Origin of the sequence: Aeromonas sp. 602658, from assembly GCF_049173005.1 — a bacterium.
GTDB classification, from domain to species: Bacteria; Pseudomonadota; Gammaproteobacteria; order Enterobacterales; family Aeromonadaceae; genus Aeromonas; species Aeromonas veronii_A.
In genome coordinates, this window is record NZ_JAAKRF010000007.1 from 55,755 (window position 1) to 113,425 (window position 57,671).

General features: G+C 58.3%; 52 protein-coding genes (1 of these 52 only partly in view). 30 read left to right on the plus strand and 22 right to left on the minus strand.

What is annotated here, in order from left to right; translation table 11 throughout:
* Positions 1-108, minus strand: partial view of an NADPH-dependent 7-cyano-7-deazaguanine reductase QueF gene (gene queF / locus G5253_RS08170; protein ID WP_216951892.1) — the 5' portion only. It extends 741 nt beyond the left edge of the window; 108 of the gene's 849 nt are visible here — the first part of the coding sequence; the start codon lies at positions 106-108; its stop codon lies off the left edge, out of view.
* 204 nt (positions 109-312) lie between these two features.
* Here queF and syd point away from each other — a divergent pair, with 204 nt between their 5' ends.
* On the plus strand, positions 313-861 hold the full coding sequence (syd, locus tag G5253_RS08175; protein WP_158110989.1) for a SecY-interacting protein: 549 nt from the start codon (positions 313-315) through the stop codon (positions 859-861).
* Between the two features lie 92 nt (positions 862-953).
* On the opposite strand, the gene G5253_RS08180 is transcribed toward syd, so the two are convergent.
* From G5253_RS08180 to G5253_RS08200, 5 genes are all read right to left on the minus strand, one after another.
* Positions 954-1,739: a Zn-ribbon-containing protein gene (locus tag G5253_RS08180; RefSeq protein ID WP_266134128.1), complete on the minus strand. Its 786-nt coding sequence runs from the start codon at positions 1,737-1,739 to the stop codon at positions 954-956.
* 3 nt (positions 1,740-1,742) lie between these two features.
* A complete protein-coding gene (locus G5253_RS08185; protein ID WP_042081118.1) occupies positions 1,743-2,039 on the minus strand; it encodes a DNA-binding protein in 297 nt (98 codons plus the stop codon).
* A gap of 84 nt (positions 2,040-2,123) precedes the next feature.
* A complete protein-coding gene (locus G5253_RS08190; RefSeq protein WP_064337107.1) occupies positions 2,124-2,360 on the minus strand; it encodes a DUF2789 family protein in 237 nt (78 codons plus the stop codon).
* 74 nt (positions 2,361-2,434) lie between these two features.
* Positions 2,435-2,734, minus strand: a complete 300-nt coding sequence (locus G5253_RS08195; protein ID WP_019445210.1) for a DUF3301 domain-containing protein — start codon at positions 2,732-2,734, stop codon at positions 2,435-2,437.
* Positions 2,735-2,845: 111 nt separating this feature from the next.
* Positions 2,846-3,886: a DUF3549 family protein gene (locus G5253_RS08200; protein WP_266134127.1), complete on the minus strand. Its 1,041-nt coding sequence runs from the start codon at positions 3,884-3,886 to the stop codon at positions 2,846-2,848.
* A 276-nt stretch (positions 3,887-4,162) separates the two neighbouring features.
* Between G5253_RS08200 and G5253_RS08205 the strand changes: the two genes are divergently transcribed.
* The 6 genes from G5253_RS08205 (at position 4,163) to ptsG (ending at position 10,577) form a co-directional block, all read left to right on the plus strand.
* Positions 4,163-4,498 (plus strand): YqcC family protein, encoded by a 336-nt coding sequence (locus G5253_RS08205; protein ID WP_005338596.1) that lies wholly within the window; start codon positions 4,163-4,165, stop codon positions 4,496-4,498.
* Positions 4,495-5,268: a tRNA pseudouridine(65) synthase TruC gene (truC, locus tag G5253_RS08210; protein WP_019445213.1), complete on the plus strand. Its 774-nt coding sequence runs from the start codon at positions 4,495-4,497 to the stop codon at positions 5,266-5,268. The genes G5253_RS08205 and truC overlap by 4 nt, the downstream gene beginning before the upstream one ends.
* Before the next feature lie 89 nt (positions 5,269-5,357).
* Positions 5,358-5,798 carry a flavodoxin gene (locus tag G5253_RS08215; RefSeq protein ID WP_266134126.1) on the plus strand — a complete coding sequence of 147 codons (441 nt, stop codon included), beginning with the start codon at positions 5,358-5,360 and terminating at the stop codon, positions 5,796-5,798.
* Between the two features lie 542 nt (positions 5,799-6,340).
* A complete protein-coding gene (locus G5253_RS08220; RefSeq protein ID WP_302054505.1) occupies positions 6,341-7,660 on the plus strand; it encodes a maltoporin in 1,320 nt (439 codons plus the stop codon).
* Positions 7,661-7,751: 91 nt separating this feature from the next.
* Positions 7,752-8,723 (plus strand): MalM family protein, encoded by a 972-nt coding sequence (locus G5253_RS08225; RefSeq protein ID WP_266134125.1) that lies wholly within the window; start codon positions 7,752-7,754, stop codon positions 8,721-8,723.
* 423 nt (positions 8,724-9,146) lie between these two features.
* A complete protein-coding gene (ptsG, locus tag G5253_RS08230; protein ID WP_005338586.1) occupies positions 9,147-10,577 on the plus strand; it encodes a PTS glucose transporter subunit IIBC in 1,431 nt (476 codons plus the stop codon).
* Positions 10,578-10,846: 269 nt separating this feature from the next.
* Here ptsG and G5253_RS08235 read toward each other — a convergent pair whose 3' ends face one another.
* The 4 genes from G5253_RS08235 to map all read right to left on the minus strand — a co-directional run bounded on the left by G5253_RS08235 (position 10,847) and on the right by map (position 15,882).
* A complete protein-coding gene (locus G5253_RS08235) occupies positions 10,847-11,230 on the minus strand; it encodes a DUF3461 family protein (protein WP_005338583.1) in 384 nt (127 codons plus the stop codon).
* A 126-nt stretch (positions 11,231-11,356) separates the two neighbouring features.
* The gene (gene dapD, locus G5253_RS08240; protein ID WP_005338581.1) at positions 11,357-12,184 is read right to left on the minus strand and encodes a 2,3,4,5-tetrahydropyridine-2,6-dicarboxylate N-succinyltransferase; all 828 of its coding nucleotides are present in this window, start codon (positions 12,182-12,184) and stop codon (positions 11,357-11,359) included.
* 174 nt (positions 12,185-12,358) lie between these two features.
* Positions 12,359-15,007 (minus strand): bifunctional uridylyltransferase/uridylyl-removing protein GlnD, encoded by a 2,649-nt coding sequence (gene glnD, locus G5253_RS08245; RefSeq protein ID WP_266134124.1) that lies wholly within the window; start codon positions 15,005-15,007, stop codon positions 12,359-12,361.
* Positions 15,008-15,093: 86 nt separating this feature from the next.
* Positions 15,094-15,882 carry a type I methionyl aminopeptidase gene (map, locus tag G5253_RS08250; protein ID WP_216951883.1) on the minus strand — a complete coding sequence of 263 codons (789 nt, stop codon included), beginning with the start codon at positions 15,880-15,882 and terminating at the stop codon, positions 15,094-15,096.
* Between the two features lie 371 nt (positions 15,883-16,253).
* Here map and rpsB point away from each other — a divergent pair, with 371 nt between their 5' ends.
* The 17 genes from rpsB (at position 16,254) to accA (ending at position 35,550) form a co-directional block, all read left to right on the plus strand.
* Positions 16,254-16,982 carry a 30S ribosomal protein S2 gene (gene rpsB, locus G5253_RS08255; protein ID WP_204385178.1) on the plus strand — a complete coding sequence of 243 codons (729 nt, stop codon included), beginning with the start codon at positions 16,254-16,256 and terminating at the stop codon, positions 16,980-16,982.
* A gap of 104 nt (positions 16,983-17,086) precedes the next feature.
* Positions 17,087-17,968 (plus strand): translation elongation factor Ts, encoded by an 882-nt coding sequence (gene tsf / locus G5253_RS08260; protein ID WP_266134123.1) that lies wholly within the window; start codon positions 17,087-17,089, stop codon positions 17,966-17,968.
* A 71-nt stretch (positions 17,969-18,039) separates the two neighbouring features.
* Positions 18,040-18,774, plus strand: a complete 735-nt coding sequence (gene pyrH, locus G5253_RS08265; protein ID WP_005343782.1) for a UMP kinase — start codon at positions 18,040-18,042, stop codon at positions 18,772-18,774.
* A gap of 48 nt (positions 18,775-18,822) precedes the next feature.
* Positions 18,823-19,380 (plus strand): ribosome recycling factor, encoded by a 558-nt coding sequence (gene frr, locus G5253_RS08270; protein WP_266134122.1) that lies wholly within the window; start codon positions 18,823-18,825, stop codon positions 19,378-19,380.
* 72 nt (positions 19,381-19,452) lie between these two features.
* Entirely contained in the window at positions 19,453-20,229 is a 777-nt protein-coding gene (gene uppS / locus G5253_RS08275) for a polyprenyl diphosphate synthase (RefSeq protein ID WP_216951881.1), read from the plus strand.
* Between the two features lie 27 nt (positions 20,230-20,256).
* Positions 20,257-21,114 (plus strand): phosphatidate cytidylyltransferase, encoded by an 858-nt coding sequence (locus G5253_RS08280; protein ID WP_026034918.1) that lies wholly within the window; start codon positions 20,257-20,259, stop codon positions 21,112-21,114.
* Complete coding sequence (ispC, locus tag G5253_RS08285; protein ID WP_266134121.1) at positions 21,114-22,310, plus strand: 1-deoxy-D-xylulose-5-phosphate reductoisomerase; 1,197 nt, start codon at positions 21,114-21,116, stop codon at positions 22,308-22,310. The genes G5253_RS08280 and ispC overlap by 1 nt, the downstream gene beginning before the upstream one ends.
* Entirely contained in the window at positions 22,310-23,662 is a 1,353-nt protein-coding gene (gene rseP, locus G5253_RS08290; RefSeq protein WP_266134120.1) for a sigma E protease regulator RseP, read from the plus strand. Before ispC ends, rseP begins: the two co-directional genes overlap by 1 nt.
* Before the next feature lie 34 nt (positions 23,663-23,696).
* Positions 23,697-26,228 carry an outer membrane protein assembly factor BamA gene (gene bamA, locus G5253_RS08295; RefSeq protein WP_236562581.1) on the plus strand — a complete coding sequence of 844 codons (2,532 nt, stop codon included), beginning with the start codon at positions 23,697-23,699 and terminating at the stop codon, positions 26,226-26,228.
* A gap of 149 nt (positions 26,229-26,377) precedes the next feature.
* On the plus strand, positions 26,378-26,890 hold the full coding sequence (locus tag G5253_RS08300; protein ID WP_005338563.1) for an OmpH family outer membrane protein: 513 nt from the start codon (positions 26,378-26,380) through the stop codon (positions 26,888-26,890).
* A 3-nt stretch (positions 26,891-26,893) separates the two neighbouring features.
* Positions 26,894-27,913 (plus strand): UDP-3-O-(3-hydroxymyristoyl)glucosamine N-acyltransferase, encoded by a 1,020-nt coding sequence (gene lpxD / locus G5253_RS08305; RefSeq protein WP_005338561.1) that lies wholly within the window; start codon positions 26,894-26,896, stop codon positions 27,911-27,913.
* 24 nt (positions 27,914-27,937) lie between these two features.
* Complete coding sequence (gene fabZ / locus G5253_RS08310) at positions 27,938-28,399, plus strand: 3-hydroxyacyl-ACP dehydratase FabZ (protein WP_005338559.1); 462 nt, start codon at positions 27,938-27,940, stop codon at positions 28,397-28,399.
* Between the two features lie 5 nt (positions 28,400-28,404).
* Complete coding sequence (gene lpxA, locus G5253_RS08315) at positions 28,405-29,196, plus strand: acyl-ACP--UDP-N-acetylglucosamine O-acyltransferase (protein WP_005338557.1); 792 nt, start codon at positions 28,405-28,407, stop codon at positions 29,194-29,196.
* Positions 29,189-30,328: a lipid-A-disaccharide synthase gene (gene lpxB / locus G5253_RS08320; protein WP_040098041.1), complete on the plus strand. Its 1,140-nt coding sequence runs from the start codon at positions 29,189-29,191 to the stop codon at positions 30,326-30,328. Before lpxA ends, lpxB begins: the two co-directional genes overlap by 8 nt.
* 117 nt (positions 30,329-30,445) lie before the next feature.
* Complete coding sequence (rnhB, locus tag G5253_RS08325; protein WP_266134119.1) at positions 30,446-31,036, plus strand: ribonuclease HII; 591 nt, start codon at positions 30,446-30,448, stop codon at positions 31,034-31,036.
* A 68-nt stretch (positions 31,037-31,104) separates the two neighbouring features.
* Complete coding sequence (gene dnaE / locus G5253_RS08330) at positions 31,105-34,584, plus strand: DNA polymerase III subunit alpha (protein WP_266134197.1); 3,480 nt, start codon at positions 31,105-31,107, stop codon at positions 34,582-34,584.
* A gap of 15 nt (positions 34,585-34,599) precedes the next feature.
* The gene (accA, locus tag G5253_RS08335; RefSeq protein WP_204483984.1) at positions 34,600-35,550 is read left to right on the plus strand and encodes an acetyl-CoA carboxylase carboxyl transferase subunit alpha; all 951 of its coding nucleotides are present in this window, start codon (positions 34,600-34,602) and stop codon (positions 35,548-35,550) included.
* 310 nt (positions 35,551-35,860) lie between these two features.
* Here accA and G5253_RS08340 read toward each other — a convergent pair whose 3' ends face one another.
* The gene (locus G5253_RS08340; protein ID WP_005338547.1) at positions 35,861-36,043 is read right to left on the minus strand and encodes a DUF3545 family protein; all 183 of its coding nucleotides are present in this window, start codon (positions 36,041-36,043) and stop codon (positions 35,861-35,863) included.
* Positions 36,044-36,203: 160 nt separating this feature from the next.
* Entirely contained in the window at positions 36,204-37,154 is a 951-nt protein-coding gene (gene tal / locus G5253_RS08345) for a transaldolase (RefSeq protein ID WP_139443195.1), read from the minus strand.
* Positions 37,155-37,855: 701 nt separating this feature from the next.
* Between tal and G5253_RS08350 the strand changes: the two genes are divergently transcribed.
* Positions 37,856-39,286, plus strand: coding sequence for an alanine/glycine:cation symporter family protein (locus G5253_RS08350; protein ID WP_042055130.1), 1,431 nt, complete (start codon positions 37,856-37,858; stop codon positions 39,284-39,286).
* A gap of 62 nt (positions 39,287-39,348) precedes the next feature.
* Here the strand turns inward: G5253_RS08350 and G5253_RS08355 are convergent, their stop codons facing one another.
* The 3 genes from G5253_RS08355 to G5253_RS08365 are packed head-to-tail and all read right to left on the minus strand — an operon-like array spanning position 39,349 to position 43,266.
* Positions 39,349-41,364, minus strand: a complete 2,016-nt coding sequence (locus tag G5253_RS08355) for a DUF3488 and transglutaminase-like domain-containing protein (protein WP_266134118.1) — start codon at positions 41,362-41,364, stop codon at positions 39,349-39,351.
* Positions 41,351-42,346, minus strand: coding sequence for a DUF58 domain-containing protein (locus G5253_RS08360; protein ID WP_266134117.1), 996 nt, complete (start codon positions 42,344-42,346; stop codon positions 41,351-41,353). The genes G5253_RS08355 and G5253_RS08360 overlap by 14 nt, the downstream gene beginning before the upstream one ends.
* Positions 42,346-43,266 (minus strand): AAA family ATPase, encoded by a 921-nt coding sequence (locus G5253_RS08365; RefSeq protein WP_201937293.1) that lies wholly within the window; start codon positions 43,264-43,266, stop codon positions 42,346-42,348. Before G5253_RS08365 ends, G5253_RS08360 begins: the two co-directional genes overlap by 1 nt.
* 172 nt (positions 43,267-43,438) lie before the next feature.
* Here G5253_RS08365 and ampC point away from each other — a divergent pair, with 172 nt between their 5' ends.
* The 4 genes from ampC to dtpB all read left to right on the plus strand — a co-directional run bounded on the left by ampC (position 43,439) and on the right by dtpB (position 49,266).
* The gene (gene ampC, locus G5253_RS08370) at positions 43,439-44,599 is read left to right on the plus strand and encodes an FOX/MOX family class C beta-lactamase (protein WP_266134116.1); all 1,161 of its coding nucleotides are present in this window, start codon (positions 43,439-43,441) and stop codon (positions 44,597-44,599) included.
* A gap of 296 nt (positions 44,600-44,895) precedes the next feature.
* On the plus strand, positions 44,896-46,068 hold the full coding sequence (locus G5253_RS08375; RefSeq protein ID WP_266134115.1) for an MFS transporter: 1,173 nt from the start codon (positions 44,896-44,898) through the stop codon (positions 46,066-46,068).
* Between the two features lie 18 nt (positions 46,069-46,086).
* Positions 46,087-47,049 (plus strand): HTH-type transcriptional regulator YidZ, encoded by a 963-nt coding sequence (gene yidZ, locus G5253_RS08380; protein WP_139735835.1) that lies wholly within the window; start codon positions 46,087-46,089, stop codon positions 47,047-47,049.
* 711 nt (positions 47,050-47,760) lie between these two features.
* Positions 47,761-49,266 carry a dipeptide/tripeptide permease DtpB gene (gene dtpB, locus G5253_RS08385; protein ID WP_266134114.1) on the plus strand — a complete coding sequence of 502 codons (1,506 nt, stop codon included), beginning with the start codon at positions 47,761-47,763 and terminating at the stop codon, positions 49,264-49,266.
* A gap of 60 nt (positions 49,267-49,326) precedes the next feature.
* On the opposite strand, the gene ruvX is transcribed toward dtpB, so the two are convergent.
* From ruvX to metK, 7 genes are all read right to left on the minus strand, one after another.
* Positions 49,327-49,749 carry a Holliday junction resolvase RuvX gene (gene ruvX, locus G5253_RS08390; protein ID WP_005343821.1) on the minus strand — a complete coding sequence of 141 codons (423 nt, stop codon included), beginning with the start codon at positions 49,747-49,749 and terminating at the stop codon, positions 49,327-49,329.
* A gap of 43 nt (positions 49,750-49,792) precedes the next feature.
* Complete coding sequence (locus tag G5253_RS08395) at positions 49,793-50,347, minus strand: YqgE/AlgH family protein (RefSeq protein WP_266134113.1); 555 nt, start codon at positions 50,345-50,347, stop codon at positions 49,793-49,795.
* A gap of 201 nt (positions 50,348-50,548) precedes the next feature.
* Positions 50,549-51,499: a glutathione synthase gene (gene gshB / locus G5253_RS08400; RefSeq protein ID WP_266134112.1), complete on the minus strand. Its 951-nt coding sequence runs from the start codon at positions 51,497-51,499 to the stop codon at positions 50,549-50,551.
* Positions 51,500-51,613: 114 nt separating this feature from the next.
* Entirely contained in the window at positions 51,614-52,345 is a 732-nt protein-coding gene (gene rsmE, locus G5253_RS08405) for a 16S rRNA (uracil(1498)-N(3))-methyltransferase (protein WP_266134111.1), read from the minus strand.
* A gap of 126 nt (positions 52,346-52,471) precedes the next feature.
* Positions 52,472-53,176 (minus strand): endonuclease, encoded by a 705-nt coding sequence (locus G5253_RS08410; RefSeq protein WP_266134110.1) that lies wholly within the window; start codon positions 53,174-53,176, stop codon positions 52,472-52,474.
* Positions 53,177-53,249: 73 nt separating this feature from the next.
* Positions 53,250-53,777: a SprT family zinc-dependent metalloprotease gene (locus G5253_RS08415; protein WP_266134109.1), complete on the minus strand. Its 528-nt coding sequence runs from the start codon at positions 53,775-53,777 to the stop codon at positions 53,250-53,252.
* A gap of 68 nt (positions 53,778-53,845) precedes the next feature.
* Entirely contained in the window at positions 53,846-54,997 is a 1,152-nt protein-coding gene (metK, locus tag G5253_RS08420) for a methionine adenosyltransferase (RefSeq protein ID WP_005343827.1), read from the minus strand.
* A 349-nt stretch (positions 54,998-55,346) separates the two neighbouring features.
* Between metK and tkt the strand changes: the two genes are divergently transcribed.
* On the plus strand, positions 55,347-57,338 hold the full coding sequence (tkt, locus tag G5253_RS08425; protein WP_005338517.1) for a transketolase: 1,992 nt from the start codon (positions 55,347-55,349) through the stop codon (positions 57,336-57,338).
* The last annotated feature ends 333 nt before the right edge of the window (positions 57,339-57,671 follow it).

The following is a 57,671-nucleotide window of genomic DNA, read 5'->3' on the forward strand; positions in this document are numbered from 1 at the left end:
AACCGGCTGCAGCAGGGAGGGGGTGTACTGGCTGATGTAATCGGATTGCTGGCCCAGGCTCAGGCCGGTCAGGGCGCTGGCCCCGGCGTATCTATCTTGTTTGCTCACAGGGTTGCTCACGTAATGTGCTCATGATGAGTGGAATGAAACGGGCCATTGCAGGGCCGGATGGTTGCAGCCGCTTGGCTTGGGCGTCGGCCTCTCTGTATCCCGGGTTCTGTTTCCCGGGTCACTAGGTCGGCTGGCAACCTTGTCTGTTACCGGGTTTGGTGGTGCAATAGCGGACTTTGCCAGCAATTGTGGGGATTTTCGATGTCGGATCAAGTTTTGTCTGCCCTGGAGCACTTTTTTGCCCGCTGGCAACGGGATGGCGAGGCCAGACGAGGCCTGCCCCTGTGCGAGTGGGAGGCGGACTGGCGTTCCCCCTGCCAGCTTGGTGAGCCCGCCGATGGTCGGGTGGCCTGGCGTCCTCACCATCGCTCCGAGCCCGCCGATTTTACGGCCATGGCCGATGCCCTTGAGCTGACAATTCATCCCAGCGCCATTGCCCTGTTCGGGCACTGGTTCAGCCGCCCCATCCCCTGCCTCTTCAAGGGGTTGCGCCTTGAACTGATCCTGCCGTGGAACGAGGCGGATCTCGACCTGCTCAAGGAGAACCTCATCGGCCACCTGCTGATGCTGCGCAAGCTAAAACGAACCCCCTCCATCTTCATTGCCACCACCCGCAACGAGATGACGCTCATCTCCCTTGATAACGAGAGTGGTCAGGTGTGGCTGGAGTGGCTCGATTCTGGTCGCCGTCTGACGTTGGCGCCCTCCTTGCCAGCGTTTTTGGAACGGCTGGAGACGTTACCGCAATAGCACCTGTTCGAGCCAAGGTTACTCATCGGAGCGAAAAGAGCCTTGCCATGCGGCAAGGCTCTTTTTTATGGCATCGTGTACAGGGAACGCGCTTAATCCTTGAAATCCCAGGAGAGGTTGGAGACCAGACGGCAGCTGTCGCACTTGAAGTCGAAGATCTCGTGCAGTGGCTCTGCCAGCGCCCACTCACCGCCACAGCTGGGGCAGGGGCGCGCCTTCTCCTCGGCAGCGCTCAGCCCGCCCACCCGATAGAGGTAGTAGTAGGTGGGGATGCCGCTCAGCACTTCCAGCCGCTTGGCCAGATCGGTGCCGCGCCGGTAGAGGCGGCTGCCCACTTCGCCGATTTCGTGCAGCGCCGCATGTTCGGCGATGGAGCCGTTCATCTGTAACTGATCACACGCCTCCCAATCCTCCTGCCACTTGATGATCTGTTTCTGATCGCCGTTGGCGACCGCGGGCAGTTGGTAGAGCGGAATGGGGGCGAAGTGGTCGCCACAGCGCAGCGGCGAGCAGGTATGCAGGAAGCTGGTGTAGAGCAGCATCCAGCTCGGCCGCTCGCCCTGCTGGCCGCAAGGATCTGTGCTGTCGGAGAGCAGATCCGCCCCCTGCAGCTGGAGTTTGGGCGCCAGCAGCCCGGCCTGATTGAGCTGCTGTTCGGCCAGCTTGACCTGATCGCTCTGGTTGTCGGGGTGCAGGCTATCCTGCTCCGGGCAGACCACCCGACTGACGAAATAGCCGTCGTGCATGCTGGTGGGGAACTCCCGCCCGAGGATCTGGCCCTGATAACGCAGCATGTCGAGGTAGTTGACGATGGCCCGCTCGGCGTCGCCAAGGGAGGTATCGCGGTAACACTCAAAGCAGAGTTCGACGATATACATGGTTCAGCCTTGCCCCTGCTGGAGGAGCAGGTCGGTCAGGCGATCCACCTTCTGTTCGATGCGTGCGAGCTGTTCGGCGAGTTGCTGCAGGGTGAGCTCCGGCGCTGGCTGGGGCACGGCCTCTGGCAGGAGCTCGCTCTCGGCGGTCGCGACGGGTTGCTGCTTCCACTGGCTCAGCACTTTCAGCAGCTCGGCCATCGGCACCGGCTGGGTAAGGCGGGCCTTGATCATGGCGGTGGTGGGTGTCAGGCCCTTGGCGGCCAGCTCGTTGGCAATTCGGATGATCTCGTGGGCGGACATAAGCATGCTCTGGGTGAGAAGGGGGGGATCGATATCGGGGCGGGATCTTAACCAAAGCCGGCAGGGGAGGAAAGGGGCGGGCGGCTAGCGGGGCTGGCGCAACATCACATCGAGCTGGTCGATCGCTTCACACCAGTCGGAGTCGTTCCACAGGGCATCGCGCAGAAAGCTTGCCTGGGCGGCGTTCCAGAAACCGGCCTCCGGTAGAAGGGTCTCATTGTCGAGGTGATGGTCGTGCACAAAGCGGTGCAGGCTCAGCTCGTCGTTGGCCATCCCGAGCTGGGCAAACAGGGCTGGCAGATCGTGGACAAGGGGTTTCATCTCGTCTCTCCCTTTGTTTAATCCCTGAGATTATAGACAGGCACAGCCATCGGGCGCAGAGACGAGATTGGGGATCAGGCTGAGGGGATTCGATGGGGCGGCAGATCAACGCCCACGACGTGCAGCCCCTGCATCTTGAGGGTGCCCTGATAGTGGCTCTCGCCATCGCTGGAGAATTCAAACTGATAGTGGGTCAGCAGCCGTAGGGGATTGCGGGCCAGCTCCCGCCGGTTGCGGGCCAGCGACAGCAGTTGCAGGTCATGGTGCTGGCAGTAGCGGCGCATGTATTGCCAGGCCACTTCTGCCTGTTGGCGTTGCAGCCAGAACAGGCCGGCTACGGCAATCAGCAACAAAATTCCGAGCATCTCTCCCATAGGCGGGCTTCCTTATCGTGATGTCGATAACCGGGAGTCCTGCTCGGCACTCCCGATCTCTTTTTCTATTTCCCGCCGTGTTGCCTCGTGGCGTGAGGGGGAGGCGAGGGATCAGGCCGAGGCAAACAGACGGCCGATGGCCTTGCCCAGCGCATCGCTGCGCTCGGGGTCGCGCAGTCTGGCCAGCATATCATTGCGCAGGGCCGGTAAAGTGACCAACTCGGCAAAAACCTGATTGAAGAACTGGGTCGGTTGTAGCGCCAGCTGTTCCAGATAGTAGCTGAGCAGATTGGCATCTTTCAGATCGGGCCAGAGCCGACCGGCGATGGCGAGCAGTAGCGCAGGGCTTGGCTGGGTTTGCAGCAGGGTCAGCAGCTTGTTGGTGCGCAAAGTGCTGCCGGGGCAGGAGGCCATGGCGCGGCAGAGGTAGGCCAGGGTCTCCGGGTTGGGGGCGGCGCACTCCTGCTCCTTGCCGATCCGCTCGAGCAGGGCCCCTTGGACTGCCGGCGGCAGCGGGGCGTTTTCAAGGCTCTGGCAGAGGGCGTAGAGCGGCTCTTGCGGCAGTTTGGGCAGTGCCTTGCAGATCAGCGCCAGATTGCGCTCATCATGCAGCCGCTCGGCCAGATCGGCAAAGCCCTGCAGCCCCAGCGTTTGCCAACCGGTGTCGTTGGGTGCGGCCAGATAGTGACAGAGGGCATCGTAATAGGCCGAAGGGGCCTGCTCCAGCTGGCGCGCCAGTTTGGCGTGCAGACTGGCCATTTTTGCCTCTGCCGGGCGGAAGGTGTAGGGATTGTCGGCCAAGCGCTGGGCTTTCTCTTCATCCAGATCGCCGGTGAGCTTGTAGCCCAGGGTCTCCACCACCTGATCCATGAACAGCTTGGGGCCATTTGACATCAGCAGGCCGCGCTCATCGAGGGCAAACTTGAGGAACCAGAGGTAGTGGCGAGACTCGCTTGGCTGGAAGAAGTGTACACCGAGCCAGGCGTGCTGTTGCAGCGGCCAGGGATAGGGCTCCTGCTGCTGTTCGATGCGCACAAAGGTGTCGCTTGCCAGTGGCCGCACCTGGCGGCCCATGTCAAACAGCTGGAACTGGGTGCCAGCCTGAGTCAGAAATTCGGTCAAGGTATTGATGGCAGTAGGCGTCACAGACATGGTGAGATCCGGCTAATGGTGATGCGGGCCGATTATAAGGCCCTTGCCGAGGATAGCCAGTGGCAGCAGACGTGCGCTGCGGCAGATATCAACATGGCAGCCATGCGGGGGGAGGTGTATAGTATCGCCCTTTTTTAAAGGCGGTAGGCCGCGCTGGCTGCTGTGTATGTCGACGAGCCGGCTGAATCGCCGGTGCTGCGTGACGGAATTTATTTGCATCCTGGCTGACCCTGTCGGGTCGGCGGATCAATCTGTGGTTATGAGGAAGAGAGCGAGATGAATCAATATTTGCTGGTAGCTGGCCTGTTGGGGGAACTCACCGCCGAGTTGCAGCGCCTTGAGCGCTGGCAAGCTGACCATCCCGGTGACGAAGCCCTGGCAAGCACCCTGCCTTTTTGTGTCGATACCCTGAGCTTTGATCAGTGGCTGCAGTTCGTGCTGATCCCGCGCATGGAGCAGCTGGTGATGTTGCAGGCGCCGCTGCCCACCAGCGTATCCCTCTATCCCATGGCCAGCGAAGTCTACAAAGAGGATCTGGCCGAGGCAGAAGCGCTGCTGCGCCTGATCGCCCGCTTCGATCTGCTGCTTTCCGGCAAAGTGATCGAACAATGATGCCTGCGCAAACTCGAGAAGAGAGTGACCTGAAGCTGACTCTGCTCTATCAGGATGAGTGGCTGGTGGCGGTCAACAAGCCGTCCGGTCTGCTGGTGCATCGCAGTTGGCTCGACAAGGGCGAGACCCGTTTTGCCATGCAGATGACCCGTGATCTCATCGGCGGTCGCCATGTCTATCCGGTGCATCGCCTCGATCGGCCCACCTCAGGCGTGCTGCTGTTTGCGCTCGATCCGGTGATTGCCCGCGCGCTGACCGAAGCCTTCACCCAACGTCAGGTACACAAGGAGTATCTGGCATTGGTGCGCGGCTGGGCGCCCGAGCAGGGGGTGATCGACTATCCCCTCAAGGAGCAGTTGGACAAGATTGCCGATGCCATGAGCAACCCGGATCGTCCGGCACAGGATGCCGTCACCACCTTCCGGCGCCTGCATCAGGTCGAGCTGCCCCACGCGGTCTCCAAGAAGCATCCCACCAGTCGTTACAGTCTGGTCCGATTGTTCCCGAAGACCGGCCGCAAGCATCAGCTGCGCCGCCATATGGATCACCTGTTCCACCCCATCGTCGGGGATACCACCCACGGGGATGGTCGTCACAACCGTTTCTTTCGCGAGCACTTCGGTTGCGAGCGGCTGCTGCTGGTGGCCCGCACCCTGAGCTTTACCCATCCTGTGCTCAAGGTGCCGATGCGGATCCAGGCGCCACTCGGTCAGGATGTGCTGCGCCTGTTTGCCGAGCTGGGCTGGCCCGCCAGCGAGAGCGACTACTAAGCGCCTGATCCTCAACCCTGAATCGGTGGCATCTGACGCCAGCTTGCTGATAGAGTTGCTAAAAGAGTGACTCAAGCAGGGAGAGGAGAATGGCGCAGATCGATATTGTGGTAGGAACTGTCTATGGCGCAGCCATGCTGGTGGCTGAGACCTTGGCAGATGAGCTGGAACGCAAGGGGCATCACTGTGCCCTGCACGAAGAAGCACGGCTGGCGGACATAGACCCCGGCCGTTTTTTATTGCTGGTCAGTGCCACTACAGGACAGGGGGACATTCCTCCCAATCTGCAGCCCTTTGCCAGCGAGCTGGCTGACAAGGCGCCCTGGCTCAAGGGGCTGCGGTATGCCCTGATTGCCATGGGCGACAGCAGCTATGACCATTTTTGTGGCGCGGGCCGTCGGCTGGACGGATTGCTGCAAGAGCTGGGCGCCACGCGAGTGATTCCCCCGCTGGAGCTAGATGCTACCGTGCACGATGAACCCGAACAGGTGGCACTCAGCTGGCTGAAAAAATGGGATATTCAGCCCTGAATATTCTCTGAAATAGAGCCATATCAATCCCCTGATCCTTAACCGGCAGGGGATTGTTATTTGCACAAATGTCATCTCACTCAGCAAGCATATTCCCCACTCTTATTGTCGATAGTGACGGAGGGATATTTTCCCCTTTTGGCATTCCATCGGTGTAATGGTTTCAAGCGTACCGCAGACCCGTCGTCCAAATAAAAGTTCAATCTTGAAAGCGATCTCAGTCATGTTTTTGTCATTCGAACGTAAAATAATGACTTTGGTTCAGTCGCGAATTAATTGCTGGTAACGCTTTCAGGTTTGCCATAATTGCTTGTTTTGTGGTTTTATTGGTTTGCTATTGCTTTTATGGTCGGTTTTTTGCTGGTTGGTGTTGTGGCGATCGTTTGCCGAGCGATTTGTCGCCATTTTGTGAGTCGCTTCATATTTGTCGTGAAATACGCTCCCTATAATCAACCTCGGTTATCACCAACAGGATTTCATGGTGATAAGAAGTTGAATATTCAGGATCACACTCCTCACTGCGGGAAATAAGGAATATGACAATGAAAATGAAGTGGCTCCCGATTGCAGCAGCTGTTACTGCCGCCCTGGCTTCCCAAGCCGCCTTTGCCGTAGATTTCCACGGTTACTTCCGTTCCGGCGTCGGTGTTTCCGGCGACGGCGACATGGTTAAATACAACGTCAATAAAGTTGGCCGTCTGGGTAACGAAAATGATACCTACGGTGAAGTGCAACTGGGTCAGGAAGTATTCAACAAAGATGGCAAGACTTTCTATGTTGATTCCATGTTTGCCATGGCTTCCAACGGTTCAAACGACTGGGAAGGTACCGGTACTGTTTGTAACTTCGATGCCAAGCAGTGCAATGGTGATTCCGACTTCGCTCTGCGTCAGTTCAACGTACAAGCCAAAGGCTTGCTGAACTTTGCTCCTGAAGCAACCCTGTGGGCTGGTAAGCGTTACTATCAACGCCATGACATCCACATCTCCGACTTCTACTACTGGAACATCTCCGGTGCCGGTGCTGGTATCGAAGGCATCCAGGCTGGTCCGGGTAAAGTATCTTTCGCATGGGTACGCAACGATCGCAGCGCTGCCGATGTGTTTGGCCAGTACACCCAAACCGGAGTGGATGGCAACGGTAACCCGACCTATCAGAAGAATGAAGATCTGAACGTTAACACCTTGGATCTGCGTTATGCCGGCATCCCGCTGTGGACCGATGCGTCCTTGGAACTGGGCGTTGACTATGCTCTGGTCAATGAGACCAACGATCAGAAAGCACTGAAAAAGAATCCGCAAGATGGCGTGATGCTGACTGCTGAACTGACCGCTGGCATCCTCGGTGGTTTCAACAAAACCGTGCTGCAATACGGTACCGAAGGTTACTCCAAGACCATGGCTTTCTATGGCGATGGTTCCTGGTACGGCGCTGAAGCCAAAGACGGTGCTGACGGTTTCCGTATCATCAACTGGGGCGTTGTTCCGATGGGCAACTCCTGGGAGATGGGTCACCAGCTGGTTTACGGTGTAGGCAACGAAATGTGGGACGGCAACGACAAGTGGGAAACCATGTCTGTTGTTGTTCGCCCGATGTACAAGTGGGATGACTTCAACAAGACCATCTTTGAAGGCGGTTACTTCAAGGACAACAACAAGTCCACCAATGGCAGCGAAGACAAAGATGCCGGCTACAAGCTGACCCTGGCTCAAGCCTGGTCTGCTGGTTCCAGCTTCTGGGCCCGTCCGGAAATCCGTGTGTTCGCCTCCTACCTGGCTAACGACGAAGACAAGAAAGTCTTCGAAGGCAATACCTCCAAAGACACCTACCAGTTTGGTGTGCAAGCAGAAGCTTGGTGGTAAGCAAAAGTTTAAGTTAAGTTAGTGACTGCCCCCTTATGGGGGCAGTTTTGTTTCGCCGGATCACGGCCACCGGATTATGGAGATAAGAAAAATGAAACGGGTAAAGATGTCTATTGCAGCCGTAATCACTGCGCTATTAACCGGTTGTGCCGGCAACATGGTTGTTCCTCTGCAAGAACATGGCTCTATCTTGAGCGATGCAGATCAAGCCAAGCAAGCGTTGGCCAAAGCCTCCAGCTGCTGTGTGGCGTTTAAAGATTTCAGTTATGCCCCTTTGCCTGAGGGTGAGACCTTGCTGGCCATCGATGGCAAGCAACCCACTTTTCAGTTTGATGAGGGGATGAGTTACTTTGCGGCTTATCGCCTGCCGGCCAACACCGGTAATCTGGCGATCAGCCTGGCATCACAGGTGAGCAAAACCGTGATGGTGCCCAAAGTCATTATGCTGGATGCCGAGTTCAAGGTGACTCGCGTACTGGGTGAGTCTGTATTCAGTTATCAGCCTGCTCACCTGCTCGATAACGACCGTATCGAAGGGCGTCTCTTTGTTGACCGCAGCATGCCTGGCAACCCGGCCAGCGAAACATACATGATCGTCTATGCGCCTGCGGACCAACTCTCTGGCAGCACAACAATCCTTCATCCATCAAAAGCGTTTGCTCGTGCTAATGGTACCGTTGAGCCTGATATCAAGGATCCGGTGATCCCGCACTCCCCTTGGGGTTTGGTGCAGATCAAAGTCAAAGATATGGCCCGTGGAAGTGGTCTTGAAGCGGTATTCAAACCCGAATATGCCGATAAGGTGGCCATGAGCCAGGGTCAGCAGGTTGCCGCGATAGCGACGACTGCAGCCGTTACCACAACTGCAACAGCTGCGGTCGCAGCCAAACCTGCTCCTGCCATGCTGAGTGAAACAGAAGCCTTCTACCAGAGCCAGATCGAAAAAGCGGTCAAGGCGGGGGATATCGACAAGGCGATGAAGCTGGTGAACGAGGCCGAGCGGGCCGGTTCAACCAAGGCAAAAAGCGTGTTTATTGATGCGGTCAAGCGCTCGCAAAAATAGAGTAATACGACCGTTTGCTGGTCAGATATATTTGTTGAGGCCTCCCTTGTTGGAGGCCTTTTTAATCGGTAGACTGTAATAAATAAAAATCAAGCTGTTACGTTTAGTTACAATTGGTTTCCGTTCGGTATAATTGGCATTATTAAAATACAAAGTGAAACTGCTATTTATATGTCTTTGTAATAAAGTGATAATGCGGATTATTAACTTATATTAGAGGTGTTTTTTAGCCGCTAAACAAGTTGTGATCTTCCCTCCAAATTCAATATTCCCCCGCCTTCGAAAGCAGCAATTTATGACCCGCTGGGTTATATTCTGATGGTCAAAATAAACAAGCCCGACTCGAAGATATCTGAATGAATCAGTGCTTATTTCATCCAGATAGATCGTTCAGGGACGACAATCCATTCAGGAGCGCACACAATGTTCAAAAATGCTTTCTCTAATCTGCAAAAGGTTGGTAAGGCGCTGATGCTGCCAGTATCAGTCTTGCCAGTCGCAGGTATTCTGCTGGGGGTGGGTGCTGCCCACTTCAGCTGGATGCCGGAAATTGTCTCCCAATTGATGGAGCAAGCCGGTGGTTCTGTATTTGGCCAGATGGCCCTGCTGTTCGCAGTGGGTGTTGCTCTGGGCTTTACCAATAACGACGGTGTATCAGGTCTGTCAGCCATCGTTGGCTACGGCATCATGGTCGCAACCCTGAAGGTCATGGCACCTGTGATGGGTGTTGAAACCATCGAAACCGGCGTGCTGGGTGGTATCCTGGCCGGTGGTATCGCTGCCTGGGCGTTCAACCGCTTCTACAAGATCCAGCTGCCAGAGTACCTAGGCTTCTTCGCGGGCAAACGTGCCGTACCCATCATCACCGGTTTCCTCTCCATCGGTCTGGGTGTGATCCTGTCCGTGATTTGGCCGCCAGTGGGTGGCGCCATCGGTGCCTTCTCTGACTGGGCTGCCAACCAGAACCCGGTACTGGCCTTCGGTATCTACGGCGTGGTTGAGCGCTCCCTGATCCCGTTCGGTCTGCACCACATCTGGAACGTACCGTTCTTCTATCAGGCTGGTACCTGCGTCAACGGTGCCGGTGAAACTGTTCACGGTATCATGACCTGCTTCCTGACTGCTGATGACGCGTCCCGCGCTGCCGGTAACGGCTTCGGTCAGCTGGCTGGTGGCTATCTGTTCAAAATGTTCGGTCTGCCTGCTGCTGCGTTCGCCATCGCTCACGCTGCCAAGCCGGAAAACCGCGCCAAGATCGTTGGTATCATGGCCTCTGCAGCCCTGACCTCTTTCCTGACCGGTATCACCGAGCCGATTGAATTCTCCTTCCTGTTCATCGCTCCGGTTCTGTACGCAATTCACGCTGTACTGGCTGGTCTGGCTTATGTGCTGACCAACTCTCTGGGCATCGTACACGGTCACACCTTCTCCAACGGTTTCATCGACTTCGTGGTGCAATCACCGCGTGCCGACAACATGCTGCTGCTGGTTGGTCTGGGTCTGGTTTACGCGGCCATCTACTACGTCGTATTCAGCTTCGTTATCCGTGCCATGAACCTGAAAACCCCGGGTCGTGAAGACGAGACTGCTGAAGAGGCCGTTGGCCAAGGCAAAGACGAGATGTCTGCTGCTCTGGTTGCCGCCTTCGGTGGTAAAGAGAACATCGCTTCTCTGGATGCCTGCATCACCCGTCTGCGTGTTGGCGTAAAAGATGTTGCCAAAGTTGACCAGGCTGGTCTGAAGAAGCTGGGTGCAGCCGGTGTGGTTGTGGCTGGTTCCGGCGTTCAAGCCATCTTTGGTACCAAGTCTGACAACCTGAAAACCGACATGGACATCTGGATGAAGAGCAACTAATTCTGTTGCCTGAATATCAGCGTGTTTGAAGAGGGAGGCGAAAGCCTCCCTCTTGCTATTTCTGGTTATGGATCGTGCGAGTCACAGCAGGTCGAACTCGGCAGGAGTCTCGTTACCCAAGATGCGATGTGTAACGGGATGCCCTATGTCGGCACAACCGCTGGTGTGCCTCGCTCGACTTATCGCATGTCATCACCTGATAAACCTATATAAAGTCAGCCAATAAAAAGAGCGCCACATTGGGCGCTCTTTAAGCAAGAGGGGGAGGGTTAGAGTTTCTCCAGATCCCGTTCGATTTCGCTGATCTTGTTTTGTACCACTTTTTCCAGATGGCGCAGGTCGCGCAGGATCTTTTGCTTGATGTCCGGGTCGGCCTGCTGATGGACGCCCTGGGTCAGGTTGTCCAGCTCATCCACCACATATTTGAGGTTGGCGTTGATCTCGGTGACATCCTTGTACTCATGGGTACCGGAATCGACCAGCATGGTCTTGCGCTGGCGTGGATACTTGAATTTGACACTCTTGGCGAAGAACTCGCCTTTCTGCTTCTTGAAGTAGATCTTGAGGATGTCGTGGTTGGCCTCCTGGCGCAGGGTATAGCTGTCGACGGAGGCGGGATCCTGGATCCCCAGGCTCTTCAGATTCTCGTACATCAGGCTTCCTCGGTTTGAAACGATCCTGTCCCATCCATCTTAACCGATGCCTCATGGCTTGCCTGTGACAGGGGCGCCAAAATGAAAAGGGCGCCATCAGGCGCCCTTTCATCACAGCAATGCTGATTACTCGTCGATGGAGCGCAGCAGGGCGTTGATGCCGACTTTGGCACGGGTTTTTGCATCGACCTTTTTGACGATCACCGCCGCGTAGAGGCTGTATTTACCGCACTTGGAGGGCAGGGAGCCGGAGACGACCACGGAGCCAGCCGGTACGCGGCCGTAGTGGATCTCGCCGGTTTCACGGTCATAGATGCGGGTGGACTGGCCGATGAAGACGCCCATGGAGATGACGGAACCTTCCTCGACGATCACCCCTTCAACCACTTCGGAGCGGGCACCGATAAAGCAGTTGTCTTCGATGATGGTCGGGTTGGCCTGCAGCGGCTCCAGTACGCCGCCGATGCCGACGCCGCCGGAGAGGTGGACGTTCTTACCGATCTGGGCGCAAGAGCCGACAGTAGCCCAAGTATCGACCATGGTACCTTCGTCAACGAAGGCGCCGATGTTGACATAGGAGGGCATCAGCACGGTATTGGGGGCGATAAAAGAGCCTTTGCGGGCGGTCGCCGGCGGCACCACGCGCACACCCGCTTCCTTGAACTGCTCGGCAGTGTAGTTGGAGAATTTGAGGGGAACCTTGTCGTAGTACTGGGCATCGTCGCCCTTAATGATGCCGTTGTCGTTGATGCGGAAGTAGAGCAGTACCGCTTTCTTCAACCACTGATGGACAACCCACTCACCGGCGATCTTCTCGGCAACCCGCGCCTTGCCGGAGTCCAGCAGGTCGATGGCTTGCAGGATGGCGGACTTGGTGGCGCTATCCACTGAGCCCGGAGTAATGGTGTCGCGGCGCTCGAAGGCCGCTTCAATGATCTGTTGCAACTCGGTCATGACAGGTTTCCTTTAAAAAATTCTGTTTGTTGTATCACACTTTTCCGACTGTTTTTAAGGGGTTGACCGGAATTCTTCCGGCCAGCGGCCATTTCTTCATCCTGTGTGCGCCAACCAGTTGTTTGGTATGGTAAAAAACGCCCGGCAATCAGCCTCTTTCGAATCACTCTTCGCTTAATCCAGTACCGACTGCTGGGGATTGAGCTGGTGTACCAGTCGCTCTTCCAATTGCTGTTGTTGCTCGGCGGTCAATGGTTCGCCATCGAGGCTGGTCAGGCTGAAAAAGTCCTCGACCCGCTCGCCGAAGGTAGCGATCTTGGCGGCATGCAGTGACAGACCACACTGCTGGAACACGGCACCGATCCGTGCCAGCAGGCCGGGAGTATCGAGGGCGGTCAGCTCCATCAGGGTGTGACGGCTCTCCCCTTTAGTGGGCGAAGAGCGGGGCAGGAAGACCACCCGGGTTGGCACGCTGAACTGGCGGTGGCGCCGTGACAGCGGCTTGTTGCGCAGTACCAGCTTGCCCGGCTCCTGCAGTGCTTTCTCCAGCGCCTTCTTGATGGTAGCGGTGCGGTTGGGGCTGATGGGTTCGCCGCTTGGCTCCAGTACCACGAAGGTGTCGAGCACGAAGTTGCTGCGCGAGTTCATGATCTGGGCGTCGTGGATGTTGAGGTTCTTCTGATCCAGCGCCGAGGCCACGGTGGCAAACAGATTCGGCGTGTCGCGGCAGTAGATAAACACTTCGCTGCCACCGCGGGTCGGGTGTTTGCCGATCAGCACCAGCGGCGCCGGGTTGTCGCCATGCTCGATGATGTGGCGGCAGTGCCAGGCGATCTGCTCCGGGCTGTGGCGCAGGAAGTAGTCGGCTTTGAAATCGGCCCAGAGCTGATTGATTGCCTCTTCCGATACATCCCGTTGCGCCAGCAGTTGCTTGGCCTGACGCTGGTTTTCGCGAATGCGCAGCCGCATGTCGGGCGGGTTCTCCAACCCCTGGCGCAGCGCCTTCTGGGTCGCGAAGTAGAGCTCCCGCAGCAGGGTGCCCTTCCAGTCGTTCCACAGGGTGTCGTTGGTGGCGCAGATATCGGCCACGGTAAGGCAGTAGAGCAGGTCGAGGTGCTGCTCGTCACGCACCTTCTGGGCAAAGTCGGTGACCACGTCGGGATCGTAGATATCGCGGCGCTGGGCGGTAACCGACATCAGCAGGTGATGGCGCACCAGCCAGGCGACCAGTCGGCTCTCGTAGCGATCCAGACCGTGCAGCTGGCAGAACTCCAACGCATCGACGGCGCCGAGCTCCGAGTGATCGCCACGCCGCCCCTTGGCGATATCGTGGAACAGGGCGGCGATGCTGAGCAGCTCCGGTTTGCGCAGCCGAGTGAACACATCGTGGCAGAGCGGATGGGTTTGGCGACTGGCCGGATTGGGAAACTGATGAATGTTCTTGAGCAGCCGGTGGGTGTGCTCATCCACCGTGTAGGCGTGGAACATGTCGAACTGCATCTGGCCGACGATCAGGTTCCACTGGGGCAGATAGGCGGCGAGGATGCCGTACTTGTGCATCAGGGTGAGCGGCAGGCCGATGCCGTTGGGGTGGCGCAGCAGCGCCATAAACAGGCGACGGCAGTCAGGCAAGTCCTGCAGCCAGCAGTTGAGTTTGCGGCGTGCCTCGCGCAGTTGGCGCAGGGTTGCCGAGTGGATGCCGGCAATCTCGGGATGCTGGGCCATCTGATAGAAGAGGCGCAGAATAGCGGCCGGTTCACGGCTAAACAGCTCCGCATCCACCGCATCGATGAGGCGGCCACGGAGCTGGAACTCGTCGGAGAGGCGGCGCACATCCATGGCGGTGTTGCCGAGGATCGCCTCGTCAAACAGCTGCAGCAGCATCTCGTTGAGCTCGGAGACCCGCCGCACCGTCTGGTAGAAGCGCTTCATCATCTGCTCGACCGGGGTGTTGCCTTCCCCTTCGAACCCCAGCATCTGGGCCACGGTGCGCTGGCGATCGAACAGCAGGCGGTTATCTCCCTTGTTGATGGCCATGTGCAGGGCAAAGCGCACCTTCCAGAGAAAATTCTGGCAGTCGAGTAGTTCGCGATACTCGGCGCGATTGAGAAAGCCGTGGCTGGTCATCTCGAACAAGGTGGTGGCGCCAAAGTGGCGGCGGGCGACCCAGGCGAGGGTCTGAATGTCGCGCAGGCCGCCCGGATTGCTCTTGAGATCCGGCTCCAGCTTGTAGGCGGTGCCGAGAAACTGCTGGTGCCGCTCCGCCTGCTCTTGGCGCTTGGCACGAAAGAAGGCTTCACTTGGCCAGAAGTGCTGGGGGCCGGTGGCCTCTTTCAGTTGCCGAAAGCCCTCCTGGCGACCTGTGATGTAGCGGGCCTCGATGAGGTTGGTGGCGACCGTAATATCGGCGCGCCCCTGCTCGAGACACTCCGCCACGTTGCGCACCGCCTGACCCACCTCCAGCTTGAGATCCCACAACAGGGTGATGAACTCGCCAATGCGTAGTCCCAACACTTCGTCCAGTTCGTCGCCGTCATAGAGGATCAGCAGGTCGATATCGGAGTGGGGGTGCAGCTCGCCGCGGCCATAGCCCCCCACCGCGATCAGGGTCAGGTCGCTCTTGTCGAAGCCAAACTTCTGCCACAGGCGGCAGAGCAACTGATCCATGTATTCGGAGCGGGTGGCAACCAGCTCGATAATGTTGTCGCCGGCATCAAAACGGGCGTGCAGCCAGCCGAGAAAGCGGCTCAGGTACTCTTTGCAGTTGTCGCGAGTGAGCTGATCATCGGGTAACAAATGGGGGGAAAGCAGGCTGGCGTCCATGGCATCTCACACGCAAGTGGCAGGCAAACGGCTGAAACAGAAGTAAAAACCCCGGCGCTTTGGAAGTTCAGGGCCGGGGTTCGATGTTAGCTGTGTTTGATGAAGCGGTCGATAGTGTCATCGGGGCGCAGGGTGAGCACCTCGCAGCCATCCTCGGTCACCAGCAGGGTGTGCTCCCACTGGGCGGAGTCGCCGCCATCCTTGGTGGTCACGGTCCAGCCATCCTTCGGATTGACCTTGCAGTGATACTTCTTGCTGTTGACCATCGGCTCGATGGTGAAGCACATGCCTGCTTTCAGCTCCAGCTTGCCACTGTTGCGGTAGTGCAGGATCTGCGGCTCTTCGTGGAACTCGGCACCGATGCCGTGGCCGCAGTAGTCACGCACCACGGAGAAGCCGGCCTTCTCGACGATGGGCTGGATCACGGCGCCAATTTCGGTGATGCAGGCACCCGGACGCACCTTCTTGATGGCAGCGTAGAGGCTCTCTTGCGCAACCTTGCAGAGCTGGCGGCGCAGCGGGGTGGTTTCCCCCACGATGAACATAGCCGAGGTATCGCCGTGGTAGCCATCCTTGATAACGGTGATGTCGAGGTTGATGATGTCGCCATCACGCAGCTTCTTGTGGTTCGGGATGCCGTGACAGATCACATCGTTCACCGAGGTACAGATGGATTTCGGGAAACCGTGATAGTTGAGCGGGGCCGGGATGGCCTGCTGCACGTCGACAATATAGTTGTGGCAGAGGGTGTTCAGTTCGTCAGTGGTGACGCCAGCTTTGACATGGGGCGCAATCATGACCAGCACATCGGCGGCCAATTGGCCGGCAACGCGCATCTTTTCAATCTCTTCCGGTGTCTTGATTTTAATGGACATGGGATCTCTCTTGGGACCTGATCGCGCATCTATCGATGTCCGGCAATCAGGTAATGAAAAATAGATGCGTTTGCAATCAGGCCAAAATTTTATCCGCAACCCCCGCGTACTTCCAGTGTGATTGTCATCACAGCGTCAAATGGCAGTCGCAACCTCCTCTGGCGGGATCCAGATTTACACCTGTTTAGAGTGTCGGCCGGTGGTGTCCTGAACAAAGTTATGGTATAAAGCGCGCCGGAATGGGGAACTTGCGTCCCGATTTCATCACCCTTACTTAAACAACACACACACATCGACACATATGCCGGGGTGCCTTAACGGGTCGGTTATATGGGATGTGTGGAGGCCTAACCCCAATACAGAGGTATAAAATGGCTAAAGTTTCTATGCGCGACATGCTGCAAGCCGGCGTTCACTTCGGTCACCAGACTCGTTACTGGAACCCGAAAATGAAATCCTACATCTTCGGTGCCCGCAGCAAAGTTCACATCATCAACCTGGAAAAAACCGTTCCGATGTTTGACGATGCCATGAACTTCATCAGCTCCGTAGCTGCCAAGAAAGGCAAGGTACTGTTCGTAGGTACCAAGCGTGCCGCGTCTGAAGCCGTAAAAGAAGCCGCTGAGCGTTGCGACCAGTTCTATGTTAACCACCGCTGGCTGGGCGGCATGCTGACCAACTGGAAAACCGTTCGTCAGTCCATCAAGCGCCTGAAAGATCTGGAAACCCAGAGCCAGGACGGTACCTTCGAGAAGCTGACCAAGAAAGAGGCGCTGATGCGTACTCGCGAAATGGAAAAGCTGGAGAAGAGCCTGGGTGGTATCAAGAACATGGGCGGCCTGCCTGACGTTCTGTTCGTTGTCGATGCCGACCACGAGCACATCGCTATCAAAGAAGCCAACAACCTGGGTATCCCGGTAGTTTCCATCGTTGATACCAACTCCAACCCGGACGGCGTTGATTACGTCATCCCGGGTAACGACGACGCTATCCGTGCCGTACAGCTGTACCTGAATGCTGCTGCTGACACCGTACTGGAAGCTCGCGAGCAGGACATCGTTGTTCAAGCCGAACAAGATGGCTTCGTTGAAGCTGAGTAATTGATAAGGTCTGCAAAGCCCTTATTAACCAAGCTGATGTAATTGGTTAGCAGGGGCCCTTGTGGCCCCTGTTTCTTGTCAATTCAAGACCGAGGATACTGGACATGGCAAACATTTCTGCCGCCCTGGTAAAAGAACTGCGCGAGCGCACCGCCGCTGGCATGATGGATTGCAAAAAAGCACTGGAAGAGGCCAACGGCGATATCGAGCTGGCCATCGAGAACATGCGTAAATCCGGTCAGGCCAAAGCCGCCAAGAAAGCTGGCCGTATCGCCGCTGAAGGTGTGATCTTCGCCCGTACCGAAGGCAACGTTGCCGTCATGATCGAGCTGAACTGCGAGACTGACTTCGTTTCCAAGGATGCCGGTTTCCTGGCCATGGGTCAGAAGATCGTCGAGATCGCTGCTACCCAGAAGATCGCAGACGTTGACGCGCTGAAAGCCGCTGACTTCGGTAACGGCGAATCCGTCGAGCTGACCATCACCAACCTGATCGCCAAGATCGGTGAGAACATGAACCTGCGTCGTGTGATGCTGGTTGAAGGTGACAACCTGGGCACCTACGTTCACGGTTCCCGCATTGGTGTTATCACCAAGCTGACCGGTGGTTCTGCCGAGCTGGCCAAAGATCTGGCCATGCACGTTGCTGCCAACAGCCCGCAATTCGTCAAGCCTGAAGACGTGTCTGCTGAAGTCGTTGCCAAAGAGCGCGAAATCCAGATCGACATCGCCATCAACTCTGGCAAGCCGAAAGAGATCGCCGAGAAGATGGTTGAAGGCCGCATGAAGAAGTTCACCGGTGAGGTTTCCCTGACTGGTCAACCGTTCGTGAAAGATCCTTCCATGACCGTTGCCGAGCTGCTTAAGAAAGAAGGCGCTGACGTTGTCTCCTTCACCCGTTTCGAAGTGGGCGAAGGCATCGAGAAGCAAGAGACCGATTTCGCTGCTGAAGTTGCAGCCCAAATCGCGGCCGCTCAAAAGGCCTAATCGAACCGGTTTTTCCGTTTCCCCAGACCGCGACTTATGTCGCGGTCTTTATATGACCAGGAATCAGTGACATGAGTACCAATCCCAAACCTGCATACAGACGTGTTCTTCTGAAGTTGAGTGGTGAAGCCCTGCAAGGATCCGAGGGTTTCGGCATTGATCCGGCGGTGCTGGAGCGGATGGCCCAAGAGATCAAAGAGCTGGTTGAGCTGGGTGTTCAGGTCGGTCTGGTCATCGGTGGCGGCAACCTGTTCCGTGGTGCCGGTCTTGCCAAAGCGGGCATGAACCGCGTGGTGGGCGACCACATGGGTATGCTGGCAACCGTGATGAACGGTCTGGCCATGCGTGATGCCCTGCATCGTGCTTATGTGAATGCCCGTCTGATGTCTGCCATTTCCCTGCAAGGGGTTTGTGACTCCTACAGCTGGGCCGAGGCAATCAGCCAGCTGCGTGCAGGCAAAGTGGTGATCTTCTCTGCCGGTACTGGTAACCCCTTCTTCACTACCGATTCTGCAGCTTGCTTGCGCGGGATCGAGATCGAAGCCGACGTGGTGCTCAAGGCCACCAAGGTTGATGGTGTATACAACGAAGATCCGGTCAAGAATCCGGATGCCGTGCTGTACCATGAATTGAGTTATGATGAAGTTCTTGAAAAAGAGCTCAAGGTGATGGATCTTGCTGCTTTTACTCTGGCACGTGACCATGATCTGCCGATCCGGGTGTTCAACATGAACAAGCCGGGCGCTTTGCGCCGGGTTATCATGGGTGAGCCGGAAGGTACCCTGATCCATTACGTCAGCAAATAATATAGATGCGAGCCGCATGGCGGCTCGTTCGCCAAAAGGAAAACCGCTGTGATCAACGAGATTAAAAACGACGCCAAGGAGCGTATGGGCAAGAGTGTCGAGTCACTCAAGACCCAGATGTCCAAGATCCGTACTGGCCGTGCTCACCCGAGCCTGCTCGACGGCATCCAGGTTGAGTACTACGGTGCGGCCACTCCGCTGAAACAGCTGGCCAACGTGGTGGCTGAAGATTCTCGCACCCTCTCCATCTCCGTCTTTGACCGTTCCATGATCCAGGCGGTAGAGAAGGCGATCCTGACCTCCGATCTGGGCCTGAACCCCTCCAGCAATGGCCAGACCCTGCGGGTGCCGCTGCCGCCGCTGACCGAAGAGCGCCGTCGCGACCTGACCAAGATCGTCCGTGCCGAAGCGGAAAACGCCCGTGTTGCCGTGCGCAACATTCGCCGCGATGCCAACGCCGACCTGAAAGCGCTGCTGAAGGACAAAGAGATCTCCGAAGACGACGACCGTCGCGCCCAGGAAGAGATCCAGAAACTGACTGACTCCTACATCAAGCTGGTCGATGAGGCTCTTGCTGCAAAGGAGAAGGAGCTAATGGAAATCTAAGCGCCTGAAAGGTATATTACGAGCGCCGTGTAGTGCCCCTGCACGGCGCTTTTGTCTTTGTGGGAGAAAACCATGTCGCTTTTGGCTGCGTTGGGTGATTGTGCCAACTCGTCTTTACCCCGTCACGTCGCCATCATCATGGATGGTAACGGTCGCTGGGCCCAGAACCGAGGCAAGATGCGGGTTTATGGCCACAAGGCGGGCGTCAAGTCAGTGCGCGAGGCCGTTACCTTTGCTGCGCGAGCCAAGATCGAGGCATTGACCCTGTTTGCATTCTCCAGCGAAAACTGGCGTCGTCCGGAAGGGGAAGTCAGCGCCTTGATGGAGCTCTTCATTACCGTGCTGGGCCGCGAGGTGAACAAACTTCACAGTCACGGGATCCGGCTCAGGGTGATTGGCGATACCGCTCGCTTCAGTGATCGGTTGCAGGCCAAAATCGCCAAGGCGGAAGCCTTGACCGCCAATAACAAGGGATTGACCCTGAATATTGCGGCCAACTATGGCGGCCAGTGGGATATCGCTCAGGCGGCTCGCAAGCTGGCCCGCGCGGTTGTTGCCGGTGAACTGGCCGCCGATGACATCGATGAATCCATGCTTGGTCGCGAAGTGTGTATGGCCGACCTGCCGCCGGTGGATCTCCTGATCCGTACCGGTGGCGATCATCGCATCAGCAACTTTGTGTTATGGCAGCTCGCCTATGCAGAGCTCTATTTTACCCCGGTATTGTGGCCCGATTTCAACGAGGCCGAGTTCAGTGAGGCGGTTGCCTCTTTCGTTGCCCGCGAGCGTCGCTTCGGTTGCACGGGTGAACAGATACGGGAATTGATCGCCGAGCAGCAGACCGGCTAAACCCCGCTCCCAAGAGAGAGGTTTCTTTTGCTAAAACAACGAATTATTACTGCTTTGATGTTGATCCCCCTGGTGTTGGGGGCGCTCTTCTTTCTGCCATTGAAATTTTTTGCCCTGTTGGCCGCGCTGGTGTTTTTGTTGGCCAGTCGCGAATGGAGTGGGTTTGTCTCTGCTGCTCCGCAGCAATGGTTACCCATCGTATTTTGTCTGTTGCTCGGTGCCAGCCTCTTTTGGCTGCCGGTGGAGCAACTCTGGACGCCTCACCTGCACCCCCTGGTGATGGGCGTGCTCTGGACCGCGGTAAGCTGGTGGTTGCTGGGTCTGCTGCTGGTGCTGCGTTATCCCCAAAGCGCCAAGCTGTGGAAAGAGTCTATCTGGCTCAAGTCGCTGTTTGGTCTGGTGACCCTGGTTCCCTTCTTCTGGTCGCTGGTCGCCATTCGTGGTTACAACTTTTACCATGACCCCATGATGGGGGCCTGGATCCTGTTGTTCGTGATGGGACTGGTCTGGGCGGCAGATTCTGGCGCGTATTTTTTCGGCAAGGCGTTCGGTAAGCACAAGCTGGCACCGGCTGTGAGTCCGGGCAAAACCATCGAAGGAATGTGTGGCGGCCTCTTTACCGCCAGCCTGCTGGCCATCGGCGTTACCTGGTCGATGGGATTTGTTCCTGCCAAGATGATCACCGTGCTGTTTTGCTCTCTGCTGGCGGTGCTGGCCTCCGTACTCGGCGATCTGACCGAAAGCATGTTCAAGCGCGAAGCGGGCATCAAGGATTCCGGCACCCTGCTGCCGGGTCATGGCGGTATTCTCGACCGGATCGACAGCCTGACCGCCGCCCTGCCGGTGTTTCTGCTCAGTTATCTGCTACTCAGTCAGGAGTTTTGATGCACAAGTCACTGGTTATTCTGGGAGCCTCCGGCTCCATCGGTCAGAGTACCTTGAAAGTGCTGCGCCATAACCCGGGCAGTTGGCAAGTGTTGGCGTTGACCGCCGCCCGCAACGTGGATGCCATATTGCGGGACTGCCTCGAATTCTCCCCCCGTTTTGCCGTGATGGTCGATGAGGATGCCGCCCGTGAACTGGCTGCCCGTCTGAAAGCGCACGGTAGTACAACCCGGGTCATGTCTGGTGCAGCAGCCCTTTGCGAGGTTGCCGCTCACCCCGACGCCCATAGCGTGATGGCCGCCATTGTGGGGGCGGCCGGACTGGCCCCGACCATGGCTGCGGTTCGTGCCGGAAAGCGTATTTTGCTGGCCAACAAGGAGGCGCTGGTGATGTCCGGTGCTTTCTTCATGGAGGCCGTGCGCGAGCATGGCGCCGAGCTGCTACCCATCGACAGCGAACACAATGCGATCTTCCAGTGTCTGCCGACTGCCGTGCAGCGCCAGCCCGGTTTTTGCGATCTGGCGGCGGCGGGGATCAGCAAGATTTTGCTGACCGGTTCCGGCGGTCCGTTCCGTTACACCGAGATCAGCGAGCTGGCGAAGGTGACGCCGGCGCAGGCCATCGCTCATCCCAACTGGTCGATGGGGGCCAAGATTTCGGTCGACTCCGCCACCATGATCAACAAGGGGCTGGAGTACATCGAGGCGCGCTGGTTGTTCAATGCGGCGCCCGAGCAGATCCAGGTGGTGATCCACCCGCAGTCGGTGATCCACTCCATGGTGCAGTATAAGGATGGCTCCGTGCTGGCCCAGCTTGGCAATCCGGATATGTGTACCCCCATCGCCCATGCGCTTGCTTATCCCAATCGCATCCCCTCCAGTGTGGAACCTTTGGATTTCTTCAGTGTCGGAGAGTTCAGCTTTATCCGGCCTGATTATGATCGCTACCCCTGTCTGGCGCTGGCCATCAATGCCTGCCAGAAGGGACAAGCGGCGACCACTGCGCTCAATGCGGCCAACGAGGAGGCGGTTGCCGCCTTCCTGGCCGGGCGCATCGGTTTTATGGATATTGCCCGGATCAACGAGGCAGTGATGCTGGCGCTGGAGAGCAGCGCCGTCGGCTCGCTCGATGATCTGTTTGCCCTGGACGGTGCGGCAAGAGCCCGTGCTCACACTTTGATTGAGGAGCTTGGCTGATGGGCGGTGTGTTGTGGAATATCGGTGCTTTTGTTGTTGCGCTGGGCCTGCTGGTCGCGGTGCACGAGTTTGGTCACTTCTGGGTGGCCCGTCGTTGTGGCGTCAAGGTTGAGCGCTTCTCCATCGGTTTTGGCAAGGCGATCTGGCGCCGGATGGGTAAAGATGGCACCGAATATGTGCTGGCGCTGATCCCGCTCGGTGGTTACGTCAAGATGCTCGATGGCCGGGTCGATGAACTCAAGCCCGGTGACGAGCAGTATGCCTTCAACCACAAGAGTGTCTGGGCGCGGATGGCGATTGTCGCCGCAGGTCCCATGGCCAACTTCGTGTTTGCCCTGTTTGCCCTCTGGCTGATGTTTATCATCGGGGTGCCGAGCGTCAAGCCGGTGATCGGTGAAGTGCGTCCGGCATCCATCGTGGCCGAGGCGGGTGTGCTGCCCGGGATGGAGATTGTCGGGGTCGGCGATGAGCTGACCGGTGACTGGGAGAGCGTCACCTACGCTCTTATAAGTCATCTGGGTGATGATGCAGTGACTCTCAAGGTGCAGGCACCCAATACCAGCTATGCCACCGATAAAACCTTGTCGCTGACCGGCTGGACCTTCGATCCGGATAAAGAGTCGCCTATCGGCAGCTTGGGGATCGTCCCCCTGAGTGGCAAAGTGCTGCCAGTCGTGGCTGCAGTGGTGGCCAAGAGTGCCAGTGAAAAGGCGGGGCTGCAGGTCGGTGACCGTATCAAACAGGTCGGCGATCAGCCTATTACCGCGTGGGCCCAGTTTGTCGAACTGGTGCAGCAGGCACCGGGCGAACCCCTTCAAGTGGTGGTTGAGCGCAACAACAGTGATCTCAACGTGACCCTGACCCCGGATAGCCGCAAGGTGCAGGGCAAGCTGGTGGGATTCGTCGGTCTCTCACCGCAACTGGTTCCATTACCGGATGAATATCGAATTCTGTTACAGTATGGGCCTTTGCAGGCGCTGTGGCATGGCGCGGACAAAACCTGGAGCCTGATCACGCTCACCTTTGACATGATTGGCAAGTTGATTGGTGGCATCGTGTCGCTGGACAACCTGAGTGGCCCCATCTCCATTGCCAAGGGCGCCGGCAGCAGTGCCGACTATGGTCTGGTCTATTTCTTGAGTTTTCTGGCGCTGATCAGCGTCAATCTGGGGATTATCAATCTGTTCCCCCTGCCGGTGCTTGATGGTGGCCATCTGGTCTATTTCCTGATCGAAGCGGTCACCGGCAAGCCGGTATCAGAGAAAATACAGGAAGTGGGTTTCAGGATCGGTGCCGCCATTCTGATGTTATTGATGGGCATTGCGCTGTTTAACGATTTCGCTCGCCTCTGAGGCCAGAGCATCAACAAGGACACATAAGAACAAAATGGCTGTTAAAAAAGCATTGGTGTTGAGTTGCCTGCTGGGTGCCAGTTTCCTGGCCCAGGCGGCCCCTGCCTCTTTTGTGGTGCAAGATATCCAGGTCGAAGGTCTGCAACGGGTGACCCTGGGTGCCGCACTGTTGAACCTGCCGATCCGGGTCGGTGATACCGTCGACTCCGTGGCTCTGGCCAGCGCCATCAAAAAGCTCTACGCCTCGGGTAACTTCGAGGATGTGAAGGTTTACCGTGACGGCCAGGTGCTGCAGGTGATGGTCAAGGAGCGTCCGACCATCTCCAGCATCGAGTTTGCCGGCAACAAGGATATCAAAGAGGAGCAACTGACCCAGAGTCTGGAGTCCTCCGGTATCCGTGTGGGTGATCCGCTGGATCGCACCGTACTCACTTCCCTCGAGAAGGGACTGGAAGATTTCTACTATGGCGTGGGTAAATACTCCGCCAAGGTCAAGGCCATCGTCACCCCGTTGCCGCGCAACCGGGTCGACCTCAAGTTCACCTTCGTGGAAGGGGAAGCGGCCAAGATCCAGCAGATCAACATCGTCGGCAACAGCGTCTTCCCGGAAGAGAAACTGATTGCCCAGCTCTCCCTGCGCGACGAAGTGCCCTGGTGGAACTTCACCGCCGATCAGCGCTATCAGAAACAGAAGCTGGCGGGTGATATCGAGACCCTGCGCTCCTACTACATGGATCGTGGCTATATCCGCTTCCAGCAGGAGTCTACCCAGGTCTCCATGACCCCCGACAAGAAGGGCGTTTACGTCACCCTCAACATCAAGGAAGGGGATCAGTACAAGGTCTCCGGTGTCCAGCTCAAGGGTGACCTGATCGACCGCGGTGGCGAGATGAAGGGATTGATCCCGATTGCTGCCGGCAGCACCTACTCTGCCAGTCAGGTGACTCATACCGAAGAGGTGCTCTCCAAGTTCCTCGGCCGTTACGGTTATGCCTATCCGAAAGTGGTCACCTTCCCGCAGGTCAATGACAAGACCAAGGAAGTTGAGCTGATCGTCAACGTTGAGCCGGGCCCTCGTGTCTATGTGCGCAACATCAACTTCAGCGGTAACGCAACCACCGAAGATCAGGTGTTGCGTCGCGAGATGCGCCAGATGGAAGGCACCTGGCTCTCCTCCGACAACATCGAGCAGTCCAAGAGCCGTCTCAACCGTCTCGGTTATTTCGAGAGTGTAGAAGTGGACACCAAGCGGGTGCCGGGCAACGATGACCTGGTTGACCTCGACTTCAAGGTCAAGGAGCAGCCAGCGGGTTCCATCAACGCCGGTATCGGTTACGGCACCGAATCGGGTCTGAGCCTGCAGGCGGGGATCTCCCAGGACAACTTTATGGGTACCGGTAAAAAGGTCTCCATCAACGCCAGCACCAACGACTACTCCAAGAACGTTGACCTGAGCTACAACGACCCCTATTTCACCGTGGATGGTGTCAGCCTGGGTGGTCGGGTCTACTACAACCAGTTCCGCGCCGATGATGCCGATATCGTTGATTACGAGAATGAAACCATTGGTTTCCGTCTCTCCAGCGGCTTCCCGGTCAATGAGTTCAACCGTCTCGACTTCAGTACCGGTATCGAGAGCACCAAGCTGAGCCGTCCGTCATTCAATGCCCAGAACTATCAGGAGTGTCTGAAGGACAATCCGGATACTGATGGCAATACCTACTGCTGGGATCAGTGGAATGATAACCGCCAGTCGGTACAGATGGATCAGTTCTGGAATGCTTACTCACAGGATGGTTCCAACCTCGATTTCGTGACCGTTGATGTCACCGCTGGCTGGACCCGCTCTACCCTGAACAAGGGGATGTTCCCGACTTCTGGCGATCGTCAGCGTATCAACGCCAAGGTGACCGTGCCGGGCATGGAACTGCAGTACTACAAGCTCTCCGCCGAAGATGCCCACTACTTCCCGCTCGATGCGGATCACAGCTGGGTTATGATCGGCAAGGGTCGTGTCTCCTACGGTAACGGCTATGGCGATGACTCCATGCTGCCGTTCTTCGAGAACTACTATGCCGGTGGTTTCGATACAGTACGCGGCTTCAAGAGCAATACCATTGGTCCCAAGGCCATCTACAAAACCTACAACAAGCCGGGTGCTGGCAGTTGCACGGGTTCTCAGCCGTGTGAAACTGGTTACTACGAAGGTTCCGACACCTCGGTGGGGGGCAACGCTCTGGCCGTCGCTTCACTGGAGCTGGTCTTCCCGACCCCGTTCGTCTCCGAGACCTATCGTCCGCAGATCCGTTCCACCGTCTTTATGGACGCAGGTACCGTCTGGAGCACCGATTTTGCCAACGGAGCATATCCTTGCGCCGCCGGTTCTGATTGCAACTATCTGAGCCAGGACTACTCCAACCCGGGCAATATCCGGGTCTCTGCCGGTGTCTCCCTGCAGTGGCTCTCGCCGATGGGGCCGCTGGTGTTCGCCTTGGCCAAGCCGATCAAGAAATATGAAGGGGATCGCACCGAGTTCTTCTCCTTCAACATCGGTCGTACTTTCTAAGCAGAGTTTCGCCCCCACCCATGCGGTGGGGGTCTTCAATGATGGGACGCGCGGTATGCGTGCCTCACCAGGTAACAAGACGGTCCTAACGCCGCTTGCATAATCGGGTAAATCAGGTAGCCCTCGCCATGAGGGAACAAGGAGTAAGTGTGAATAAAGCGTTGAAAGTAGCTGGTTTGAGCTTTGCACTGATGGCTGCCGGCATGGGTTCTGCCTTCGCTGAGACCAAGATCGCCGTGGTCGACATGGGCGAAGTCTTCCAAAAGCTGCCCCAGCGTGAAGCCGTTGCAGCCAAGCTGAAAGGTGAATTCGAGCCGCGCATGCGTGAGCTGCAGAAGCTGGAACAGGAAGGCCAGAAGTTGGTCGAGAAGTTCCGCAAGGATGAAGCCTTCATGAGCGCCGAGCAGAAAAAGCAGAACCAGGAGAAGCTGGCCAAGCTGCAGATGGAGTTCAACCAGAAGCGTCAAGCCTTTGAGCAGGACAACGGCCGCCGTCAGTCCGAAGAGCGCAACAAGATCCTGACCAAGGTGCAGGCTGCCATCGATTCCATCGCCAAGAGCAATGGTTACGATCTGGTGCTGGAGCGCAATGCCGCCCCGTATGCCGCCAGCAAGCTGGACATCTCCGGCCAGGTTATTTCTCAGGTAAGCAAGAGCAACTAATTGATGGCATTCACTCTCGCACAGCTGGCCCAGCAACTGGGGGCCCAGGTCCATGGCGACGGAACCCTGGAAATCCGCAAGGTAGCGACACTGGAAAAGGCCGGGGAGGGGGATATCACCTTCCTGTCCAACAAGAAGTACCGGCACTATCTGGAGCAGAGCAAGGCGACCGCCGTGCTCATTACCGAAGCGGATCTGCCATTTTGTCCCACCAATGCCCTGGTGCTCAAAGACCCCTATGTGGGCTTTGCCCGGGTAGCCCAACTGCTGGACACCACCCCGCAGCCGGCCACGGATATCCATCCGAGCGCCGTTATCGCGGCTGACGTGCAACTGGGCGAGAGAGTGGCCATCGGCGCCAATGCAGTGATCGAATCCGGCGTCGTGCTGGGTGACGATGTACGCATTGGTCCGGGCTGTTTTGTTGGCAAGAATACCCGGCTGGGAGCCCGCTCCCGGCTGTGGGCCAACGTCACCCTCTATCACAATGTGACCATGGGCACCGACTGTCTGGTTCAATCCGGCACAGTGATCGGCGCCGATGGTTTCGGTTATGCCAACGAGCGTGGCGAGTGGATCAAGATCCCCCAGCTCGGCGGTGTGACCATTGGCAACCGGGTCGAGATCGGTGCCTGTACCACCATTGACCGCGGTGCGCTGGAAGATACCCGCATCGCTGACAACGTCATCATCGACAACCAGTGCCAGATCGCCCACAACGTGGAGATCGGTTACGGCACCGCCGTGGCGGGTTCCACCGTGATGGCTGGTAGTCTCAAGGTCGGCAAATACTGTATCATTGGCGGCGCTTCCGTCTTTAACGGGCATATGGAGATCTGCGACCAGGCCACCGTTACCGGTATGGCCATGGTGATGCGACCCATTACCGAGCCCGGTGTCTACTCTTCCGGCATCCCTCTGCAAACCAATAAAGAGTGGCGCAAGACCGCCGCCCGGGTGATGCGTATCGAAGAGATGCACAAGCGGTTAAGCAAGCTTGAGAAGAAGCTGGATCAAGAATAATCACGATTGGTATAGGGTACTGTTTTGACTACTGAAAAGAAGAGCCTGGGTATCCAGGAAATCATGGATCTGCTGCCCCACCGTTATCCGTTCCTGATGGTGGATCGTGTAGACGACTACGAGATCAGCGATGAGCGCAAAACCCTGCGCGCTATCAAGAACGTCTCGTTCAACGAGCCGATCTTCCAGGGGCACTTCCCGGCCAAGCCGGTGTTCCCAGGGGTACTGATCCTGGAAGCGATGGCACAGGCCACCGGTATCCTGGCCTTTACCATGGTGGGCAAACCGTCTCCCAACGAACTCTACTATTTTGCCTCAATCGACAACGCTCGCTTCAAGCGTCCGGTCGGCCCCGGTGACCAACTGGTGCTGGACGTGGAGTTCCTGAAAGAGCGTCGCGGTATTGCCAAGTTCACCGGTGTCGCCACCGTCGACGGTGAAGTGGTCTGTACCGCCGAGCTGATGTGCGCCAAACGCGAGGTTTAACACACGTGATCGACCAGACTGCCATCATTCACGATACTGCCATCGTCCATGAGTCTGCCGTGATCGGTAAAGGGGTTGAAATCGGCCCCTTTTCTGTCATCGGCGCCGAGGTGGAAATCGGTGACAACACCTGGGTAGGTTCCCATGTGGTGATCAAGGGCCCGACCAAGATTGGTCGCGGCAACAAGATCTTCCAGCACACCTCCATCGGTGAGGATTGCCAGGACAAGAAGTACGCCGGTGAGCGCACTTTCCTCGAGATTGGCGACAACAACGTCATTCGCGAGAACTGCACCTTCCACCGCGGTACCATTCAGGATCAATCCCTGACCAAGGTGGGCAGCGGCAACCTGTTCATGGTCAACGTCCACGTTGCCCACGACTGCATCATTGGTGACAACTGCATCTTCGCCAACAACGCGACCCTGGCTGGCCACGTGGTGATCGGTGATTTCGTGATCTTTGGTGGTCTATCCGCCATTCACCAGTTCGGCCGCGTCGGTTCCCATGCCTTCGTCGGTGGCTGCGCCGCCCTGAACAAGGACGTACCGCCTTACGTGATGGCTGCCGGCAACTACGCCAAGCCGTTCGGGGTGAACTCCGAAGGTCTGCGTCGCCGCGGTTTCAGTGCCGAGGCCATCTCTGCCGTCAAGCGTGCCTACAAAGAGATCTTCCGCTCTGGTAAGACCATCGAAGAGGTGCTGCCGGTGCTGATCGAGATGGCGCAAGCCGAACCGGCTGTCCAGCTCTATGTGGACTTCCTCAAAGACAACGAGCGCGGGATCATCCGTGCCTGATCCGGTTCGTATCGGTATCGTCGCCGGAGAGGTCTCCGGCGACATTCTGGCTGCCGGTCTGGTGCGCGAGCTGCAGGCCCGCTACCCGGATGCGCAGTTTGAAGGGATCGCCGGGCCGCGGATGCAGGCCCTCGGCGTCAAGGCCCTGTTCGAGATGGAAGAGCTCTCCGTCATGGGGATCACCGAGGTGCTGGGCCGTCTGCCGCGCATCCTCAAGGTCCGTCGCGAACTGTTGCGCCACTTTATTGCCAACCCGCCCGATATCTTTATCGGCGTGGATGCACCGGATTTCAATATCGGAGTGGAGCTGAAACTGCGCCGCGCCGGTATCAAGACGGTTCACTATGTCAGCCCCTCGGTGTGGGCCTGGCGTCAGAACCGCATTCACAAGATCAAGGCCGCTACCGACATGGTGCTCGCCTTCCTGCCGTTCGAGAAAGCCTTCTACGACCGCTTCGACGCCCCTTGCCGTTTTGTCGGTCACACCATGGCGGATGATATTCCGTTGGTGCCGGATCAGGCTGCCGTGCGTCGTAATCTCGGTATCGATGCCAATCGCCGCTGGCTGGCGGTGCTGCCGGGCAGCCGAACCGCAGAAGTGGGCTTTATGTCTCCCCTGTTTCTCGAGGCGTGCAAACACCTGACGGTGCGCTATCCGGATCTCGGCTTCATCGTGCCGCTGGTCAACCAGAAACGGCGTGAGCAGTTTATGGCCATCAAGGCCGAGGTAGCGCCGGGTCTCGACATGGTGCTGCTGGAAGGGCAGGGCCGCGAGGCGATGATCGCCGCCGACGTGGTGATGCTGGCCTCTGGCACCGCAGCGCTCGAAGCCATGCTGGTGAAAAAGCCGATGGTGGTGGGCTACAAGCTCAAGCCCTTCAGCTACTGGCTGGCCCAGCGACTGGTGAAGACCGAATTTGTCTCTCTGCCCAACCTGCTGGCCGGTCGCATGCTGGTGCCGGAACTCATCCAGCACGAGTGCACCCCGGAGAATCTGGTGGAAGAGGTGAGCAAGTACTTCGAGCACGACAACAGTGCGCTGGTCAATACCTTCACCGAGCTGCACCAGCTGATCCGCTGCAATGCCGACTCGCAGGCCGCCGATGCGGTGGCGGATCTGCTCGGCAGATAACGCTATTTCGGACCGTCGATTGCGCCGCGCTACCCGTTCATCCTTTTCGAGCGGTAATGCTGCGCCAGTCGACCCCTGTCAGGCCCCACGGGGCCTGTTTTGATTCAAGGCTACAAGATGATGATCGATATTCCTGACGACAAGCTGGTTGCCGGTGTGGACGAAGTGGGCCGTGGCCCGCTGGTGGGTGACGTGGTCACCGCTGCGGTCATTCTCGATCCCGCCAATCCGATCGCGGGGCTCAACGACTCCAAGAAGCTCTCCGAGAAGAAGCGCCTCGCCCTGTTTGACGAGATCAAAGAGAAAGCGCTCGCCTGGGCCATCGGTCGCGCTACTCCGGAGGAGATCGACGAGCTCAACATCCTGCATGCCACCATGCTGGCGATGCAGCGCGCCGTGGCGGGACTGAAGGTCACCCCCGAGCTGGTCTTTATCGATGGCAACCACTGCCCGGCATTGCCGATGGAAGCGCGCGCCGTGGTCAAGGGCGATAGCCTGGTGACCGCCATCAGCGCCGCCTCGATCCTCGCCAAGGTGACCCGCGATGCGGAGATGACCGAGCTGGACAGCCGTCATCCCGAATATGGTTTTGCCCGCCACAAGGGTTATCCGACTGCGGAGCACCTCGCCATTCTGGCCGAGCGCGGCCCGCTGCCGGAGTATCGCAAGAGCTTCAAGCCGGTGCGCCGCGCACTGGGGCTCGAATAATCCATGCTGATCTGTCTGAACGATTTCTGCCTTGGCTGGTTCTGCTTGCGTAATGAGAGGGCATGACGATGGCTGACCCCCGTTTTATCCATTTGCGAGTCCACACCGACTTCTCCATGGTGGATGGACTGCAGAAGATCAATCCCATCGTCGGGGCTGCCGCTGCCGACAACATGCCGGCGATTGCCCTGACCGACCAGATGAACATGTGCGGTTTGGTGCGCTTCTATGGTGCCGCCCACGGCAAGGGGATCAAACCCATCGTCGGGGCCGACTTCTGGGTACAGAGCGATGAGCTTGGCGACGAGCAGTTCCGCCTCACCCTGCTCGCCATGGACAACGAGGGCTACCAGAACATTACCCTGCTCATCTCCCGCGGTTATCAGCGCGGTCACGTGCAGGGGCGTCCGGTCATCGACAAGGCCTGGCTTGCCGAGCATGCCAAGGGGGTGATCGTCCTCTCCGGCGGTCGCGAGGGAGATGTGGGCAAGTTCCTGCTCAAGGGCAACCGGCAGATGACCGAGCAGTGCGTCGCCTTTTATCAGACCCACTTCCCCGATGCCTATTACCTCGAGCTGCTGCGCACCGGTCGCCCTGACGAGGAGGTCTATCTGCACATGGCGGTGGCCATTGCCACCGAGTTCGAGCTGCCGGTTGTGGCCACCAACGAGGTAGTATTCCTCTCAGCCGATGATTTCGACGCCCACGAGATCCGGGTTGCCATCCACGACGGCTATACCCTGATGGACAAACGCCGTCCCCGTCGCTACAGCCCGCAGCAGTACCTGCGCAGCCAGGAGGAGATGTGCGAGCTGTTTGCCGACATCCCCGAAGCGCTGGAGAACACGGTGGAGATCGCCAAGCGCTGCAACGTGACGGTGCGCCTCGGCGAATATTTCCTGCCCAACTTCCCGACCGGTGACATGACCACCGAAGATTTTCTGGTGGCCAAATCGAAAGAGGGTCTGGAGGAGCGTCTCGAGTTTCTGTTCCCGGATCCGGCGGTGCGGGCCGAGCGCCGTCCCGAGTATGACGAGCGTCTCGACATCGAGCTTAAAGTGATCAACCAGATGGGCTTCCCGGGTTACTTCCTCATCGTGATGGAGTTTATCCAGTGGTCCAAGGACAACGGCATTCCCGTTGGTCCGGGCCGGGGCTCCGGTGCTGGCTCTCTGGTGGCCTACGCCCTCAAGATCACCGATCTGGATCCGCTGGAATTTGACCTGCTGTTCGAACGTTTCCTTAACCCCGAGCGGGTATCCATGCCCGACTTCGACGTCGACTTCTGCATGGACAGGCGCGATGAAGTGATCGAGCACGTTTCCGATATGTATGGCCGGGAGGCGGTGTCGCAGATCATCACCTTCGGCAGCATGGCGGCCAAGGCGGTGGTGCGGGATGTGGGCCGGGTACTGGGCCACGCTTACGGCTTTGTGGATCGCATCTCCAAGCTGATCCCGCCGGATCCGGGCATGACGCTGGCCAAGGCGTTCGAGGCCGAGCCCAAGCTGCCCGAGCTTTACGAGCAGGATGAGGAGGTCAAAGACCTCATCGATATGGCCCGCCGCCTGGAAGGGGTGGTGCGCAACGCCGGTAAACACGCTGGTGGCGTGGTGATCGCGCCCACCAAGATCACCGACTTTGCGCCGCTCTACTGCGATGACGAGGGTCATCACCCGGTCACCCAGTTCGACAAGAACGATGTGGAGTACGCCGGGCTGGTGAAGTTCGACTTCCTGGGTCTGCGAACGCTCACCATCATCGACTGGGCGCTCGGCATGATTAACCCGCGTCTTGCCAAAGAGGGCAAGCCGCCGGTCGACATTGCCGCCATCCCCATCGATGACAAAAAGTCATTCGATCTGCTGCAGCGCTACGAGACCACCGCGGTATTCCAGCTTGAATCCCGCGGCATGAAGGATCTGATCAAGCGGCTGCAGCCCGACTGCTTCGAAGACATGATTGCACTGGTGGCCCTGTTCCGTCCGGGCCCGCTCCAGTCAGGCATGGTGGATAACTTTATCGACCGTAAACACGGTAATGAAGCCATCTCCTATCCGGACGAGAAGTGGCAGCACGAGAGCCTGAAACCGATTCTGGAACCGACCTACGGCATCATCCTCTATCAGGAGCAGGTGATGCAGATTGCCCAGACCCTGGCGGGCTACACGCTCGGTGGCGCGGACATGCTGCGTCGGGCGATGGGTAAGAAAAAACCCGAGGAGATGGCCAAGCAGCGGGCCGGTTTCGAAGAGGGTGCCATCAAGAATGGTGTCGACGGCGAACTGGCGATGAAGATCTTCGATCTGGTGGAGAAGTTTGCGGGCTACGGCTTCAACAAATCCCACTCCGCTGCCTATGCGCTGGTCTCCTACCAGACCCTCTGGCTCAAGACCCACTTCCCGGCCGAGTTCATGGCGGCGGTCATGACCGCCGATATGGACAATACCGACAAGATAGTGACCCTGGTGGATGAGTGCCAGCGGATGGGGCTGACCGTGATCCCGCCGGATGTGAACACTGGCCGCTATCGCTTCAGCGTCAACGAAGATGGTCACATCGTCTACGGCATCGGCGCGGTGAAGGGGGTGGGGGAAGGCCCCATAGACGCGATTCTGGACGCTCGTGATCGGGATGGCCCATTCCGCGATCTGTTCGACTTCTGCAACCGGGTCGACATCAAGAAGCTTAACAAGCGGGTGATGGAGAAGCTGATCCTCTCCGGCGCCATGGATCGGCTCGGTCCCCACCGAGCAGCCCTGATGGCGACGCTGGAGGAGGCGATGCGTGCCGCCGAGCAGCACGCCAAGGCGCAGGCGGTGGGGCAGGTCGACATGTTCGGCGTGCTCACCGAAGAGATTGACGACGTCAAGAAGGCGTTTGCCAACGTGCCGCACTGGCCTGACAAGGTATGGCTGGAAGGGGAGCGCGAGACCCTCGGACTCTATCTCACCGGCCACCCCATCAACCAGTACAGCAGCGAATTGCGTCGTTATACCTCGGGTCGCCTGTGCGATCTGCATCCCACCTCCCGCGATACCGTAACCACGGCGGCGGGGCTGGTGATTGCGGCCCGCAGCATGGTGACCAAGCGTGGCAACAAGATGGGGATCTTCACTCTGGATGACCGTTCCGGTCGCCTCGATGTGACCCTGTTCAGTGAAGCGCTGGAAAAATATGAAGAATTAATGCAAAAAGACCGCATTTTGGTGGTTTCTGGACAGGTCAGCTTTGATGACTTCTCCGGTGGCCTTAAAATGTCGGCTCGAGAATTACTGGATATCAACGATGCGAGGGAGCGTTTTGCCAGAGCAATCCGCATCTCCCTCGATGAACAGCGGATTGATGATCGCTTTTTCCCGCGTTTGTGCGAGATTTTGGAGCCCGCCCGTGCCGGAGTCTGTCCGGTTCAGGTAAACTATCGTCGCCCCGGCTCCCGGGTGCGATTGACGCTCGGTACCGAGTGGCGGGTGACGCCCACCGATCAACTGATAGATGACTTGCGAGTCCTGCTTGGACGAGAGCGGGTTGAATTGGTTTTTGATTAGAGGTTCTAAGGCCCTATGAGTCTTTTTCTGGATTTTGAACAGCCGATTGCCGAGTTGCAGGCGCAGATTGATGAACTCAAACATGTGAGTGAAGGCAATCACGCCGTGGATCTGAAAGACGAGATCCGCCGGCTGGAGAAGAAAAACGAAGAGCTGACCAAGAAGATCTTCGGTGATCTGGGTGCCTGGCAGGTATCCCAGATGGCGCGTCATCCCCAGCGCCCCTACACCTTTGACTATATCGAGCATATCTTCACCGATTTCGACGAGTTGGCTGGCGATCGCGCCTATGCCGATGACAAGGCTATCGTCGGCGGCATCGCCCGTCTCGACGGCGAGCCGGTGATGGTGATTGGTCACCAGAAGGGTCGTGAGACCAAAGAGAAGATTAAGCGCAACTTCGGCATGCCGCGTCCGGAAGGGTACCGCAAGGCCCTGCGTCTGATGGAGATGGCCGAGCGCTTCAAGATGCCGATCATCACCTTTATCGACACCCCGGGCGCTTACCCCGGCGTCGGTGCCGAAGAGCGTGGCCAGTCCGAAGCGATTGCCCGCAACCTGAAAGTGATGGCCGGTCTGACCGTGCCGGTGGTCTGCACCGTGATCGGTGAGGGTGGCTCCGGTGGTGCGCTGGCAATCGGCGTGGGTGACCGCGTCAACATGCTGCAGTACTCCACCTACTCCGTCATCTCGCCGGAAGGGTGTGCCTCCATCCTGTGGAAGAGTGCCGATAAGGCTTCTGTGGCTGCCGAAGCGATGGGGATCACTGCCCAGCGTCTGAAAGAGCTGAAACTCATCGACAATATTGTCGAGGAGCCGCTCGGCGGTGCCCACCGCGATGTGGAGAAGATGGCCAAAAACCTCAAGGCTCGCATCAAGCAGGATCTGGACGCCCTGCGTCCGCTCGATACCGAGCAACTGCTGGAGCAGCGCTACCAGCGTCTGCTGGGCTACGGCTACTGCTAAGCGCAGCCGTCAATCCCGAGTATTCAGGCCCCTGTCATCGACGGGGGTTTTTATTGCTGATGACTTGTCTTGCGGTGTTTGCCCCAACGCGCCCTGAAACGGCGCTGCTCACTCTTCGCGGGTGAGGGGCAGGGTTGGTATGCCACGCTGTTGGTGAGGGCTGTCAGGGACTGTGGCAACCCGTTGTCTGTCGCCTGCCCGCTGCATCCTGCGGCATCGCTAGCGATGGCATGACAAGCCACGAGATCATCCGATTGCGGCATAAAAAAGCGCCCCGGCTGTGCGGAGCGCTTTTACAGGTGTCTGGCGATTACAGTTCAATCTCGTCTGTAAGACCTTCATAGGCGATATCGATGGATTGCAGCTCCTTCTGCAGGCGATGTTTGTCTTTCAACGCCTCGATTTCACGCCATTTACGTTTTTTTCCCGTTGTCCCGCGGCTACGCGAACCGAGTTCAACCACCTCGTCATAATCGAAGTTGAACATTTCCATGGCTCCCTCCTTGGTTTTTATCGTTTTCACCACCCGTATAACATAACGAATCTGAAATTAAAACGTTTTCGTGACGACTCTATGACAGCGCTAAAAAAGCCCATGAAAAAAAACCGGGCCCCTTGGTAGGGGCCCGGTTTTTATTAGAAAAAAGAACTGATTACAGGCGGCTTGCCAGCATGGTTTCCAGCTTGCCCTGGTCGATGGCGAACATGCGGATGCCTTCGCCCAGCTTCTCGTGAGCCATGGCGTCCTGGTTCAGTTCCCAGCGGAATTCGGCTTCGGTCATCGGGGTCGGTTTGGCCTTGCGCTCACCGGTGTAGTCCAGTTTGCGTACCACGGCGCCTTCGGTCTTGCTCAGCTCTTCCAGCAGAGCCGGGCCAATGGTCAGGCGGTCGCAGCCGGCCAGTTCCAGGATCTCGCCGGTATTGCGGAAGCTGGCGCCCATCACCACGGTCGGGTAGTCGTGCTGCTTGTAGTAGTTGTAGATGGAGGTGACGGAGACCACGCCCGGATCTTCGCTGGCGGTGTAGTCACGGTTGTGCTTGGCCTTGTACCAGTCGAGGATGCGGCCTACGAACGGGGAGATCAGGAAGGCACCGGCTTCGGCACAGGCACGGGCCTGGGCGAAGGAGAACAGCAGGGTCAGGTTGCACTGGATGCCCTCTTTCTCCAGTACCTCGGCGGCACGGATCCCTTCCCAGGTGGAGGCCAGCTTGATCAGAATGCGGTCGTTGCTGATACCCGCTTCGTTGTAGAGACGGATCAGCTTGCGCGCCTTGGCGATGCTGGCTTCGGTATCGAAGGAGAGACGAGCATCCACTTCGGTGGAGATACGGCCCGGAACGATCTTCAGCACTTCCAGACCGATATTGACGGCCAGCTTGTCGCCCGCGTCGATGATTTGCTGTGCCTTGTCCTGGCTCTGGGCTTTGGCCCATTTGATGGCGTCTTCGATCAGCGGAGCGTACTCGGGGATCTCGGAGGCCTTCAGAACCAGAGAGGGGTTGGTGGTGGCATCGATGGGCTGATAGCGTTTGATGGCTTCGATATCACCGGTGTCGGCAACAACAGTGGTCAGGGCTTTCAGCTGGGTTAATTTATCGGCCATAGCGAATATCATCTCTTAATGAGGGAGTAATCCCTGGGTTGCGGGCTTGAGACGGTGGTTCTGAAATAAAATTACAGGATCTTGGTGCCTCAGGCTCAGAAAAGCGCGATGGGGGCGGCCCATCGTCATTGCCTGCCTAATTAATACTGATGTGCTGCATCCTGCAATAGGGGCGCTTGGTTGTTAAACATTCAGGCTGTTGAGTCATCCCGTTTTATGGCGTGAAACTATATGATTAGTAAGGTTTTTTACATTTCCTCCCGACCTCGCTCCGGTTTGCTTTCAGCTGAACTTTTTTAGCCAATATCCATATTTGTGTCATCGATCACATAAATTATCTCGCTACGTACTTGAAATTTAATTACAGCGAAAACGTTTGGCGAAATATCGCTGTTTGAAAGCCATTTCATGCAAGCGTTTGCGTTTTCGGATAGCTCATCAGGGATATATCAAAATGGTTCTCTTATGGGGCTTAATGGTGGCCTGTCTGATTGAATTATTGAGTTTGTTGAAAGTTTGCGATTTAAATGGAGCTTTATGGGCTTTTACCGTTCGTTTTTTGTGTCTCGCGTGACCGGGATCACTATTCCGGGCTCTCCCGCTGTGCTAGATTCCGCCCCTTTAGCGAAACGCTAATTAAACGACAGACAGAAAACGGTCAGCGCAGACTGGCCATGGATGTGAATAACAACGAGAGAATTATGGACACCTTGATTGCGATGCTAAACGACCTGATGTGGGGAGCCGTGCTCATCTACCTGCTCATCGGGGTCGGTATCTTTTTCACCTTCCGCCTGGGTTTTATCCAGATCCGTCACTTTGGCCACATGTTTTCCGTGCTGAAAAACAGCCGTAAATCGGACAATGCAGGCATCTCCTCCTTCCAGGCCCTCTGTACCAGCCTTGCCGCCCGTGTCGGCACCGGCAACCTGGCCGGTGTGGCTGTCGCCATCTATCTGGGCGGCCCCGGCGCCATCTTCTGGATGTGGCTGATTGCCTTTATCGGCATGGCGACCGCCTTCGTCGAAAGCACCCTGGCCCAGCTCTACAAGGTCAAGGATGAGGATGGCAACTACCGTGGTGGCCCGGCCTACTACATGGAGAAAGGCCTTGGCATGCGCTGGATGGGGGTGGTGTTTTCGCTCTGCCTGATCCTGGCATTTGGTCTGGTGTTCAACGCGGTGCAGGCCAACTCCATCAGTCTGGCGATGAAGGTGGCGTTTGGTATTCCTGACTGGGTCAGCGGTCTGGCGCTGGTGGCGCTCTCCGGCCTGATTATCTTCGGCGGCATTCGTGGTATCGCCCGTTTTGCCGAGCTGGTGGTGCCCTTTATGGCGCTGGCCTACATCCTGCTGGCGCTGGTGATCGTGGCGATGAACATCACCGAGTTGCCCCATGTCTTCATGCTGATCATCAAGTCCGCCTTCGGGATTGAGCAGGCTGGCTCGGGTGCGCTGGGTTATGCCATCTCCCAGGCGATGATCAACGGTATCAAGCGCGGTCTCTTCTCCAACGAAGCGGGCATGGGCTCTGCGCCCAACGCTGCAGCGACTGCCACTCCCTATCCGCCGCACCCGGCCTCCCAGGGTTATGTGCAGATGCTGGGGGTCTTTATGGATACCATCGTCATCTGCAGCTGTACCGCCGCCATCATCCTGATGTCAGGTCAGTTTGAGCCGGGCTCCGGCGTGACCGGTGTCGAGCTGACCCAGCGGGCGCTCTCTTCCCAGATTGGCAGCGGTGGCAACATCTTTATCGCGGCGGCCATCTTCTTCTTCGCCTTCACCTCTATCGTGGCGAACTACTCCTATGCCGAAACGAATCTGGTGTTCCTCGAGCACAACCACAAGGGCGGCCTGATGCTGTTCCGGATGTTTGTGCTGGGCATGGTGATGTTCGGCTCTGTCGGCGAGTTGCCGACCGTCTGGGCAATGGCTGATGTCTCCATGGGGTTGATGGCCATCGTCAACTTGGTGGCTATCCTGCTGCTCTCCGGCGTCGCCATCAAGCTGGCCAAGGATTACAACGACCAGCTCAGGCTGGGCAAGGTGCCCACCTTTGATGCCAACAAGTACCCCGAGATCCGCTCCCAGCTGGAAGAGGGGATCTGGGACAATCCGACCAAAAAATAACAAGCGGTGAGTCAAACCTCTTGATTAAAACCTGAAGGGGGAGCCGGTGGCTCCCCCTTCTTTTATGAGCCGCTCTTCGGCGGCTGATCCCAGCGCTGGGCGAGCTGTCTGATACGCCGTTGCAACTGGCGCCAGCAGCGCCCTTGTTGCCGGTCGTTGAGGAGGGCATAACGCCAGCGGCGATAGAGCCACGCACTTTTTAGCAGGGGATGGGCAAGGTCGGGGCGCAGCCGCGCCAGCCGCTCGCACCATGCTCCCATGCTCTCGGCAGGCTCTGGGGAATAGCCGCTGCGTTTGCCCCGTTTGAGCAGGGGTTGCCAGATGCGCCGCTCTGGCGGCAGACGGGCGGGCAACAGCAGGGGCAAGCTCACCAGCAGGGCGACCAGCATCAGGCTGGCGAGGATCAACCAGGGAGTGTATCCCGCCAGTGCAGGCCAGCGCAGACCGATTTGCTGCCAGAGCTGGCCCGCATCGTAACCAATCACCCAGCGACTCCACTGGTAGTCGATATTGTTGCCCCACCAGCGCAGCTGATTGAGCAGGGCCCAGTTGCGATAACGCTGCAGAGCGAGAGGGTCGGCGGCGGTAAACTCGTCGCTCAGGGCCTCCCTCACGCCGCCTTCAATGCGCTCCGGTGCCACTGCCGCAGTGGGGTCGATTCGCCGCCATGTTCCTCCTTCATCGAGATACTCCACCCAGGCGTGAGCATCGAACTGGTGTACCGCCAGATAGTTGCCCGTGGGATTCCACTCACCGCCGAGATAACCGGTGACCAGCCGTGCCGGAATACCGGCGGCGCGCAGCACGAAAGCGGTCGCCATGGCGTAGTGGCCGCAAAAGCCGCGCCGAGTATCGAACAGGAACTCATCCACCCCGTCACCGCCAAGTCGTGGCGGTGTCAGGGTGTAGTAATAGGATTGGCTGCGAAACTGCGCTAGCAGGGCGGCGACCAGCTCTGCGCGATCCGGATAGCGCACAGCCAGCACTTGGCCATGGACGCGCGCTCTCGGGTTGCCTCCGGCTGGCAGTTGCAGGTTGCGCTGAGCGGCTTGGCTATCATTCTCTGGCTGCGCTTCGCCGCGGCCAATGCGATAGCGGATTGCCACCTCGCCGCTCCCCTGCCGATAGAGGGTGTGAATGGGGGTGAGCAGCACTGGTCCAGTCAGAATAGTCGGTTCACTTTGGGCAAAGGCCCAGCGGTGGCGCTGGGGCTCGGCGATCACCTCGTAGCTCCCGGCGGGTAATGGACTATCTGCCAGCTGATTGCTTGCCCGTGAAGATGATGCCAGAAGGGTCAGCCCGGTCTGCACCGGCACTGTCTGCTGCCATGCTTTGACCTCGGGGCTCAGCAACCAGCGCTGACCATCGAAAACTTCTTGGCGCATCACCGGAAAATAGCGCTCGCGGACAGGGGGCGGGCCATCGGCAAAGCTGACCCGAAAAGCCAGTTCCGAGGAGTTGACCAGTTCGCTGATATCGCCGGGGGCCAGCTCTTCCGAGAGGCCGGACAGGGCACGGCTGGTGGTGGGCATCTGCCAGAGGGGCGGCAGCCTTGGCAGTAGTATAAACAGGGTGATAAGCAAGGGCAGCGCCAGCAGCAGGGCGCTCCCCGCACTGCGCCAAGGCCGTTTCTGCTCGGGGACGACGGCGGTCACCAGCGCGGTCACTGCCAGCCAGAGTGCCACTGCCATCCCGGCTGTCCAGCCGATGCTTTGGCGTTGTACCAGCGCCAGCGCGATGAGGAAGAAGGCGAGCAGCAGCACCTGCTCGATATCCCGCTCGCGCCGTACCTCGATCATCTTGAGGCTATAGCCGAGCCAGAGCAGATTGATCAGGGCGGGCAGGGTGCCCAATGTGCGCCACTGCAACCCCAGCAACACCACGGTTGTGATGGCCAGCAGCGCCAACCAGCGGGCAGGCAGGGGCGGCAAGCCGCGCCACAGCATCATGGCCCGGACGCCGAGAGTGATGGCGCCCACTGCCACTACCCAGAGTTGCAACTGGGGCCAGAGCGCCGCGACCAGCAGCAGCTGTTGCAGGGCGATGAGTGGCAGCAGGCGGCGGTTATCGAGCAGCATCTGGCGTGATCTTCGGTGGTGTTGCATCGAATTGGGCCAGTGCCAGCAGGCAACGCTGCACAAAGGCGGCGCCGCTATCGGGCCCCAGCGTCTGGTTTGCCAGTGTCAGGGTAAAGGGGATGCCCCGCTTGCCGTAATCGGCGCACCACCAGGCCAGCACCGCCAGCCGCTGCTCCAGATCCCCGCCCGCGACCCGCTGCAAGGTGAGGTGAGTCTCATCCTGCTGCGGTTCATGGAACTGCTTGGTCAGCAGGCCGCGCCCTTGGGCAAGTTGCTTCCAAGCGACCCGGCTCAGTGGTTCACCGGCCTGATGTGTCCGCAGAGAGTCAAAGTCACCGAGAGTGGCCGGAGCGGGCTGGCCCTGATGCCCCTCGCTTTCGGTCGCATGTTCCCCTCTTAGCGCCCCGAACGCCGGTTTGGGGGCGAGCCAGCCCTCCAACTGCAAGTCCAGCAGGGACCAGCAGCGAAACAGACCGAGGGGGTAGCGGCTCTCGACCCGCAATCGGCCAAGGGGCAGTGGCCCACGGCGCGAGCCCGATACTGGCAGGATAACTGTGCTGGGCACAGCGTCGGCCTGTGCCAGCCAGAGGGTGCCTTCGTTGAGGCTAAACCGGAGCGCCTGCACCGGGCGAGGGCTCTGCACCAAGATACGGATAGGTAGCTGGCTACCCGCTTCCCCCAGTACCAGCTGGCCACCCAGCAGTTCCAGCCCCAACAGGTTGCGGTGGGTAAGCCACATGGCGGCCATAAACAGGCTGCCGAGGCAGTAGGCCACCAGCAGTACCAGATTGTTCTGGTAGTTGGTGCCGAGCAGATAGATGACGAGCAGCACCAGCAGATAGAGCAGCCCCATGCGGGTGGGGAGGATAAAGAGGCTGCGGGTACCCAGCGTGATCTGGCGGGCCGGGGGAATGCGGCGATCGAGCCAGCGTCGCTGCCAGCGGGCTCGCCACTGCTGCCAACGGTTTAGCAATTTGCTCATCAGGGATTGTCCGGATCGACCCTGGCCAGCAATCGCTGGCTCAGGGGACAGGCTTCGCCGTGCTGTACGCCAAAGCTGCCCCGCAGCCGATGCTCGGCCACATAGGGGAAGACCGCCTGCACATCCTCTACCGTGACAAAGCGCCGCCCCGCAACCAGTGCCCAGGTCCGGCTCACCGCCAGCAAGGTCTGGGCTGCTCGGGGGGAGAGGGGCTGTGGCAGATCCCCATCAAAGCGGCTCTGGTGCACCAGCGCCAGCAGGTAATCGAGGGTGGCATCGGAAACATGGATGGCATCCCCTTCGCTTTGCAAGGTGGCGAGTCCGGCGGCATCCAGCATGGCGGGCAAAGGGCCCGTCGGCTGGTGGCCGCGCAGTAGCTGGCGCTCCGCTTCTCGCGGCGGAAAACCCAGCGAGAGTCGCACTGCGAATCGGTCGAGTTGGGACTCCGGCAGTGGATAGGTGCCCGCCTGATCCGCCGGATTCTGGGTGGCGATGACGAAAAACGGATCGGGGAGTGGGTGCGTGTGGCCCTCGATGCTCACCTTGCCTTCGGCCATCGCCTCCAGCAGGGCGCTCTGTACTTTGGGGCTGGCGCGGTTGATCTCGTCCGCCAGTAGAACCTGGGTGAAGATGGGGCCGGGGTGAAAGCGAAATGTTTGTTGCTGGGGGTCAAAGATCTGCAACCCCAGCAGGTCGGCGGGGAGCAGATCGGCGGTGAACTGCATCCGCCGGCATGCCAGCCCCAGCACCTGCGCCAGCGCGTGGGCCAGGGTGGTTTTGCCCATGCCGGGCAGATCCTCGATCAGCAGATGACCGCGCGCCAGCAGGGTCACCAGCGCGATTTTCAGTTGCAGCGGCTTGCCCAGAATGACTTGCTCCAGTGTCCCCAGTACGGTCGTGATCTGTTCTTGTGATCTCACCTGCGCCTCCGTTTCTTTCCTTGGCCCCAACAGCTTATACGCCAGCGAGCAGAGTAAGGGCTCATCGAGCGGTAAGCGATGCTCACTTCACCGAGACTTCACACAGTTTCATCGTGGGCACATACATCTTGTTTATGCTAATCCCAATTTCATTTGCCACGAGAATAACCCAATGCAATCACGAACCACGACTTCCCTATTAACGCTGGCCACCCTGCTGTTCTCTTCATTGTCATCTTCGCTCTCCTATGCTGCCGGTGAGGTATCCCTGAGCACAATAGTGGATGGCACCATTCAGCCGGTGCTCAAGGAGTACCGGATCCCGGGAATGGCGGTTGCCGTACTGAAAGATGGCAAGACCCACTATTTCAACTATGGCGTTGCCAACCGGGAGAGCGGTCAGCGCGTCAGCGAGCAGACCCTGTTTGAAATCGGCTCGGTCAGCAAGACCCTGACCGCGACCCTCGGTGCCTACGCCGTGGTCAAGGGGGGCTTCAAGCTGGATGACAAGGTGAGCCTGCACGCGCCCTGGCTGAAAGGGTCTGCCTTTGATGGTGTGACCATGGCCGATCTTGCCACCTACAGTGCAGGTGGCTTGCCACTGCAGTTCCCCGATGCGGTCGACTCGGCAGAGAAGATGCAAGCCTACTACCGCCAGTGGACGCCGCGCTTTGCCGCCGGTACCAAACGGGAGTACTCCAACCCCAGCATAGGTCTGTTCGGCTATCTGGCTGCGAGCTCTCTGGGCCAACCCTTCGAGCAACTGATGAGCCAGACTCTGTTGCCGGGGCTCGGCCTTGCCCACACCTACCTCAAGGTGCCTGCGGCAGCCATGGGTGATTACGCCTACGGCTATGCCAAAGAGGAGAAACCGATCCGGGTCAATCCGGGAGTGCTGGCGGACGAGGCCTATGGCATCAAGACCAGCTCGGCGGATTTCATCAAGTTTGTCGAGGCCAACATGACCAAGCAGAGTGACGTCGTCATACAGCAGGCCATTGCCATGACTCATACCGGTTTCTTCTCGGTAGGAGAGATGACTCAGGGGCTGGGCTGGGAGAGTTATGCCTATCCCGTCACCGAGCAGGCACTGCTGGCGGGCAACTCGCCGGCAGTGAGCTTCAAGGCCAATCCGGTGGAACGCTTTGCCGCGCCCAAAGATATGGGGGAGCAGCGGCTCTACAACAAGACGGGATCGACCAACGGCTTTGGTGCCTATGTTGCCTTTGTCCCGGCCAAGGGGATTGGCATCGTCATGCTGGCCAACCGCAACTATCCCAATGATGCCCGGATCAAGGCGGCCTACGCCATTTTGAGCAAGCTGGCCGACTAATCACGGGGGCTGCGTTTTACCGCAAGCGAGTGCGCCGGGATTGTACCCGGTGCACTTTTTATCGCGTTTATTTTTACTCAGCTCACGGTGCTCTTCTGCCCGGCGGCTTGTCCATCTCGTTGCCTGAATAGCACACCGATAGAAACAATATTTCCATTTTGGAATGTATAGATCGCCATCTCTTCACTAGGTGTGGTGGTAGCCCCCTCCTATAGTGCTCCGCATAGTCACCAGTTTGCCTGCTGTTTGTCGCGCTTTTGGCTGAACAGGGGCCAGATTTCTGTTACGGAGCCTCCATGAGAACTTTTTTGCTGTGCGCCTTTCTGATGATCATCCTCTATCCGGTCGGGATCGATCTCTATCTGGTCGCCGTGCCCCAGATTGCCGATACCCTGCAGGCGAGCGAGGCGCAGATCCACACCGCCTTCTCTATCTATCTGTTCGGTATGGCGGCCACCGTGCTGCTGGGGGGGATGATTGCCGATCGCTACGGGCGGCGCTGGGTGGTGCTCGGGGGCGCCCTGATTTTTGTCCTCGCCTCGCTGGTGGCAGGCAATGCGGAGGGGATTGGCCAGTTCTATTTCGGCCGTTTCTGGCAGGGAGTCGGGGCCGGTGCGCTCTATATCATGACCTTTACCGTGCTGCGGGACGTGCTGTGTCAGGAGCGGCTGGCGATGGCACTTTCAATGATTAACGGGGTCATCTGCGTGATCCCGGTGTTGGCGCCGGTGCTCGGTTACCTCATCCTGTCCCATTTTGACTGGCGCGGGATCTTCGTGGCGATGGCGCTGGTGGCTGCCGTCAGCGGTCTGGTGAACTTGCTTCTGCTCAAAGAGACCCGCCCGGCGCGGCAACCGGACAGTGGCGCTGCGCTGCCCTTTGCCCTGCTGCGCTCGCCGCGCTTTATGCTGCTCTCCCTGCTGACCAGTGCCAGTGTGACCGCCATTCTGGTCTATGTCAGCGTCTCGCCGCTGATCCTGATGAAGGAGTTTGGCTTCACTACCGAGCAGTACTCCATCGTGATGATGGTGATGGCCGGCGTGAGTATGTCCACCTCCTTCCTGACGCCCCTGCTGTTGCGCTGGTTGGGCAAACAGAAAGTGCTGGCTGTGTCTCATCTCTCCTATCTGCTGGCGGCGTGCTCACTGTTCGGCAGCTGGCAGGCGGGGGGCGATATCCATCTGTTGCTGCCGGGGTTTGCGCTGGTCTGTGTCGGGTTCTCCTGTGGCTTCGGGGTGGCGATGGGGGAGGCGCTCGATGGTTGCCAGCACAATGTAGCGTTTGCCAGCGCCGTGCTCTGCATCATGCAGATCAGCCTCTCCGGCCTCTATATCTGGTTGCTTGGCCTGCTCGGCTTTACTCCGTCCGAGATGCTGATCTATGCCCTGATGCTGGCTCTGTTCAGTTACCTGGCTGTCAAAGGGCTGTTACCATGGCTCGTGCTTCGTGAAGCGCGGTCGCAGGGCTGATGGAAGATGAGAGGGAATATGCGCAATCTGGGTGAACTCGATTTAAACCTGCTGGTGGTGTTCAAGTACCTGATGCAGGAGCGCAGTGTGGCAGGGGCGGCCAAAAAGCTCTGTGTCACTCCGTCGGCGGTGAGCAAGTCTCTGGCCAAATTGCGGGAGTGGTTTGACGATCCCCTGTTTGTGCGGGTGCGGCAGGGGTTGCAGCCCACCAACCTCTCCCTGACCCTGGAGGAGGAGCTGAAGGTCTGGTTCCAGCTCACCGACAGCATCACCTCGCTCAATAGCGAGGCGATCCCCGACGGTGCCCGCTTCACGCTGGTGATGGAGTCCCCCTTCTACATCAGCTTCCTGAGCGATCTGCCCATGACCATCTACCAGAAGTACCCCAACTCGGTGGTCAGGATGCTGGGGTGGGATCACCACTCCCTCAACGATATCGTCAATGGCGATGCGGATCTCGGCTTTTGTGCCCGCGAGACCCATGGCCGTTCCCGGGCCAAGGTCAACCGCTTGCCCTACTACATCGATCACGAGGTGCTGTTCACCGATCGCCCGGTGGTTTTTCTGCGCAAGGATCACCCCTTGCTCCAGCAGAAGTGGTCGCTGGAGAACTTTCTGGCCTGCCCCCAGATCAGCATGGTGTGGGAAGCGAACGATACCTGGGCCCTCGACAGTCTGCTGGAGGACGAGGGGCTGAAGCGGGAGGTGCCCATCATGGTCTCAAGCTTCGAGCAGGCGCTGCATATTGCCTCCCAGTCGAGTCACGAGCTGATTGCGGTGGCCCCTTCCTACTGCGGTGGTTATGCCAGTCGGCATCACGGCAATCTGATCGCCATGCCGCTGCCGCTGCCCGAGAAGCTCTACGCACAGCTGGAGATCGCCTTCATCCTGCTGTGGCACAAACGGCACAATCAGGATGCCAAGGTGATGTGGCTGCGCAACGAGATCCGGCGACTCTACAACGACGAATCGCCACGCTAATGTGAGCGTGACGGTGCCCATCGATCAGCCGGAGCCATCTGCTCCGGCTTTTTGTTGTCGCATCGTCCGGATGAGTGGGCTTTGGCACGACTTAAGTGCCGAGCTCGGGTTCAGCTGTGTGCCATTCAACTCTCTTTATGCACAGATTGGCCTTGGTTGCACGTCTCGAGTGAAGCTCTTTTCACGAAAAAAATTCATGTTGTTTCATTAGAAAACTTCACTGATGGTCACTTTTGAAGTGTGATCGACCATTAAGTTCCTGTATTTGCAGTGATATAGCATGACTCCCCTTGGAATGGCGGGGTTAGATAGCGCCTGCGTAGGTGACTGCCAGTAGAGCGCGGCGTGAGCCAGCCCCACAGGTCGTCTGTGGCCGTGCCATGCCCGGGCTATCTGGCCACCAGCCATGAGTGACGGAGCGGAGGGGAATAAGCATCAAGGTTGATAAACCGGCTTGAGTGAAGGGATGCAGCAAAGGTAGAACCCGGAGCCGGCAACTGTACTGGGAGACGCCACTCACCATTCCCCGATAACCCGTAATTGAAACCGGCTAGATGAAAAACACCTTTCATCGAACGGGGCCCGTGCACCCGAAAATAGCCAGATTTGCAGGCTGACTGTGCTCCCCGTTATGGCAATGGCGGGGCAAAAAAATAGTGCGGCAGCCACCACCAGATTAATAAAAATAAATCTCAGTAAAGGCAGGTTGATATGCGTCCAGCAACAGCACCCACAGGGTTGTTACAACAACCCAAACCCTTCTTTATGATATTTTTCGTCGAACTCTGGGAGCGCTTCGGTTATTACGGCGTGCAGGGGATCCTGGCGGTTTTCTTTGTGCAGCAACTGGGATTTTCCCAAGAGCAATCCTTTATTACCTTCGGTGCCTTCTCGGCGCTGGTATATGGCCTGATCTCGGTCGGTGGCTATGTCGGTGACCATGTGCTCGGCACCAAGCGCACCATGGTGCTCGGGGCTATCGTGTTGGTGGTCGGTTATTTTATGACCGGCCTCTCTATCTACAATCCCGACCTGATTTTCTATGCGCTGGGCACCATCGCGGTCGGTAACTGCCTGTTCAAGGCCAATCCGGCCAGCCTGCTGTCAAAATGCTACCAGCCAAAAGATCCGCGGCTGGATGGGGCGTTTACCCTGTTCTATATGTCGATCAATATTGGCTCCCTTATTTCCCTCTCGCTCGCTCCGGTGATTGCCGATCACTACGGCTATACCGTGACCTATAACCTGTGCGGGGTGGGGCTGATTATTGCGCTGCTCACCTTCTTTGCCTGCCGCAATATGGTCAAGGATATTGGCTCCGAGCCGGATCACCTGCCGCTCGATTACAGCAAGCTGCTGCTGGTTATATTGGGCTCGGTAGCCATGGTCTTCTTTTGCGCCTGGCTGATGCACCACGTGGTGATCGCCAACATGGTGCTGATGACGGTGACCATCGCCGTGGTGATCTTCTTCTTCCGCGAGGCATTCAGGCTTGACACAGTGGGCCGCAACAAGATGTATGTGGCCTTCGTGCTGATGCTGGAGGCAGTGCTCTTCTATGTGCTGTATGCCCAGATGCCGACGTCTCTGAACTTCTTTGCCATCAACAACATGCACCATGAGATGCTGGGCGTGAGCGTCAACCCAATCAGCTTCCAGGCGCTCAACCCCTTCTGGGTGGTGGTGGGTAGCCCGGTACTCGCGATGATCTATACCCGGATGGGCAGCAAGGGGCGGGATCTCACCATGCCGCTCAAGTTCACCCTCGGGATGTTCTTCTGCTCGCTGGGCTTTCTGACGGCGGCAGCATCCGGCTGGTGGTTTGCCGATGAGCAGGGGCTTACCTCCCCCTGGTTTATGGTGCTTATCTACCTGTTCCAGAGTCTGGGCGAGCTGATGATCAGCGCGCTGGGACTGGCGATGGTCGCCGCGCTGGTGCCACAACGCCTGATGGGCTTCATTCTCGGAATGTGGTTCCTGACTCAAGCGATGGCGTCCCTGCTGGGGGGCTATGTGGCGACTTTTACCGCCGTGCCGCAAGGGATGACGGATCCGCTGCAAACTTTGCCCATTTACACCGGCGTATTTGGCAAGATTGGGATGGCGACCCTGCTGATTGCGGTAGTGATGGGGCTGATGGTGCCTTGGCTCAACCGGATGATGAGTGCGACGCCTACAGAGGCCGAGGAGCTGGTCGCGGGTCAATCACGGGCGTAATGAGGGGAGGATAGTGCGAGACAAGGCAAGGGCGGCGACCCTTGCCTTGCTGTTGATGGCTTAGTTGTACTGCTCTTCCATCCAGGCTTCGACGATCAGCTGCGCCGAGACCCCGTCCACGCTGCCTTTTTCCAGTGCGCGATAGCCGCCTCGCTCAAACAGCCGGGCGCGGGCATCTGTGGTGGTGAGTCGCTCATCCTTGAACTCCACCGGCTTGCCGAAACGGCCATGCAGCCGGTTGCCGAATTTGCGGGCTCGTACCGTGATCTCCTGATCGGTGCCATCCATGTTCAGCGGCAGACCGACCACCAGCAGGTCCGGTTGCCACTCCTTGAGCAGCTTCTCAATCTCGTCCCAGTTGGGGATGCCGTCGTTGGCCTTGAGGGCGCGCAGAGGCTGGGCTGTGCCAGTCAGCTCCTGACCGATGGCGACGCCAATGCTCTTGGTGCCATAGTCAAAGCCCATGATGCTGCGTGATGACATAACTGATAAATCCTCGAAATAGAGAGCGGAGCGGGCCAGCCGATCAGCTGTGGCCGACGTCGCTGGAGAGGTGAACCGGGTTCACCCCTATGCTGGCGGCAGCTTGCTGCCAACGTTTGTGAATGGGGGTCTTGAACACCAGAGCCGGATTGGGGGGGATCACCAGCCAGGCGCCATCCACCAGCTCCTGCTCCAGCTGCCCGGCGCTCCAGCCGGCATAGCCAAGGGCCACCAGCCAATGGGCAGGGGCCTCGCTCGTACCCAGAGTTTCCAGAATATCCTTGGAGGTGGTCACCATCATCTCATCTCCCACCTGCAGGGTGGAGTTGAAACCGGGGCGGAAGCTGTGCAGCACGAAGCCGCGATCGGCGTGAACCGGTCCCCCTTGCAGCACCGGCTGCTTGAGCTCCGGGTTGTTGGGCGGGTTGAGCTTGAGCTGGGTCAGCATGGTTTCCAGCGACATCTCCACCGGAATGTTGACGACCAGCCCCATGGCGCCCTCTTCGTTGTGCTCGCACAGATAGACCAGCGAGCGCTCGAAGTAGGGATCCGTCAGGCTTGGCATGGCAAGCAGGAAGTGATTTTGCAGTGTTTGCATAGAGGCCAAATAGTGCAAAGGTATTTGAGGTCAATTATGGCAGTTGATCCCCATGGGAAAAACCGCTTTTTGGGCTGGGCTCGCTCCCGTCCCTTTCCGGATTGCCTTGAAACAGAAAGGAGGGCACTGGACCACCCTCTCTGTTTCCGGGCTTGTCAGGGGCGGGTTACCCCTGAACAGAGCGGTTAGCCTTCCTGGTGATTATTTGCCCAGCCGACGCTCGATGGCATCCATCAGCATGCCGGTGATGTGCACGTCGAAGGCTGCTTCAATCTCGCGAATGCAGGTCGGGCTGGTGACGTTAATCTCGGTCAGCCGATCGCCGATGATATCGAGACCGACGAAGATAAGCCCCTTCTCCCTCAGGGTGGGGCCCACCGCACGGGCGATGGCCCAGTCGGCTTCGCTCAGGGGACGGGCTTCACCACGGCCACCGGCCGCCAGATTGCCACGGGTCTCACCTTGCGCCGGAATGCGCGCGAGGCAGTAAGGCACCGGTTCACCGTCCACCACCAGTACCCGCTTGTCGCCATCCTTGATGGCGGGCAGATAGGTCTGCGCCATGCAGTATTGGCTGCCGTGGGCGGTCAGGGTCTCGATAATCACGCCGACGTTGGCATCATCCTCTTTCATGCGGAAGATGGAGGCGCCACCCATGCCGTCCAGCGGTTTGAGGATCACGTCTTTGTGCTTGGCGTGGAAGGCGCGCAGCTTGTCAGCGCGGCGGGTCACCAACGTGGTTGGGGTATGCTCGGCAAACCAGGCGGTGTAGAGCTTCTCGTTGGCGTCACGCAGGCTCTGCGGCTTGTTGACGATAAGGCAACCCTCATCCTCGGCCCGCTCCAGCATGTAGGTGGCGTAGATAAATTCGGTGTCGAACGGCGGATCCTTGCGCATCAGGATCACATCGAGGTTGGAGAGGGGCTGATCCACCACCTCGCCCAGCTTGTACCAGTCGGCATAGTCATATTTGACGGTGAGCGGGCGCATGGTGCCAAAGGCGCGACCGGCTTCCATGTAGAGATCCTTCATCTCCAGATAGAAGAGCTCATAGCCGCGCTTTTGCGCCTCTTCGAGCATGGCAAAGCTGGAATCTTTCTTGATGTTGATGGCCGAGATGGGGTCCATCACGATGCCGAGTTTAATGGTCATCCGCTGTTCCTTTTTAATGGCTCGATAGGGTTGTAGGGTCGATTAGCGCAGCGTAATCGGCCGCTTGCGGCTGCGTCGATGCAGCCATGGGGCTGATTGATGCGGCCGATAGTATCAAGCGAGATCGCCAAAGCGGCACTGCAGCGCAGTTATCGCAGTCAGGGCGGCGGTTTCGGTGCGCAGCACCCGCGGCCCCAGCAGCATCTCTTTGAAATCTTCCTGCACGGTACGGGCGATCTCGTCGCTCGACAATCCCCCTTCCGGGCCAATCAGCAGGCGCACGCCATGCTCGGGAACGGGCAGGGTGTTGATGCTGTACTCGGCGCGCGGGTGCAGGTTGAGCTTGAGCTCTTTGGTCTCTTCCGCCAGCCAGGCGTCCAGCTCCATTGGCATACGCACTTCGGGCACCACGTTGCGGCCGCACTGTTCGCAGGCGCTGATCACCACCTTCTGCCACTGCTCGCGCTTCTTCTCCAGTCGATCGGCTGGCAGCTTGACGCCGCAGCGCTCGGAGAAGAGCGGGGTGATACAGGTGACGCCCAGCTCCACCGATTTCTGGATGGTGAAGTCCATCTTGTCGCCACGGCTGATCACCTGACCGAGGTGGATGGCCAGCGGTGACTCCACCGATTGGGCGTCACAACTGTCGATGGTCACGTCCACCGACTTCTTGCCGACGTTGGCGATGGTGGCGGGATATTGATTGCCATCGCCATTGAACAGCTCGAGCTGCTGGGCCGGCTGCATGCGCAGTACCCGGCCGATATGGTTGGCGCCGTCTTCCGACAGGGCGATGGTCTGGCCAACTTGCAGGGTGGCCGGTTCATAGATACGTGGAATGCGCATGGCTGCTTGTCAGTCTCTTGCTTGGAAACCCTTCATATCCTGCTGCGAGGCGGTGAGCAAGGCTCACGCGGCAGAAGGGAAGGGCTTCATGATAGGAGGGGTGATCCCCTCCCTGGTCAAATGGGGTTATTGGCACTGCTTTTCAATAAAGGGATTAGTGTTGCCCTGCAGCTTGCCGATGCGGCGGTTGCGCTCGCACTCCCAGCCCTCTGCCGGGTACTGCCTGTCCCAAGCTTCAAACAGTTTACGCTGTTGCGCTGCCAGACGCAGCCCATACTGCTGGCTCATGTAGAGGTAGGCGCGGGCAATCTGGCCCCGTACCGGCCCCTTGGGCGGCTGCACCCGACGATCCTTGAAATCCACCAGCATCTGACACTGGCCGTACTGATCCGGCTTGCCGTTCCAGTCGGAGAAGCGGTAGTTGGCCCGATCGCCGTTCACTTCGCCAATGGCGGGGAAGAGGTTGTGCATGTCCCCCTCCATCTTGTTGAACTCGGGGCTCGCTTTTTCGCAGTTCTTGCGACCGCCATCCTGCCAGCACTGCAGCTGGTGGCCGAACTCCCAGGCGGGGACCACGTGTTCCCACTCGATGCGGGCGGCGCGCTTGGCCTGCTTGCGCGGCTCATAGCCGCAACTGGCGAGATCCGGGCTCATTTTCTTGCCCTGATAGTCGATGTCACAGCCGCAGTAGAAGGTGGTGACCGCAGGTTGGCTGCGATAGAGCTTCACCAGATCTTGCTTGGCTTCGCGAAAGGTCTGGGCGTGCAGGGGGGAGCTGAGCAGCGGTAAACCGGCCAGCAGGGTCAGGGCGAGGGAGGAGATGAAACGCATGGGATTCCTTGCAAACGGGGTGATTGACGAACGATGGCGGGCACCCTACCACAGGGGCGCGACACAAGCTGGCTTACTGCTCTGGCTCCGGCCGTTCCCGCTCCAGCGGCTGCTTGCAGCGGCGGCAGTGGTAGCGGGCCTCGCCACGCACCACCTTGTTGTGACGGCGAATAGAGAGTTGATGCTGCTGGCAGTGACAGCGATAGGGCACGGTGCGCTGGGCCAATACCGCCAGATCGAAGCTGTGGGTGGTTCTGGGCTCAAGGCCGAATACCTCCCGCATCACCGACTGCCACTGGCGGCCGTGGGGTAGCACCCGGTTTTTGCCGTGCCCGTCACCCCATAGGGCATAGACCAGCAGATGGGCCACCTCGTGGGGCACCACCTCATCCAGAAACGCCTGCTGGTTGGCCTGATAGAGGGCAGGATTGAAGCGCAGCTCCCAGGTTTGCAGCCGCGCCGATCCTGCCGCCCGGCCCCGCATATTGCAGTAGATCCGCGGGCGGGGGAAGGTGCGGCCAAGGCGCGCCTCGGCTTGCACAAAGCAGGCTTCTACGCGTTGTTGCAGCAGGGCGACAAGCTGGGCAGGGGTGGCAGACATCAACATCTCGTCAAATGGCGGATAAGCAAAAGGGGAGCCAGGCTCCCCTTTTATCACAACAGCGAGCCTTACAGGCCAGCGGCGGAACGCAGCAGTTCGGCCTTGTCAGTCTGCTCCCACGGGAACTCGTCGCGACCGAAGTGACCGTAGGCAGCGGTGGCCTGATAGATTGGGCGCTTCAGATCCAGCATTTCGATCAGACCATACGGGCGCAGTTCGAAGTGCTCGCGTACCAGCTTGACCAGCAGATCCTCGGCAACCTTGGCAGTACCGAAGGTCTCGACGCTGATGGAGGTCGGCTCGGCCACACCGATGGCGTAGGAGATCTGGATTTCACAGCGATCGGCCAGACCGGCGGCCACGATGTTTTTGGCAACGTAGCGGGCGGCGTAGGCAGCGGAGCGGTCAACCTTGGACGGATCCTTACCGGAGAAGGCGCCACCACCGTGACGAGCCATGCCGCCGTAGGTGTCGACGATGATCTTGCGACCGGTAAGACCGCAGTCACCCATCGGGCCGCCGATAACGAAACGGCCGGTCGGGTTGATGAAGTATTTGGTGTCCTTGTTGACCCACTCGGCCGGCAGCACCGGCTTGATGATCTCTTCGCGTACCGCTTCAACCAGATCCTTGTGGCTGATGGATTCAGCGTGCTGGGTAGACAGTACAACGGCATCGACACCGATGATCTTGCCTGCGTCGTCGTAGGCAAAGGTCAGCTGGCTCTTGGCATCCGGACGCAGCCACGGCAGGGTGCCGTTCTTGCGCACTTCAGCCTGACGCTTCACCAGCAGGTGAGAGTAGGTGATGGGGGCCGGCATCAGCACGTCGGTTTCGTTGGTGGCGTAGCCGAACATCAGGCCCTGGTCGCCAGCGCCCTGCTCCAGCGGATCGCTGCGGTCAACACCTTGGTTGATGTCCGGGGACTGCTTGCCGATGGCGTTCAGCACGGCGCAGGAGTCAGCGTCGAAGCCCATGTCGGAGTGGGTGTAGCCGATTTCACGCACGGTATCACGCACGATCTCTTCGATATCAACCCAGGCAGAGGTGGTTACTTCGCCGGCCACCATGACCATACCGGTCTTGACCAGGGTCTCGCAGGCGACACGGGCCTTGGTATCTTGCTTGAGGATGGCGTCCAGTACCGCATCGGAGATCTGGTCCGCAATCTTGTCTGGATGGCCTTCGGAGACCGACTCGGAAGTAAACAGCTTTGCCATGATATGAATCTCAGCTTGTCTGGGTTATCGCCACAGCAATAACCGGGTGAATGGGATGGTGTAGAGGTATCTACATCTGGACGTCTATATTAATTAGCGCCCCCCGCGATTGCCAGCACTATTTTGTCGCGCAGTGTCCAATGGGTCACAAGCGGTGCTCTCCTATCCCGAAAGGGATGGAAATCAAACGTTTTTCTCTGGTTGCTTTGGCCAATAGAGGGCAAGAAAAGCGATTGTCCTCCCAAAGCCACTTTATTCATCCAGATAATATTTGCACGCCGCGCGCCCTGCTGGGACAATAACGCGCCTTAATCTTGGCCATCAAATGAAGCAATCGCAGGAGATTCAGATGCCTTCTCGTAAAGAGCTTGCCAATGCCATTCGTGCATTGAGTATGGATGCCGTTCAAAAAGCCAACTCCGGTCACCCGGGCGCCCCCATGGGAATGGCGGATATCGCCGAAGTGCTGTGGCGTAGCCACCTCAGACATAACCCGAACAACCCCAAGTGGGCCGACCGCGACCGTTTCATTCTCTCCAACGGCCACGGCTCCATGCTGCTGTACTCCCTGCTGCACCTCTCCGGTTATGACCTCTCCATCGACGATCTGAAAAACTTCCGCCAACTGCACTCTCGCACCCCGGGTCACCCGGAGTACGGCTATGCACCGGGCGTGGAAACCACCACTGGCCCGCTGGGTCAGGGCATCACCAACGCCGTTGGTATGGCGATCGCCGAGAAAGCCATGGCTGAGCAGTTCAACCAGCCGGGCCACGACATCGTTGACCACTACACCTACGCCTTTATGGGCGACGGCTGCCTGATGGAAGGTATCTCCCACGAAGCGTGCTCCCTGGCAGGTACCCTGCAACTGGGCAAACTGATCGCGTTCTGGGATGACAACGGTATCTCCATCGACGGTCACGTAGAAGGCTGGTTCACCGACGACACCGTCAAGCGTTTCGAAGCTTACGGCTGGCACGTTATCCCGGCTGTTGACGGTCACAGCCCGGAAGCCATCAATGCCGCCATCGAAGCCGCCAAGGCCGAGACCGGCAAGCCGACCCTGATCTGCTGCCGCACCATCATCGGTTACGGCTCCCCGAACAAATCCGGTTCTCACGACTGCCACGGCTCACCGCTGGGCAACGACGAGATCGCCGCTGCTCGTGCCTTCCTGAAGTGGGACCACGCGCCGTTCGTTATCCCGGCCGATATCGCTGCCGAGTGGAACGCTCAGGAGAAGGGCGCTGCACTGGAAGCCGACTGGGCTGCCAAGTTCGCCGCCTATGAAGCCGCTCACCCGACGCTGGCTGCCGAATTCAAGCGCCGCACCGCTGGCGAACTGCCGGCCAACTGGGCTGCCGAATCCGCCAAGATCATCGAAACCCTGCAAGCCAACCCGGCCAAGATTGCGACCCGTAAAGCGTCCCAGAACTCTCTGGAAGCCTTCGGCAAGCTGCTGCCGGAGTTCATGGGCGGCTCTGCTGACCTGGCTCCGTCCAACCTGACCATGTGGTCCGGCTCCAAGTCCCTGACCAACGACGATGCCTCCGGCAACTACATCCACTACGGTGTACGCGAGTTCGGCATGTCCGCCATCATGAACGGTATCGCCCTGCACGGTGGTTTCATCCCCTACGGCGCCACCTTCCTGATGTTTATGGAGTATGCCCGCAACGCCCTGCGCATGGCCGCCCTGATGAAGCAGCGCGCTATCTTCGTTTACACCCACGACTCAATCGGTCTGGGTGAAGATGGCCCGACTCACCAGCCGGTTGAGCAGATCGCCTCCCTGCGTCTGACTCCGAACATGAGCACCTGGCGTCCGTGCGACCAGGTTGAATCCGCCATCGCCTGGAAACACGCCATCGAGCGTACCGACGGCCCGACCTCTCTGATCTTCTCTCGTCAGAACCTGGCCCAGATGGACCGTACTGCCCAGCAGCTGGCCGACACCGCCAAGGGTGGCTACGTGCTGAAGGATTGCGCCGGTACTCCGGAGCTGATCCTGATCGCCACCGGTTCCGAAGTGGAACTGGCCGTTGCCGCCTATGAGCAGCTGACTGCCAAGGGCCGTGCCGTGCGCGTGGTCTCTCTGCCGTCTACCGACGTGTTCGACGCCCAGTCTGCCGAGTACAAAGAGTCCGTCCTGCCGTCCTCCGTCACCAAGCGTGTGGCCATCGAAGCCGGCATCGCTGACTACTGGTACAAGTACGTCGGTTTCGGCGGCAAGATCATCGGTATGACCACCTTTGGTGAGTCTGCACCGGCCGAGCTGCTGTTCAAGGAATTCGGCTTTACCGTGGAAAACGTGGTTGCTACCGCAGAGTCCCTGTAATAGCTGACCATTGGGCCACTCAGGCCCAATAGCCGGAAAATAAAACGCCCTCCATCGCAAGATGGGGGGCGTTTTTTATTCACATTAGAGATTTTTATTAGTGTTGATTTGTTATATCAAAAGCTTTTATCCTTGATTATGTAAGTTCAGATATAGAAAAATAATTCACGACGATGCATAAAAGGAACAATATGGACCGTTTTCGGTTGATAACAAAAAAACTATTAAGTACTAATTATAAGAATAGTATTCTAATAGCATCACTCATTACCATAGTTGTATCCCAATATTTATTTATGTTAATATTTTTAATGGTGGGATATCACATGAACA

Coding starts and splice junctions, on each gene's coding strand:
- yidZ (WP_139735835.1), top strand. CDS start 46,087: ATGCGCAATCTGGGTGAACTCGATTTAAACCTGCTGGTGGTGTTCAAG.
- G5253_RS08215 (WP_266134126.1), top strand. CDS start 5,358: ATGGCGCAGATCGATATTGTGGTAGGAACTGTCTATGGCGCAGCCATG.
- dapD (WP_005338581.1), bottom strand. CDS start 12,184: ATGACCGAGTTGCAACAGATCATTGAAGCGGCCTTCGAGCGCCGCGAC.
- rpsB (WP_204385178.1), top strand. CDS start 16,254: ATGGCTAAAGTTTCTATGCGCGACATGCTGCAAGCCGGCGTTCACTTC.
- G5253_RS08220 (WP_302054505.1), top strand. CDS start 6,341: ATGAAAATGAAGTGGCTCCCGATTGCAGCAGCTGTTACTGCCGCCCTG.
- ispC (WP_266134121.1), top strand. CDS start 21,114: ATGCACAAGTCACTGGTTATTCTGGGAGCCTCCGGCTCCATCGGTCAG.
- G5253_RS08355 (WP_266134118.1), bottom strand. CDS start 41,364: ATGCTGCTCGATAACCGCCGCCTGCTGCCACTCATCGCCCTGCAACAG.
- G5253_RS08415 (WP_266134109.1), bottom strand. CDS start 53,777: ATGTCTGCCACCCCTGCCCAGCTTGTCGCCCTGCTGCAACAACGCGTA.
- gshB (WP_266134112.1), bottom strand. CDS start 51,499: ATGACCATTAAACTCGGCATCGTGATGGACCCCATCTCGGCCATCAAC.
- G5253_RS08205 (WP_005338596.1), top strand. CDS start 4,163: ATGAATCAATATTTGCTGGTAGCTGGCCTGTTGGGGGAACTCACCGCC.
- rnhB (WP_266134119.1), top strand. CDS start 30,446: ATGATGATCGATATTCCTGACGACAAGCTGGTTGCCGGTGTGGACGAA.
- dnaE (WP_266134197.1), top strand. CDS start 31,105: ATGGCTGACCCCCGTTTTATCCATTTGCGAGTCCACACCGACTTCTCC.
- ruvX (WP_005343821.1), bottom strand. CDS start 49,749: ATGTCATCACGCAGCATCATGGGCTTTGACTATGGCACCAAGAGCATT.
- map (WP_216951883.1), bottom strand. CDS start 15,882: ATGTCCATTAAAATCAAGACACCGGAAGAGATTGAAAAGATGCGCGTT.
- G5253_RS08375 (WP_266134115.1), top strand. CDS start 44,896: ATGAGAACTTTTTTGCTGTGCGCCTTTCTGATGATCATCCTCTATCCG.
- tal (WP_139443195.1), bottom strand. CDS start 37,154: ATGGCCGATAAATTAACCCAGCTGAAAGCCCTGACCACTGTTGTTGCC.
- G5253_RS08395 (WP_266134113.1), bottom strand. CDS start 50,347: ATGCAAACACTGCAAAATCACTTCCTGCTTGCCATGCCAAGCCTGACG.
- truC (WP_019445213.1), top strand. CDS start 4,495: ATGATGCCTGCGCAAACTCGAGAAGAGAGTGACCTGAAGCTGACTCTG.
- syd (WP_158110989.1), top strand. CDS start 313: ATGTCGGATCAAGTTTTGTCTGCCCTGGAGCACTTTTTTGCCCGCTGG.
- G5253_RS08350 (WP_042055130.1), top strand. CDS start 37,856: ATGGACACCTTGATTGCGATGCTAAACGACCTGATGTGGGGAGCCGTG.
- G5253_RS08195 (WP_019445210.1), bottom strand. CDS start 2,734: ATGGGAGAGATGCTCGGAATTTTGTTGCTGATTGCCGTAGCCGGCCTG.
- metK (WP_005343827.1), bottom strand. CDS start 54,997: ATGGCAAAGCTGTTTACTTCCGAGTCGGTCTCCGAAGGCCATCCAGAC.
- G5253_RS08185 (WP_042081118.1), bottom strand. CDS start 2,039: ATGTCCGCCCACGAGATCATCCGAATTGCCAACGAGCTGGCCGCCAAG.
- ptsG (WP_005338586.1), top strand. CDS start 9,147: ATGTTCAAAAATGCTTTCTCTAATCTGCAAAAGGTTGGTAAGGCGCTG.
- tsf (WP_266134123.1), top strand. CDS start 17,087: ATGGCAAACATTTCTGCCGCCCTGGTAAAAGAACTGCGCGAGCGCACC.
- uppS (WP_216951881.1), top strand. CDS start 19,453: ATGTCGCTTTTGGCTGCGTTGGGTGATTGTGCCAACTCGTCTTTACCC.
- dtpB (WP_266134114.1), top strand. CDS start 47,761: ATGCGTCCAGCAACAGCACCCACAGGGTTGTTACAACAACCCAAACCC.
- lpxD (WP_005338561.1), top strand. CDS start 26,894: ATGGCATTCACTCTCGCACAGCTGGCCCAGCAACTGGGGGCCCAGGTC.
- pyrH (WP_005343782.1), top strand. CDS start 18,040: ATGAGTACCAATCCCAAACCTGCATACAGACGTGTTCTTCTGAAGTTG.
- bamA (WP_236562581.1), top strand. CDS start 23,697: ATGGCTGTTAAAAAAGCATTGGTGTTGAGTTGCCTGCTGGGTGCCAGT.
- glnD (WP_266134124.1), bottom strand. CDS start 15,007: ATGGACGCCAGCCTGCTTTCCCCCCATTTGTTACCCGATGATCAGCTC.
- ampC (WP_266134116.1), top strand. CDS start 43,439: ATGCAATCACGAACCACGACTTCCCTATTAACGCTGGCCACCCTGCTG.
- G5253_RS08180 (WP_266134128.1), bottom strand. CDS start 1,739: ATGTATATCGTCGAACTCTGCTTTGAGTGTTACCGCGATACCTCCCTT.
- rseP (WP_266134120.1), top strand. CDS start 22,310: ATGGGCGGTGTGTTGTGGAATATCGGTGCTTTTGTTGTTGCGCTGGGC.
- G5253_RS08235 (WP_005338583.1), bottom strand. CDS start 11,230: ATGTACGAGAATCTGAAGAGCCTGGGGATCCAGGATCCCGCCTCCGTC.
- G5253_RS08360 (WP_266134117.1), bottom strand. CDS start 42,346: ATGAGCAAATTGCTAAACCGTTGGCAGCAGTGGCGAGCCCGCTGGCAG.
- rsmE (WP_266134111.1), bottom strand. CDS start 52,345: ATGCGCATTCCACGTATCTATGAACCGGCCACCCTGCAAGTTGGCCAG.
- G5253_RS08225 (WP_266134125.1), top strand. CDS start 7,752: ATGAAACGGGTAAAGATGTCTATTGCAGCCGTAATCACTGCGCTATTA.
- accA (WP_204483984.1), top strand. CDS start 34,600: ATGAGTCTTTTTCTGGATTTTGAACAGCCGATTGCCGAGTTGCAGGCG.
- G5253_RS08200 (WP_266134127.1), bottom strand. CDS start 3,886: ATGTCTGTGACGCCTACTGCCATCAATACCTTGACCGAATTTCTGACT.
- G5253_RS08190 (WP_064337107.1), bottom strand. CDS start 2,360: ATGAAACCCCTTGTCCACGATCTGCCAGCCCTGTTTGCCCAGCTCGGG.
- G5253_RS08410 (WP_266134110.1), bottom strand. CDS start 53,176: ATGCGTTTCATCTCCTCCCTCGCCCTGACCCTGCTGGCCGGTTTACCG.
- G5253_RS08340 (WP_005338547.1), bottom strand. CDS start 36,043: ATGGAAATGTTCAACTTCGATTATGACGAGGTGGTTGAACTCGGTTCG.
- tkt (WP_005338517.1), top strand. CDS start 55,347: ATGCCTTCTCGTAAAGAGCTTGCCAATGCCATTCGTGCATTGAGTATG.